Origin of the sequence: Proteus sp. fly-1067, assembly GCF_040139345.1 — a bacterium.
In the GTDB taxonomy this organism is placed as follows: Bacteria; Pseudomonadota; Gammaproteobacteria; order Enterobacterales; family Enterobacteriaceae; genus Proteus; species Proteus vulgaris_B.
Genome location: NZ_JBEEUL010000002.1, coordinates 1 through 57,671 on the forward strand (window position 1 = coordinate 1; position 57,671 = coordinate 57,671).

The following is a 57,671-nucleotide window of genomic DNA, read 5'->3' on the forward strand; positions in this document are numbered from 1 at the left end:
TCTAACGGTGGGTTATTGCCATTTCGTTAACGTTAAAAGAATTCAAGACCTCGCTTCGGCGGGGTTTTTTGTTATCTGTAACCTGTAAGCAATCGTTACAGGTTCAACTCTCCGGAAATTCCGGATAGTTCACATGTTCGGTTATTCCGAACAACTCATTTTGAAGATCGCTTAGGCGGTCTTTTTTTGTATATGCCGACCACAGAATCAATCACAACACCTCACATTCACACAAGAGCTGTGAGTCGGCGTTCTATTAACTAATTCCTCCAAATAGGGGGTGAGTATGAATCATATGAAAGAAACCCCTGAGTTTTGGGATCAAGTATTCCAGGTTATCGCCTCTCATAAGGAGCAAGGAATTAGCGCATCACTAGCAACTGGCATGGCAATTCTGCGTGGTAAGTACAACGGCGGTGGTTGGAAGAAAACGTTATTTGATGGTGCTATGTGTGCGTTGTTTGCATGGTTTGTAAAAGACCTCTTGACGCTACTTGGCCTTAATCATGAATTGGCATATCTGGCTAGTGTATTCATTGGATATGTCGGTGTGGATGGATTAAGTAAACTCATTAAGGGTAAGGCAGGGCTGAAAAATGACTAGACCAGCACGCGGTGAGCGCAATAACAATCCGGGCAATATCCGGCATGGTTCAAAATGGCAAGGACTATCAGCACAGCAAGCAGATCCGAGCTTCTGCCAATTTGTATCACCTGAATACGGTATTCGTGCAATTTATAAATTACTGCAGACATACCAAAAGAAATACGAACTCAACACTGTCGAGTCGATTATCGACCGGTATGCGCCACCAAATGAAAACAACACTACTGGCTATATCAATCGAGCAGCTAAAGATATCGGCGTTAGTGTCAATGAGCCTATCGACGTTACATCTAAACCAGTGGCGATTGCATTAGCTACGGCGATTGTAGGTGTTGAGTTGGGTTATCAGCCATACAGTCAGAAAGTCTTTGAAGATGCTTGGTTGTTATTATGAGTGTTGGTAAATGGGTTCTTTTAATTGGCTCTGTGATTTGTGTTTTTTCACTCCAGTACTTAATTGTAAAAGTTGGCGAGTTGAGTAAAGAAAACAAATCACTCACTGAACAACTCTCACAACAAGTCGAAATCAACAAAGACCATCAATCCCGTATCAATCGATTAAATCAACTCGATATTAAATACACTCAGGAGTTATCCAGTGCAAAGAATGAAATCGACACTCTTCGTGATGCTGTTAGCTCTGGCTCTAAGCGGGTGTATGTCAAAGCCGAGTGTCCAGCAGTCACCAAGAATCCCACCGAAAGCGGAAGCAATGAAACCACCGCACGACTTAACAAAGCAGTTGAACAAGATTATCTACGTCTCAGAGAAATGATAGTCGAGAACGAACAGCAAACTTTGTATTTGCAGAACTACATCAACACTGAATGCCTCGCTCAATAGCGGGGCTTTTTAATGGAGAAATATCATGGCAGCACAAGGCTTCGATAACCCAACTCAATTCCGTGAAGAATTGGATAAAAGCATTCCCAAAGAATAACCCCGACAAGGTAACAGGAGGTGATCCTTCTTGCTGACGGGTAAGCCGTAAGTGACCAAAGTAACGTAGTGATACGTGATGATGGTTGCGATTAACTTCACACAGGAACATCAAATGACAGAAATTACAGCACAGAATCAAATGCGTTTAGAGCTATTGCGTTTAGTTGGCAATGATACCGCAGCGGCTCAAGCAGCTATCGAGTTCGTAAAAGATGACGCACTCAAGTTTGAGTTATTCAAAGACGCATACAAAACATGCCAGACAGAAGCTCAGTTTGTAGCTAGAGCACAGAAAGCCGCTCGTGATGCTCAACAAGCATTAGATTTATTTGCGCAGTAGTTAATTACACAGCTCATTTACGAGTGGGCTGGATAATTGATTAAAGGAGGTCACTGTGACAAAGAAAAACAAAGGTGGTCGCCCGTCTAGTTATATGCCAGAGGTTTCAGAGGATATTTGCAAGCTGCTAATGGAAGGTGAAAGCCTACGACAGATATGCAAAAGACCAGGTTTACCTGCGATAAGTACGGTAATGGAATGGTTACAGAAGCATGAAGAGTTTCGGGAACAATACGCGCACGCGCGCGAGGTTCAAGCGGAATTATTAGCCGAAGATATCATTAAGCTAGCCGATGCAGCCATTGAAGATGGCGCGGCAGTTGCTAAGGCTCGTTTGCAGGTTGACGCCCGTAAATGGTACGCATCGAAGTTGGCGCCTAAACGTTATGGTGATCGCATTCAACACGAGCAGAAAATTACTATCACTGATTTGACCGATGAAGAATTAGATAAGCGCATTAAGGAGCTAAATAATGGACAGGGAGCAGAAAATTGAGCTTCTTAGGCTCCTTGAAGAAAAATCCCGCCGCGCAAATGTCTACCGCTACAAAACTTATTACGAAACTCGCTACCCTTGGCAAAAGAAATTCATTGCACTAAGTATCGAATATTCACAGGTTGCATTGATTGCAGCTAACCGAGTCGGAAAGACTGACACAGCTACCTATATAGACGCTATTCATGCAATGGGTGATTATCCTGATGATTGGGAAGGGTATAAGTTCGAGCATGCACCGCTTATTTGGTGCCTTGGTTACTCTGGTGAAAAGTGCAGAGACTTATTACAAGCGCCTATCATTGGCAGGAAAACAGATAACGGTTGGCAAGGTGGATTAATACCGAGTGAGTTAATTGTCGATACTGAGCCAATGGCCGGTACGCCTAATGCCGTTCGCTCTGCATACATCAGACATAAATCAGGTAACTTATCAAAGATTCAATTCTGGTCATACTCGCAAGGACAACATGCATTGATGGGTGATAGCGTTGATTGGTTCCATATCGATGAGGAGCCAAAAGACCCTACTATCTATCCTCAGGTTTTAACTCGTACCGCAACAGGTGATAAAGGTCGTGGTGGTCGTGGCATTCTGACATTTACACCAGAGAATGGTAGAACAGATTTAGTTATCAGCTTTATGGATTCTCCGTCATCTGCTCAAACTTGCATGAATGTTGGTTGGGATGATGCGCCACACTTGAGTGAAAAAGTTAAAACTGAATTACTGGCTTCGTTCCCACCTCATCAGCGTGACATGCGAACAAAAGGTATTCCGATGCTTGGTCATGGTCGTATTTATGACTTGGGTGAGGATTATATTAAGTGCGACCCGTTCCCTATACCAGACCACTACTTTGTTATTGATGGAATGGACTTTGGTTGGGATCACCCTCAAGCACACGTTCAATTAGCGTGGGATACAGAAAACGAAACGTTCTATCTAACCCGTGCTTACAAGGCTAGACAGGTATCACCTGCCGAGGCATTCAGCGGAGTTAAACAGTGGGCTGAAAATGTTCCTACTGCTTGGCCTAACGATGGATTACAAACAGAGAAAGGCTCAGGACTGCAACAGAAATCCTATTATGAAGAGGCTGGCTTCAATATGCTACTTGACCCTGCTCAGTGGGAAGATGGTAGCAGGTCAGTAGAGCCGGGATTATTTGAAATATACGACCTCATGAGGCGTGGGAAATTTAAAGTATTCTCAGGGCTTCGTGATTTCTTCGAAGAGTACAACTTCTATCATCGTGACGAGAAAGGCAAGATTGTAAAAGTTCGTGATGACATCCTAGATGCTGTCAGATACGCATACATGATGCGCCGTTACGCAATCAGATACGCTGATATACGGAATCCTCCAGAGGAAGAAGATATCTGCGTTCCATCATCTTCTAGTTGGTAACTATGGCTGAAACACTACAACAAAGACATGAGCGAATAATGCTCAGGTTTGACCGTGCGCACTCACCGCAAGAAGATGTGAGAGCGAAATGCGTCGAAGCAACAAGGTTCGCACGAGTGCCCGGTGGTCAATGGGAGGGTGCAACTTCTGCGGGTACTAAACTCAATGACCACTTTGAGAAATACCCTAAATTTGAAATAAACAAGATAGCCACCGAGTTAAACAGGATCATCAGTGAGTATCGCAACAATCGAATCACCGTTAAGTTTAGGCCGGGTGACAAAGAAGCAAGCGAAGATTTAGCCGATAAATTAAATGGTTTGTTTCGTGCTGACTACGAAGAGACTGACGGTGGTGAGGCTTGTGATAATGCATTTGATGATGCAGCAACAGGTGGATTTGGTTGCTTTAGGTTAACAACAAACTTGGTCAATGAGTTAGACCCGATGGATGACAGGCAGCGAATTTCTATCGAGCCTATTTATGATCCGTCTCGTTCAGTGTGGTTTGACCCTGACGCCAAGAAATATGACAAGTCTGATGCCGAATGGGCTTTTTGCATGTACTCGCTATCCACCGAGAAGTACAAGGCTGAGTACAAAAAAGACCCAGCAACGCTAGATGTAGGCATAGATAGATCATGGGATTATGACTGGTTTGATTCTGATGTGGTTTATATCGCTAAGTATTATGAAGTAAGAAAAGAATCAGTTGATATTGTCAGCTTCCGAAACCCAATTACTTCAGAGGTTGTTACCTATGACAGCGAACAACTTGATCAGGTTGGTGATGAATTAATTGATATTGGCTTTGTTGAAGTTGCTCGAAGAACAGTTAAGCGCCGCCGAGTTTATGTGTCAGTGGTCGATGGTGATGGATTCCTTGAGAAAGCTCAGAGAATACCGGGTGAGCACATTCCATTAATCCCTGTTTATGGTAAGCGCTGGTTTATTGATGACATCGAGCGAGTCGAGGGGCATATTGCAAAAGCAATGGATGCTCAGCGCCTTTATAACTTACAGGTGTCAATGCTTGCTGATTCAGCAGCTCAAGACCCCGGTTCGGTTCCTATTGTTGGGAAGCAACAGATTAAAGGACTTGAAAAACACTGGGCTGATAGAAACTCAAAAAGACCTGCATTCCTTCCTCTGAATGAAATAACCGATAAGCAAGGCAATGTTATTGCGCCAGCATCAGCAATTGGTTATACGCAACCACAGCCACTTAATCAGGCAATGGCTGCACTGTTGCAGCAAACAAGCTTAGATATTCAGGAAGTAACTGGTGCTAGTCAGGCAATGCAGCAAATGCCTAGCAATATTGCCAAAGAGACTGTTAATAGCCTCATGCATCGCTCTGATATGGCATCGTTTATCTATCTGGATAACATGGCTAAGAGCTTGAAACGTGCTGGTGAGGTATGGCTATCGATGGCTAGAGAAGTATATGGATCTGATAGGCAAGTTCGCGTAGTTAATGAGGATGGTACTGATGATATAGCGCTGATGTCTGTGACGATACGAGATAAACAAACAGGCGAAATTGTAGCCATGAATGATTTATCTACTGGTCGTTATGATGTCACGGTTGATGTAGGCCCATCTTATACAGCAAGGCGTGATGCCACTGTTTCAGTGCTGACAAATCTTCTTGCTGGGATGCTTCCTCAAGATCCGATGCGCGCAGTTGTTCAGGGGATTATCTTGGACAATATGGATGGTGAAGGTCTTGATGAGTTCAAGGAGTACAACCGCAATCAGCTACTTACTCAAGGTGTCGTCAAACCTCGCAACGCAGAAGAGGAGCAAGTTGTCGCTCAGGCACAGCAACAGGCGCAACAGCCTAATGCTGAGTTATTGGCAGCGCAAGGTGTGTACTTGCAAGGTCAGGCAGAAGTCCAGAAGACGAAAAATGAAGAGCTATCCATTCAGGTTAAAGCATTCCAAGCACAAACTGAAGCTAGGGTTGCCGAGGCTAAAGTTGTTCAACTTCTTGCCTCAGCAGATAGCACAAAGCGCGCTGAAATTAGAGAGGCGCTTAAAATGTTACATAACTTCCAAAAGGAACAAGGCGACTCATCACGAGCAGACGCCGAGTTAATTCTAAAAGCAACAGATACGCAGCATAAGCAAAGCCTAGACGTTGCGAAAACCATTCAATCACAAAATAACCAACAGTCTCCTGCGGACTTCTCGCAGAGTTAAGGAGTAATAAATGGAAAACGAACTGATCATTGATGGTCAGGCAGTGCCTATGTCTGAAAATCAGGAATCACAACAGCAGGAAAATACAGAACAATCAACGCAAGTTAGTGAGAATAATACCGCTAATAATGCCGAGGTTGTCACTGGTGATTCGGCTGAAGTAAAACCAGATCAGAGTGTCGAGCAGGAGCAAGATTACTCCTTGCAAATCGGCGATGAAGAAATATCGTTGACTGATGAAGAAGATTTAATTGAAGACCAGTCTGCGGCTAAATGGATTAAAGACCTTCGAAAAGGCTTTAAAGATACTCAGAAAGAAAACCGTGAGCTAAGGCGCCAACTTGAGGAAATTACAGCCAAGCAAACGCAAGAGCCAGCGGTTAATCATAATGATGAAATACCTCAGAAGCCAACACTAGAGTCATGTGATTGGAGCGAAGAGGCATACGAGAAAGCATTAACTGATTGGTATGAGAAAAAAAGCCGTGCTGATCAGAGCAAAAAAGCCAAGGAGAAAGAGCAACTCGACTATAAGGAAAAAATCCTTAAGCGACTGGAAGATCATAAGCAACGAGCATCTAAGTTACCTGTAAAAGATTACGCTGAGATGGAAGAGATTGTCACCAATGAAGTTCCTATCATCCATCAGGAAATCTTACTTAGAGCTGCCGATGAAGGTACGGAGCTAATTGCTTATGCACTTGGTAAGAATAAAGAATTGCGCCAGCGGCTTACAGCTGAGAAAGACCCAATACGTGCCGCATTCCTACTTGGTCAGCTTAGCCAGAAAGTTAAGTTAGCACCAAAACCAAAGAAAGCACCTAAACCTGAGCCGGAAGTTAAAGGTGGAGCGGGAAGTGTCACGACTGATGAATTAAACAAACTGTGCCCCGGCGCAATTATTGAATAAACAAGGTGTAAAACATGGCTAATAACTTAGATTCAAACGTAAGTCAGATTGTACTTAAAAAGTTTTTACCGGGCTTTATGTCCGACTTGGTTTTATGTAAGACAGTTGATCGCCAATTACTGGCTGGCGAAATCAACTCAAGCACTGGCGAAAGTGTCAGCTTTAAGCGCCCACACCAATTCAGCTCTGAGCGTACGGCTGATGGTGACATTACTGGTAAAGCAAAGAATGGTCTTATTTCGGGTAAGGCGACTGGTCGCGTTGGTAATTATATCACTGTCGCTGTTGAGTGGGCGCAAGTTGAAGAAGCGTTAAAGTTAAATCAGTTAGACCAAATCTTAGCGCCAATTCATGCTCGAATGGTCACTGACCTTGAGACTGAATTAGCCCACTTCATGATGAATAATGGTGCACTGTCACTTGGCACGCCAAACTCACCAATTGCCAAATGGTCAGATGTTGCTCAGACAGCTACCTTCTTGAAAGATATTGGCATTAAAGCTGGTGATAACTACGCAGTGATGGATCCTTGGTCTGCTCAACGTCTCGCTGATGCTCAAACTGGCTTGCATGCGTCTGACCAATTAGTGCGTACAGCGTGGGAAAATGCACAAATTCCGGGTAACTTTGGCGGCATTAAAGCTCTAATGTCAAATGGCTTAGCATCTCGTGAGCAAGGTGATTTTGGTGGAGCATTGACTGTTAAAACAGCTCCAACAGTGGATTACACTGCCATTAAAGATTCCTATCAGTTCACTGTTACTCTGACCGGAGCTACAGCAAGCAAGACCGGATTCTTTAAAGCAGGTGATCAGGTTAAATTCACTGCAACACATTGGTTAAATCAGCAAAGCAAGCAAACTCTGTATAACGGTTCCACTGCTATCAGTTTCACTGCCACCGTTCTTGAAGATGCAAACTCTGATGGTACTGGTGATGTCACTGTTAAACTTTCTGGTGTTCCGGTGTATGACGCAGTAAACAAACAGTACAACGCAGTTGATCGCAAAGTAGCAGCAGGTGATGAGGTTGTAGTGATCGGTACTGCTAAGCAGCAAATGAAGCCTAATCTGTTCTTTAATAAAATGTTCTGTGGCTTGGGCACTATCCCACTGCCAAAATTACACAGCATTGATTCAGCAGTGGCTACATATGAAGGCTTCTCTATTCGCGTACACAAATACGCTGATGGTGACGCTAACAAACAAATGATGCGTTTCGACTTGCTACCCGCTTATGTGTGCTTCAACCCACACTTTGGCGGTCAGTTCTTCGGGAACGTCTAATATCCTCGTTGTTTATTTGGGGGCTTCGGCTCCCTTTTTTATTTGAGGTAAATATGGAACGTAAAAGCGTTTTCACATGGGCTAACAATGATGCTGGTTATGTACAGGCTGTCATTGTGGCTAGTGATTTTCCTGCATTTAAGGAACTTGGCTTCGTCTCTTCTGTTGGTGAAATCACTAAGCCAGAAGTAAAGAAATCCAAAGCAACTAAGAAGGCAGAAACAAATGGCAATGACACTGACTAAAGGTGAAATTGTTCTATTTGCGTTGCGTAAGGCTGGCGTTGCTTCTGATGCGACGCTAACTGATGCTGAGCCGCAATCGGTAGAGGATGGTATTCATGATCTAGAAGATATGATGTCCGAACTACAAATAACATTTGGTGATTTGGGTTATAAGTTTTCACTAGAAGACGAGCAACCAACACCAGATGATGATTCTGGCTTACCTCGCAAATACAAACAAGCTATCGGCTACCAATTGCTACTCAGAATATTAACTGATTACGGGCTAGAACCAACACCAAGGCAAGAGGCATCAGCGTCTTCTTCTTATGATGCATTATTACTTGATACGCTTAAGGTTCCATCTATTGATAGGCGTGGGGATATGCCAGTTGGTCAAGGTAATAAATACACAGCTTTAGGCGTAGATAGCTATTACGTCGAGAGGGGGTTTAATGCCACAGGTAAAGATTCCACTGGCTAGGGGTTTGCGAAAAGATCCGCACACAGCAGATTATATTGATGGTCTTCCAGTCAATATGTTGGCCACACCGAAAGAGGTATTGAATGCGTCCGGTTATTTGCGTTCGTTTCCTGCATTAGAAAAACGTCATAGCGTTGATGGTGTATCTCGTGGTGTTCAGTACAACACGAAAAACAACACGGTCTATCGCGTGTGTGGTAATAAGCTTTATCGTGGACAGAATGCCATTGCTGACATTCAAGGTAAAGACAGGGTGACTATGGCGCACTCTGGCTACAGTCAAGCGGTGGCGTCAGGCGGTAAATTAAAACTCTATCGCTATGACGGTGAGATTAAAGAGTTATCTAACTGGCCAGAGGAAGAGGTAATTACCGAAGGCTATAAACGTGACGTTAAAAAATGGACTCACAAAGAAGGTAATGATGATTTTGTGCCACTCACAAAGGATGATCTGGATGGGTTCTTAACGTTAAAAATCACGCCTAAAACTTCTGATGGTAAAACCGGCAATGAGATGCTTATTACTGAGCAAATGGTGGGCGTTAAATTATCTCAGCAGGAAGATGACGAGAAACCTTATCTTACTGACGTTCTAGTCGAAGGCATTAAGCGTGCAGGCGGTAAAATTACAGTCACGTATAAAATGAACCTTGCTAAATCTAGCGAACAAACAGCCAAAGACGTTACTGAATTTGTAATGACGCAAGAAGTGTTAGAGGTAGTTGAAAGATACCCTCAATACGAATTAGGTGATGTTGTCGATGTTGCTCGTAACCGAGGGCGCTACATCTGGTTGCAGAAAGGCGGTGAAAGGTTTGGCGTTACTGATTTAGATGATGAGTCAAAGCCTGATAAATTCCGTCCATTTTACACCGCTGAATCTCAACCTGACGGCATCATTTCTATTGATTCTTGGCGCGATATGGTGCTTTGTTTTGGTTCGTCAACTATCGAATACTTCACCATTACCGGCTCAACAAGTGCGTCACAAGTAATATATGCGCCACAGCCATCTTATATGGTTCAGATGGGCATTGCTGGCCGTGATGCTAAGTGTAAGTTCGGGGAATCATTTGCATTCATCAGCAACCCAGCAAACGGCGCGCCATCTGTCTATATCCTTGGATCTGGTTCTGCTAGTCAAATATCTACTGCAAGTATTGATAAGATCATCCGTAGTTATACTTCAGACGAGTTGTCACTGGCAGTTCTTGAGAATATTCGTTTTGATGGCCATGAGTTACTCATTGTTCACTTACAGCGCCATACGCTTTGCTTTGATGCAGCAGGAAGCCAGCAATACCCGCAGTGGTGCATTCTAAAGTCTGGACTGTATGACGAAACTTATCGTGCAATTGATTTTATGTACGAAGGTAATCAAATCACTGTTGCGGATAAAACCGAGGGGATTGTTGGTAATCTTGCCTTCAATAAATCATCTCAGTATGACAAGCAAGTAGAGCATATTTTATACACGCCTATGGCTAAAGCCGATAACGCAAGGGTGTTCGATTTAGAGCTTGAAGCATCAACAGGCGTTGCTCAGATTGCCGATAAGTTATTTCTCTCTGCAACAACTGATGGTATTAACTTTGGTCGAGAGCAAATGATTGAGCAAAACTCACCATTCCAATATGACCGCCGTGTGTTATGGCGACGAGTAGGAAGAGTGAGGAAGAATATAGGGTTTAAGGTTCGCGTTATCACTAAGTCGCCCGTAACACTGAGCGATCTATCGATGAGGGTTGAATGATGACAAATGAAGACCTTTCTAAACCAATAGAAATTCAATCCGCTTACATTGTTCCAGATATCCTACCGACTAACTTTAGTGAAACATATCGACGAATAGTGCTTAGCGGTGCTGATGATATGGCGAAGGTGGCTGGTCGTGCAAATGAGGCTGGCGCTGAAGCTTTCGATGCTCAAAAGAGGAATGATGAGCAAGATGTTGTTCTTGTAGATCATGAGGAAAGACTTGGTGAAGCCGAACAAACAATTGTTGAGCATGGCGTTAAGTTGGCTGACCATGAAGATCGGATAACGAAAACGGAAGAGGATTTATCTAAGTTAGAGGTAAGAGTCCTTAATGTTGAGCAAGACGTTGATGGGCTGAAAATAAAGATACAAGACCTCGATGGTCAAATATCTGAAATCAAAGTTGATTACGTTTCTCTCAGTAAAACAGAAAAACAGAAGCTTTTATCACCCATTGATGTTTCAACTTCCTACTCAGTAAACGGAACTAAAGTTGTCGGCGATCGTGTTACTGGCTTTACATCAGCAACAGGTACATCACTTAAGGGCTTGTTTAATGCTAACCAATCATACTCATTCAGCTCTGATTACACGCAGTCAGAAATGCAAACTCTAGCAAACGGGTTAATAGAGGCAAGACAACGAATCAAGGCGCTAGAAGATGCACTTCGCTCACACGGATTAATAGACTAATGGAAATTAAAATTATTAATAACCCTATTCGGCTATCTGAGTTTTTAAATGATAAGTCGAACACGGGAAATATCGTTGATAGCAATGATCAGTACTTCATTAAACCCGATGCGCTTTACTTAGGTGTTTATGAGGGAGTTCTATTGGTTGGTGTTTTCGAGGTGCGTAACTTCTGGCATACAGTCGTTGAGTGCCACGCCATATTTGATGCTGGATTCCGTGGTAAATACGCCTTTGATGCACATAAATTATTCTGCAAATGGTTGCTGGGAAACAGTCAATTCACTAATTCAGTAACTATGGTTCCTGATACCACAAAATACGGTCGCGTTATTGTGAAAATGCTTGGTGCTATACGTGTCGGTCATTTAGATGATGCATATATGAGTAACGGCAGGCCAGTAGGTGTCACCATCTATCAACTAAAACGCGAACAGTACGAGGAGTTATTAAAATGCTGATTATTTCAGAGAAATTCAGAAACTCACTGCTACCCATGCATGGATATATGAAAGGTGGCGGTGATGGTGGTGCGGGTGCTCAAGCAAGGGCTACTGATAACGCAACTGAATTACAGCGCAAAATGTGGCAGACAAACATGCAAAACCTTGCGCCATTTACACCACTCGCTCAACAGTATATTGGTCAATTGCAAGACTTATCTTCTTTAGAAGGTCAGGGGCAAGCATTAAACCAATACTACAACTCTCAAGCATTTAACGATTTATCAGGGCAGGCAAGATACCAACAATTACAAGGTGCAGAAGCCTCTGGGGGATTGGGATCAACAGCAACAAGTAATCAACTTGCATCTATCGCACCTACGCTTGGGCAAGGTTGGTTGGCTGACCAAATGAATAACTACCAGAACTTAGCCAATGTTGGTCTTGGTGCTTTGCAAGGTCAGGCTAGTGCTGGTCAAAACTACGCAAACAATATGGGGCAATTGCTACAACAAAATGCAAATGCTCAAGCAGCTATGGCTAATCGACCGTCGCAATTTCAGCAAGGGATCACAGGTGGCTTAGGTGGTGCAATGGCTGGAGCATCTATTGGTGGCCCATGGGGCGCTGCAATTGGTGGCGGACTTGGATTGCTTGGAGGATTATTCTAATGGCAACTTGGCAGCCTAGTAATGGAGCTGGTTTTTTAGGTTCTATTGGCTTAAATAATTCAAACGCACCGCAAGCAAGTGATGCAAATTTTGTAGTTGATTCCATCAATAGAAGTAATGAGATAGCCCGCTCTGGTGGTAACAACATTCTATTACAAGGTTTGCAGGGCCTGAAAGGAATTAAAGACACCATCGGAGAATACCAAGCACAGGAGAGGCTAGGCGAATTCCAAAAAGCATGGGGTGAGGCGTACGCAAATAGTGATCGTGATGGGATGAGGCAACTACTAGCTACTTATCCAGAGTACGCTCAAGCTATCACTGGAGGTATGCAGGATGTTTCTGCTGATGTTCGTGAATCTTTGGGTAACTTATCATCTGGCTATCGCAATGCGGTGATGAATGGTAATGCTACTGACTATGTTAGACAGAATGCTGATACATTTCGTCGCCTTGGCATTGATCCAATGGAAGCCGTTTCTATTGCAGAAAAAGACCCTAAAGCGGCCGTTCAATTAGCGGACCACATTGGCATGTCATCACTAGGCATTGATGATTATTTTAACTTACAAGACAAACAACTTGGCAGACAGATTGACCAAGGTCGTTTAGATGAGCAAATCAGAAGCAATCAAGCTGGCGAAGCACTAACAAGAGATGGTCATCAGATACAGGTTCGAGGTCAAAACATCTCCGCTCAAAACTCAATGCGATCAGCTAACTCAGCAGGAAGTAAGCCAGCGGCAGTTCAGGAGTATGAGTACATGATGACACTTTCACCTGAACAACGTAAACAGTTCCTATCATTAAAAGGTAAGTCAGGAACTGAAATGCAACAAGCTCAGTTGGCTAATGGGCAAACGGTGATGATAGATCCGAATGCACAAGGCGCTGGTGATTCCAAGTATTACAAAGGATTTGATACCAATGGGAACGTGGTAACTATTCCTGTTAACGCCTTATCTAGCGTGTCATCTACTGCTGGAGCGGCATCTAGTAACCAAATGAATTCAGATATCTCGCTAATTTCAAACGCAACTCAGTCCCAGCTATCGCCTATTACTGGCGTCACTGGAGGAACCGGAACGGTCCCTATTACTGCTGATGCTAGCACGAGAACTGTAAATCAGGAGTCTAGGCAGTTGTACAATGCAGCTCAGCGCATACAAGGGAGAATGCAGAATCAGGGTATCGCAGCTGCTAGAGAAATGGGGGCTAGCGGAATAAATACAGTAGCTGAGGCTAAGATGTACTTTCAAGGCATGCCGCAGCTTGATTACTCGACACCGGATGCTTTGCAGAGTTCTGTTAAAATTATCGACCAGTACACAACGGCATTTAATTCAAAAAATAACGCAAACCTAGGCGCACCAGCAAGCCAGAGGTCAACGCAACAATCACCCACTAATAATCAAGGTGGGTATTCTAATCTCTGGGGTGGGTAATGGCTAAACCATGGAAAGAGGTGATCTCATCACCTGAGTATCAATCACTATCTAACGAACAAAAAGCATCAGCACAGGAGCAATATTTTAATGAAGTAGTTGCTCCTAATGTTGGCAACGATGTAAATAACGCAAGACAACAGTTTTATACCGCTTATCCGCTTCCTCAATCACAACCCGAACAAGCAACCCAACCATCACAACCAGAAAACAGCTATATTGCTGGCATGAAGCAAACCAACCAGAATCTTTCTCAAGGTTTACAGCAATCGTCTGATGATGCTAAAGGTTTCCGTGAAAACGTAATAGATGCCTTCACTGGTGAAAGCAAGATGACGCCTGAAGTTCAAGGACTAGAAGGGATCATGTCTTCGCCAGAAATGAATGCATTTAATACTGATGCAATGAAAGCGGCTTGGGTACAAATGTTCGGTAATGATAACGACTTTGTAAAAGTTATCAGTAATATGGGTGGACAGGTATCTCAAGATGAAAAGGGAAATTTACTGGTTGATTTACCATCTGGTCGCTACGCATTAAATAAGCCAGGCTTATCATCTGAAGATGTCATGCCATTTATCGCGAACGCAGTTGCATTTACCCCAGCAGCTAGAGCGCCAACAGTGTTAGGTGCTACTGCAAAATCAGCAGCCACAGACTTAGCATTGCAGTCATCCGTTAACATGGCAGGCGGTGGTGATATTAACCCGTGGCAAACTGCATTGTCTGCTGGTATTGGTGGGGGAGGAAAAGCTATTGAGCGCGGGCTTAGCGGTCTATCTCGCGCAACAAGTGGAAATATCGCGCCAGAAACTCAACAGTTATTAAGGAATGCTGAGCAAAATGGAATAGATGTACTGACAACAGATGTTTTACCACCAAGAACGTCAGTAGGAAGGCAACTTCAACAGGCAGGTGAGCAGAGTGTTGGTGGTACCGGTAACCGCAGGGCAATACAAGCAGAGCAAAGAGAAAACTTTGTCGAGTCTGTTCCACAGATGATTGAGCAAGAATTCGGTATTTATGCTCCGCATGTTATGCAAGGAGAGGTTAACGCAGGATTGCGCAGGGCTAAAGACATGCATGGTGGCGTGATAAATAACATTACTCAGCAAATGACAGGTGTTCCAGTTACTCCAACCAGATCTATTCCAGCAATTGATGAGGCATTACAACGGATAGGAAATGGTTTAGCTCCAAATAACGCCGCTACGCAAATACTAACGAACCTCAGAAATAGGGTTGCAAATGGTGCTAGCTTTGAAGAGCTTCGTAATTTGAGAACAGAACTTCGTCAAAGCCTGCAAGGTGATAACTTGGCTATGCCTACAGCTCTTGAGTCTGCATACAACAGAATAAACACAGCCATGACAAATGACATGAATAGATCTGTTGGTCAGAATCTAGGTGCTGGTGCATTAAATCAGCTTCGTCATGCAAATAATGAATATAGAAACATAGCCAGAGGGATAGAGAAAACAGGGCTAAAGAACGCTTTAGAGAAAGGTGACATCACACCAGAGCTAATCAACAATCTTGTTTACAGTAAGCGCCCTAGTGACATCGCTAGAATATTCAATATGGTCAATGAGAATGGCAGAAACCAATTACGATCTGCTTATTTGACCCGTGCCTATGAGAAAGCTAATGGCTCTCCTCAGCGTATGGTTACTCAATTAAACCAACTAATCAATCAATCCAATGGACAGGTGTTTAATACAGTCTTTAACCAGCAACAACGAAGAATGGTTGAGGGAATGCGCGATGTTCTTGAGGCGACCAGAAGAGCCAGCACAGCAAACCAAGTTACGCAAACGGGCATGTCACTGATAACGCCAACGCGAACAGCGGCAACGCTATTAACTGGTGGCACTTCTCTTGGCGTTGAAGCTGGAACCGGTTTAATTGCTAGAATGTATGAATCACCAGCGATAAGAAACATGTTATTACGCCTACACAACACACCACGAGGAAGTACTGCCAGAGATAGAGCGATAACTAATATCATCAACACTCTAACTGCTACTGGTCAAACCGAAAGCAGAAACTAATCAATAAGGTTATGGATAACCTGCGAATAACAACACCGCTTAGTTGCGGTTTTTTTACGTCCAAAATACACCAGATTAACACTGGTGCGACTACTCACGCTTGGAGAAAGCAATGTCAGATATTATTCCTAATGTCGTCGTGTCAATGCCGTCACAATTATTCACTCTCGCAAGGAAATTCCAAGCGGCGAGTAATGGTAAGATTTTTATTGGCAAAATTGATACCGATCCAACATTACCGGAAAACCAAATTCAGGTTTATTTAGAAAATGAAGATGGTTCTCATATTCCAGTTCCTCAGCCATTAATTATCAATCAGGCTGGCTTCCCTGTGTTCGGTGGTCAGATTGCTAAGTTTGTGACAGTTGAAGGTCACAGCATGGCTGTGTATGACAGTTACGGAGCACAACAACATTACTACCCTAATGTGTTGAAGTATGAACCAGATAGATTTTCTGAAAGGTTACTTTCTAAAGATGGAGCTAATAAAATAAAATGGAGAAATCATCTTCTTGGAGAGCGTTTAGATAAAGTAGCGTACAGCGATGACTTTGATACATTAAAAGAGTGGGCAGAATTTCCAGCAGAGAAAAAGGTGTTTGTTGGCGGTAGTTATGAGATAAATGAAACTCTGAATATTCAATGTGATGAGCTTTTGACTGATGGTACTGTGAAAATAAAAATGAACACTGCAACACCTGCTATTGTTATTGGTGATAGTGAACGTATTTTATTAGACACAACATCTGTAGAAATAAAAAAAGGGCAAGCATTCTTATCTATAAATGATGCATCAAACCTATTTATAGGAGATGTGATTTTTTTATGGAACCCACGAGATTTCTCATATTCCAATCATCGATATTATTATCGTCAAGGTGAGGCTGTTACTATTGCTGACGTTGGCACCTCTAGAATTATTCTGACAGGTGGAATATTTGATACATATCCTGTAGGAACTAAGTTAATTAAACCAAAAATGGAAAAGAAAAAAATATCTGGTGATTTTATTATTGAATTTCCTCAATTAGATGGTGATCATACATATTCTCCAGAATCAGTTGGTTTATTATGTATTCAATTACATGACTCTGATTTTTCAGGATTGTCAATAAAAACAAAGCAAGCATCACAATCATTTATATTACGTAGATGCGTAAATTGTTATGGTAATGGAATTAATAATTCTCAGGCTATTTTTGGTGAAGCAACATTAGGTTTGGACAGTGGTTTAGGAATAGCTAATTGCCAAAGTATTTCATTTAAAGGGCGATTTTCAGGAGAGAGACATGGAGTATCAATTGCAGGTAATCATGAAGAGGGTAGTATTGTAAATAGATTCTGTGATATTTCTGGTGAAATACTGTCTACTAGCAAAGATTCAAAGTTGGCGGCAGACTGGCATGGTAATGCAGAATATTGCTCATATGAAGGTAGAATACAAGGAGTTACTGCTGGAGGGAATCATAACTCAATTAAATCTGGTTCTATAATTGAGTCACTTGGAGATCCTAATGGACGTAATATATCAGAGCCAACGATTGGTTTTAGAGAAATGTCAGGTTGTGATTTCAGTTTTTCTAATATCTATATTAAATCTATTAATAAACCCAGTTTAAATTATAGAGGAGTTATTGATTTAGGTTCAATATCATCACAACTAAACTCAAAAGTCTTATCTGGAGGGACTATTAATTTTAGTAATTCAATAATTGAATGTGAAAATACTGAACACGCAATTAAAATACGGAGTGATTCATTTGATTTGTGGTGGGGGGTTAACTTAACCGGGCTACAAATTAAGAAAGCTGGTCAACGGCCAATTTGGATAGAGTCGTCAAAAGGTAAGCAAGCTGATTCTGTAATAATTACAGGATTGATTCCAAATAAAAATGCAACAGAGATTGTTATAAAGTCAGAAAATAATAAATATGATTATTCATTTTCAGGAGTGGCTTCTTTAGTTTTAAAAAAAGGAAGTTCTTCTGAACAGGTGTTTATAAAAACACCAATAGTATTAATGCCATATTACATCATAATAACTACAGTAGATATGATTTATGGTAAAGAAGTAAAAGCATACTGTGATATAAAAAGAGCTAATGAATTCAGGCTTACAGCTAAGACTATAGACGGACTCCCAATTAGTCAGGAGTCCGATATTGAAATTAAGATAAATTATATAGCAATGCTATAAATTATAAATCACACATAGATTTCTGTGTGTGATTTAATTCATTGATTTTATTGATTTTATTGATTTTATTGATTTTATTGATTTTTTTATTAGTATTGAAATTATATAAGCTAGAAAGAATGTCACTAAAAAATAAACAAACAAATTCACCACCTCATTGTTATGAAACTTTATTTTATATGTTACTCCTTCAATCAAATATGATTCGTACGAAATAGAAGATATAAATGCAAGTATTTTACTTTTTACTTCAAAAATAATAAAAAATAGAAATAATGATAATGAAAATAAAATCGAGCATAAGAATTGTTTTTTCACTAGATAGGGAGTTATTATATTTTTATACATAAATAAAAACATAACAATAGATAATAACAAAATAAAATTAATTTTATTTTTATCATCAAATTTTAATAAAGCTAGAAAAGCTCCTAAAGAAAAACTAAATGAATGTAATGGAAATTGAGTTGTAATTGCCTTAAAGTCACTATTTACTGGTATGTTATAGATCAATGCTGATGTAAAAAACAAACAAGCTATTTTAATTTTAATATTAATTTTTAAAGAAAAAATAATAAAGAAAATTACGTACCAAATTAAAATAAAATATACATACCACATTGTAGGGTCTATATTTAATTTTGGATTTATAAATAATATTGTTTTTAACAAATCAAAAGTATTTATTTTTCCAAAGAAATAGAAATAAAAAATTATATTTATAACAATGAAAGGGTACACCACAGTAAGTAATCTTTTTTTTATAAATCCACTTAGCCCATTCTTAATATAAGATAGAGTTAATCCATATCCAGAAAGAACAAGAAAAGCACCAACACTAAACGTTGCAAACATCCTTAAGTCAAAATCAACACTAATTCTTTTTGTTGTTACTAAATGACCAAACATAACTAAGATTATAGCAATAGCTTTTATATTATTGGTTCCATTACGTGAAAGCATATTAATGTTCTCTTTTATTTAATTAAACTCTTTATCTATGTTATATAAATAAAGAGTTTGTTTTATATGTAAATTATTTTGATGTACTTAATATGTTGTTCATTATTATTTTTGTGAATTTTTCTGCACCAAATTTTGTTAAGTGAGGCCTAACAATAATAGGATTACCATTTTCGATTATAATGCAATCTTTATCATTACACTGGCTCTCTCTCATTGAAATATAATGTATGTTTTTATAATTCAATGATGCTTTTAGTAATAATTTGTCAATGTTAGCACTTGTTTTAAATTCATCTTTACTTTTAATCTCTCTCTCATCACATTGATTTTTATTAAGCAACCTAGATAAAAAATTATCATTCATTGTTTGAGTGTTTAATAAACAAGTATATGGATTGTAACTAGGTTGATGATAAGTACCTAGTATATAGTATGTATTGTTAGGATTTTTAGATACTAAAGTATCCATAAATAACTTTATTTCATTTTCTATTTTCTCTGAATTCATATTTTTGAAATACAGATCCCATCTTTGTGAGATAATAATATCAGAGCTTTCGTTATTAGATAACCTGTCATCTAATAACTCTTTCATCTTAAGGCAATTATCACTACCTTTGTAGGTTCCGTTTATCATTGATGTATTACAAGATTCATTCGCATATACATTAAATTTAATACCATAACCTTTCATAGCATTAACATACATGAATGCAAAGCTATCTCCAGTAAGGATATATTCCTTCCCATTTTTATTATAATTAAAAGACATTACTTCGTTTTGTTGCTTTCGATATAGCATCCAAGGATTGTAGTAAAAATTATAATTCTTACTATATTCTTGTGTTTTTTTATCTATCCTTTGTGTTACTCCATCTTTAGCAATATATTGGCAAGCAATAAGAATAATAATATAGAATGGAATAATAAATACTATTTTTAGTCTTCTTTTCTCTATCAAATAATATGAAGAAATAGCTAAGATAAAAGTGATTGTTAAGTATATTATCAAACTTAGTTCTAAGTTTAATTTTTTAGTTATGACAAGTAAAGGCCAATGGAATAGATAAATAGAATAAGACCATAAACCAATTTTTTGAAAAATAGGATTACTTAATATGAAATTTTTTTCATAATTTATAGCTAATATTATAGCTGTTGCTACTACAGGAATTGATGCATAAAAACTAGGCCAAGGTGTATTGCTATCAAAAAAATATGAAGCAAATATAATTATAATTAGGCATAAAAAGAATAATATTTTTTTATTCTTTTCTGAAACCTTTGTTACAGGATATGCAAATGCTAATCCACCAGCCATCATTTCCCATGCTCTTGTGTGTATCATGTAATATGCTTGGCTTGGATCTATTTTTGTTATGACTGAAGACAATATTAGTGAAACAAAAAAAAGAAACACTAAAGACTTTCTAGTGTTACTTGATGTCGTTATCTTACTGATTGCTAATATTATTAACGGATATATTAAATAAAATTGCCACTCAACAGATAATGACCATGTATGGAGTAAGAATTTCTCCATCGATTCAACATCAAAATACCCGGACTCATTGAAATATGTAATATTTGATATGAATAATAATGAGTCACGAGCATGAACACCTATTTTCTTATAATCATTTGGTTCTATCAAAAAATAAGATAGAAACACTAATATAAATATTAAAAGCATTAATGCTGGAATTATTCTTTTACATCGTGCTGAATAGAATTTAACAATGGAAAAATTGTTATTTTCAATACCAGTCAAAATAATAGAGGTCATTAAATATCCAGATATAACGAAGAAGATATCAACGCCAATGAAACCAGCAGGAGCTAGTGAATTGTCAAAGTGAAATAAGATAACTAGTAGGACAGCAATTGCTCTCATTCCATTGATGTCTGTTCTAAATTTCTTTTTTTGCATAGTAATCTAAGGGTTAATTTGATATTTATGCAATTTTACCACTAATGTAAATTTAGGTCAGTAGTGGATATCCATCCAAGCGTTTTTGAATGTTATGGTTGGGCACTTTTATGATAAAATGCACTCACTAAAACCTGTAATACATTGATTTATTTGTCTGGTATTGTCATATTTTGACATGTATTTTCTTGTTAATTACATAATAATTCAATTGTAAATTGTTGATTTTAAAACAATAGCTTGATTTGAGTAAACTTATTGGATTATAGTGGGTTAATTATGCGTTTTGCTTTGAGGAAAAAATGACCATGAATGAGGCAGATGCCCGCCCAACTAACTTTATTCGTCAAATAATTGATGAAGATCTGGCAACAGGGAAACATGATAGCGTGCATACGCGTTTCCCACCTGAACCTAATGGCTATCTTCATATCGGCCATGCGAAATCAATTTGTCTGAATTTTGGTATTGCTAAAGATTACCAGGGTAAATGTAATTTACGTTTTGATGATACCAATCCAGTAAAAGAAGATATTGAGTACATCAACTCAATTCAAAAAGATGTTCAGTGGTTAGGTTTCCAATGGGAAGGTAGCGTTCATTACTCCTCAGATTATTTTGATCAACTTTATCAATATGCGATTGAGTTGATTAATAAAGGCTTAGCTTATGTTGATGAACTGAGCGCTGAAGAAATTCGTGAATATCGCGGTACATTAAAAGAGCCAGGTAAAAACAGTCCTTATCGCTCACGTAGCGTAGAAGAGAACTTAGCGCTGTTTGAAAAAATGCGTGCGGGTGGCTTTGAAGAAGGTAAAGCGTGCTTACGTGCGAAAATTGATATGGCATCACCTTTTATCGTTATGCGTGATCCGGTGCTTTATCGTATTAAATTCGCCGAGCACCACCAAACTGGAAATAAATGGTGCATTTATCCAATGTATGATTTTACCCACTGTATCTCAGATGCACTGGAAAATATCACTCATTCTTTATGTACGTTAGAATTCCAAGATAACCGTCGTTTATATGATTGGGTGCTGGATAATATCACTATCCCTTGTCATCCTCGTCAATATGAATTCTCTCGTCTTAACCTTGAATATACTGTGATGTCAAAGCGTAAGCTGAATCAGCTTGTGACAGAAAACATCGTCAATGGTTGGGATGATCCTCGTATGCCAACGATTTCAGGCTTACGTCGTCGTGGTTATACCGCTGACTCTATTCGTGAATTCTGTTTACGTATTGGTGTAACGAAACAAGAAAATAATGTTGAAATGGCTGCATTAGAATCTTGTATTCGTGATGATTTAAACGAAAATGCACCTCGTGCAATGGCTGTTATCGATCCAGTTCGTTTAGTTATTGAAAATATGCCAGAAGGTGAAGAGATTTTAACTGCGCCGAATCACCCAAATAAACCAGAAATGGGTACGCGTGAAGTACCATTTAGCCGTGAAATTTATATTGATCGCGCTGACTTTAAAGAAGAAGCAAATCGTCAATATAAACGTCTGGTACTAGGTAAAGAAGTTCGTTTACGTAATGCTTATGTTATTAAAGCTGAGCGTGTTGAAAAAGACGAGCAAGGTGAAATCACAACCATTTACTGTACTTATGATGCAGAAACATTAAATAAAGATCCTGCTGATGGACGTAAAGTAAAAGGTGTTATTCATTGGGTAAGCATTCCACATGCTGTTCCTGCTGAAATTCGTCTTTATGACCGTCTATTTAGTGTACCAAACCCAGCGGCAGAAGATGATTTCTTATCAACAATTAACCCTGAGTCTTTAGTTATTCGAGAAGGTTTTGTTGAACGTAGTTTAAAAGATGCGGCGGTTGAAAAAGCGTATCAATTTGAGCGTGAAGGCTACTTCTGTGCTGATAAGCTATCAACAGCAGATAAGTTAGTATTTAACCGTACAGTAGGCTTACGTGACACTTGGGCTAAGATTTCTCAACAAGGTTAATCTGACTTATTGAGGCAGTATTCAATCCAATTAATGCCTAAATCAATCAAATGCTCGATATTTATTATCGGGCATTTTTTTATGTATTTTCTTGATGAAAAGGTATGCTTTTTATTCGATTCATATTGAATATTTGTCAGTCTTTATTTGATTGATCGTTTTCTTTTTCTGATTTTAGCAATCATTTTTAATTTATTTCATTTGAAATAATTACGGTGCTATCGTTTTATTCTTCCCTTTTTTCATGCTATTACATTAAATAAAACTATTGTCATTAAAGTGTGACTCATACCGCATATTTCACATCGTTAAAAAAGATGATTGATAAATACTACTTACTATTCCTTTTTATAAAAACGAAATCTAATATCATTTAAAGATGAGTGATTAAAAGTGTTTTAAATCAATTTATTATGTTTATATTTTATATCTCCTTATAAAAGTAAAAAAATGAAACGATTATTTAGTTATGTGTCCTTGGTCATATTTTGATAAAAATTCTTTTTTTTAGGTTGATAATTCGCGTCGCGAAAAATATGCTGTTTCTAACCTAATTTAGGTTTTTTCCCCACTTGGGGTTTTATATTTGGAAATAGGCATTGTGCTTATTTCTTTTTTAGTCAAAGTCAAAGAGGAAACAATGCTATGGTTATGCAACATGCTAAACCAGGCAGGGTGGCACTTGCCGTTATGGGCGCATTGCTTGTAACTGCACTACCTGCAAAAATGTCTCATGCTGAAGGATTTATTGATGACTCAACCTTAACGGGGGGGCTTTTTTATTGGCAACGTGACCGTGATAGAAAAGAGTTAACACCAAATAGTCCTGATTACGGCAAATACAAAGCTAACTTACACCATTCTACTTTTAACGCTAATCTAGACTTCTCATCAGGTTACCTTGGTGATTTTATTGGTATTGATTTAGCCGCCTTTGGTGCTGCTGAATTGAATAACAGTGGCCCTGCGGCACCTAATGAAATCGGTTTTAGTGATGCAAAAAGTCGCTGGGATGAAAAATGGACAGGCGATCGCAGTGGTATGAGCGTGTATAAAGCCGCTGCAAAATTCAAATTAGGTAATTTCTGGGCACAAGGTGGATATATTCAACCTAAAGGCCAAAGTTTATTACGCCCGCACTGGAGCTTCTTACCGGGAACTTATCGTGGGGCGGAAGCTGGAGCAGTTTTCGATTTTGATAAAAGTGGTGAATTATCTTTCTCCTATATGTGGACAGATGAATACAAAGCACCATGGTATCGGAATATGTATAACTTTCGCAAAGCTGATCTAGAAACGAATATTAGCTATCTTCACTCTTTCGGCGCCAAATATGATTTTAAAAACAGCCTAGTGTTAGAAGCTGCATTTGGTCAGGCCGATGGTTATATCGATCAGTATTTTGGTAAAGTTTCTTATGATTTCCCAATTGCTGACAATGCATTAAGAACGTCTTACCAATTCTACGGTGCTAAAGATAAAGTGACCGGTGGTGGCGTTAATGATGTTTATGATGGGCTGGCATGGTTACAAGCACTGACTTTTGGTTATACCTACAATGTATTTGACTTCAAAGTAGAAGGAACGTGGGTTAAAGCTGAAGGTAATCAAGGTTATTTTTTACAGCGTATGACTCCGGGTTGGGCAACATCTAATGGTCGTCTTGATGTCTGGTGGGATGGTCGTTCTGACTTTAACGCTAATGGTGAAAAAGCACTTTATGCGGGTGTAATGTACGATCTGAAAAACTGGGATCTATCTGGCTGGGCGGTAGGTACTTCTTATGTTTACGCATGGGATGCTAAGCCAAGTGGTAAAGCCATTTATGATCAAGGTCAGCGTATTAGAGAAAGCGCATGGAATGCGGATATTATGTATACGGTTCAAGAAGGTCGAGCTAAAGGCACTCTCTTTAAACTTCACTATACCCGTTATGATAACCACTCCGATATTCCAAGTTATGAAGGTGGTTTTGGTAATATTTTCCAAGATGAAAAAGACGTTAAATTTAACGTGATAATGCCATTTACTATTTTCTAATACCAGCATAAGGATAAAGTGTGCTTATTACACTTTATCCTGAATAAAACTAAAAAAGCTAAATACGATTACGATAAGTAAAAACAAACCTCATTAATGAAGTGAAATTGTCAGCAGTAGTAAGAAGTAGAAGAGTCGAAGTAAAAAGTAGTAAAGAGTCGTTTTAAAATCGCAGTATGTAGTAAAAGTAATGAAGTAAAGTCGTCATGTCATGTCGTCTGAGATAAATGTGAGTGGGTTATGTTTATCTCCTGTGCTTCAGTTATTTCGCAAAATTTGCGTAAGGTATTTACCCTAAGTAAAGGCAGTCAGAGTGGGTATCGTAGTGGGGGGTAAATACCTTTATTTTTTCATTCCTTTCTTTTTCGTCCTTTTCATCCTTGTAGGTTTTTTTATTCTATGGCAAATTTCTTGCCATTCATTTTATCTCATCTTATTTATTATTCTGCATTGAATGCAGTTCGATAATGCACGTTTTCAGGAAGAAGCATGTTAAAGCGATTGGATGATTTTTTATTAGAACCACCATTGAAGCCCTTTAAAGGTATAAAACGATTTATTGTTGAATTTCTTTTTTTTGGTGTGAAAGAGGCGCGTTCTTGTTTATTTGCGGGATTTTTCTTTTTTATTTTATTTGCAACACCAAGTAAAGGAATATTAGGGATACCTCGTTATGATGTTTTACTTATTCTCGCTATTGCTTTCCAATTATGGATGGTATGGGGAAAACTTGAAACATGGGATGAATTAAAAGCGATCTGTTTTTTCCACATCGTTGGTTTTGTGATGGAATTATTTAAAACATCAGCAGCAATTGGATCGTGGAAATACCCTGATTTTGCTTACACTAAATTGTGGGAAGTGCCTTTATTTACAGGATTTATGTACTCCGCGGTAGGAAGTTATTTAATTCAAGCATGGCGTTTTTTAAAAGTACGAATTGAACATTATCCACCTTATTGGATGGCAACTTTGGTTGCACTTGCTATCTATATTAATTTCTTTTCTCATCACTTTATCGGTGATTATCGCTGGTATTTAACTGCCTTTATTTTAGGTCTTTATGCTCGTAGTGTGGTTTATTTTACGCCTTATGATACAGAGCGAAAAATGCCACTATTATTGGCTTTTGTTCTGATAGGTTTCTTTATTTGGCTTGCTGAGAATTTCGGTACATTTTTTGGTGTTTGGCAATATCCTAACCAGATTGGTGCTTGGTCTGCTGTGCATGCAGGGAAATGGGGCTCTTGGTCATTGTTAGTCATTGTTACATTTACTATCGTGGTTCATTTAAAACATATTAAACACAGTATCAGTGTGGCTAAGTAGAGTTATTTTATCCTCAAATTTAAGGTAATAAAAAAGGAACTGTGAACAGTTCCTTTTTTATTACTGAGAGATTATCCAGAATGAATTATTTCTCATCATGTGCATGGCTATCTTCTTTACAATTGCCTTCAGCGCAGTGGCCATATAAATAAAGGCTATGATTGGAAAGTTTGATACCATGACGTTCAGCGATGTTTCTTTGGCGCACTTCAATCGCATCATCTGTAAACTCGATAACTTTGCCACAATCAAGACAAATTAAATGATCGTGATGGTGTTGTTGAGTTAATTCAAATACTGATTTACCACCTTCAAAATTATGTCGGGTAACAATACCAGCATCGTCAAATTGGTTTAAGACGCGATACACGGTTGCCAGACCAATCTCTTCACCGATATCGATGAGTTTTTTATAGAGATCTTCAGCACTGACATGATGGCACTCAGGATCCTGGAGCACTTCCAAGATCTTTAAGCGAGGAAGTGTAACTTTTAACCCAGCATTTTTTAACGCTTTATTATTGTCGGTCATGCGGATTTAATCCTGTTGCTAATGGTGAATTTAATTTTTGTGCTCACTAATAGGGTTGATTCATTAACACTCGGGTGAATAAATAACCTTATTGATTATAGGCATGATATTTAAAAATAAACACCCCTACCTATCACACTATCTTAGCACACCATTGAATAATTATCATTCTCAATATTGAGTATTTATTTATCCCAGAATTTCATCTAGGCTCATTTCTTCTTTGATTTGAGCAACCCAAGCATCAACACGCTCTTCGGTTAATTCTGGTTGACGGTCTTCATCAATCGCAAGGCCGATAAAGTGATTATCATCTGCAAGCCCTTTAGAGGCTTCAAAATGGTAACCTTCTGTTGGCCAGTGACCCACAATGACAGCACCACGAGGTTCGATAATATCGCGAATTGTGCCCATTGCATCACAGAAGTATTCTGCATAGTCTTCTTGGTCGCCACAACCGAACAGTGCAACCAACTTACCTTCAAAATTAATATCTTCTAGTGTTGGGAAAAAGTCATCCCAATCGCATTGTGCTTCACCATAATACCAAGTAGGAATACCTAGTAACAGAATATCAAATGCTTCGATATCTTCTTTACTGGATTTTGCGATATCATGAACTTCGGCATTATCAGCGCCCAGTCTTTCTTGAAGCATTTTGGCAATATTTTCAGTGTTGCCGGTATCACTGCCGAAGAATATACCTATGATTGCCATAAAGTGAGATAACCTCTTTTATTCTATATTCGTTATACTTCAAATTGTCGCATTGTTGACTATGTTGATTCGTACTAATTACATACTTTGTATGTAACAGTAACGCCTTTACTTGCCAATTAGCCACACTTCGAAATAGTTAGAGTATATTTGTCTGTGTTTGAACAATTACTAGTGAAAAATAAACATCTTGTTTTCAGAATAGAAAACTAAAAAACGTATTTTGACGAAAATAGCAGGGTAATTCTGTCAAATTTGTGTGGTTTAGCTACTAGCTATTCTCATTATGATGTATTTTCAAGGCGTGATTTTGCGCCAATTGTTCTAGTAATATTTCTTCAATAAGTTCGCTACGGCTAACATTTCTTGCAGTCGCCAACTCATTAAGTGCATTCACAGCATCTTCATTTAATTTCAACTCAACTCGACGTAAACCATTGACTCTGTCTCGTCTTAATTGATTGCGTTTATTAATTCTAAGCTGTTCATCCCGAGAAAGCGGGTTTGTTTTAGGTCGCCCAGGTCTGCGTTCATCTGCGAACAAATCCAGTGTGGTGCGATCAGTTTGTTCTTTTGCCATAAATTTTGCTGTGAAAGGGCGTATACCAATGACTAAATTGCGAAACGCCCAATAATACCCCACATAGTGGCGTCCTGCCACTGCTTCCTGAGTTTAACCTATTGTCATTTGGTGTTTTTATCGACAGACTGTGTGATTAAGTACAATAATTATACATTCAGCTAAATTATTACTTCCTTAATTACGCCACTTTCAGTAATAAATTATGCTTTTGATAAAAAACGACGAATAGCGTTAATAACAGTGTTAGGTTTTTCTGAATGTACCCAATGTCCAGTGTTTGCTACGACAAAAGCGCTAGCTTGCGGAAATTGGCGTGCAATATCATTACGATATTCATCTAATATGTAAGGCGATAAACCACCACGAATAAATAGCACCGGATAATTCCAAGCAGGGACTTCTTGCCAACCAATAATCTCTGAATAGGCATTTTTGATCGCAGATAAATTAAATAGCCATTCTCCACTTTTAAATGATTTAAGTAAAAACTGAATAACGCCCTCTTCTTTAATAAAGGGGCTCATAATTTCTACTGCATCTTGACGTCGTGTAACTTGAGCTTTAGTGACGGCTTCGAGTGCCGCAAAAATGTTATCGTGGCGGCGAACATTGTAAGCTACAGGTGACATATCTATTACGACAATGCGAGCAATTCGCTCAGGCGCTAATGCTGTCATTGCCATTGCAATTTTGCCTCCCATGGAGTGCCCGATAATGATGGCTTTTGAGATATGTAAACTATCGAGTAATGTAAGTACATCTTGTGCCATATCTTGATAGTTCATACTTTCACTATGAGGGGAATGTCCATGATTACGCACATCAATTTGGATCACTGTGTGGTCTTGGCGTAGATCACGCCCTAAGACGCCTAAATTATTTAAGTCACCAAAAAGGCCGTGGATCAAAACAATAGGTAAATTGGATGCAGGTGCTGTTTCAGGCTGATGTAATTGATAATTTAATAATGTATTGAGTTTCATGTTAATGACCAAAAAATAATTGTGATTTTTTCTATGATGACATGCACAAGATACTAAGCCAACTTATCGTAATAATATGCGTGAGTGATTAAGAGTAGAAATAATTGATAAGGGAAATTTATAAAAAACCACATAATTGACATTATTTAGATGTTTATTCTAAACTTATTTAAAAAGTTGAAATCTTGACATTGCTCAAAAATAAATATTTAGAATTTTATATTATTTGATGGTTGGTGTGGTGTGAGAAGGCGGTATTTGAAGCAGGCTTTGTTTGAATAAGTTCAAAGAATAGAAGATGATACCGAGATAAACAATAGGATAAATACCAAGCTTAGCCATTGAAATGGCTGGATCTTGTATAGATCTTCTTTAAGTTATTGAAATTTTACCTATTTTGTTTTTAAAGATTATATCTTATAATCCTAATTACTTTTTTTTGAAAACAGTACTGGGTAGCAATGAAAAAGATAGAAATTGATGACGAACTTTACCGCTATATTGCTAGCGAAACTAGACATATCGGTGAAAGCGCTTCAGATATTTTAAGGCGTCTACTGAAGCTTGATGCCAAACAGCCCGTACAGCCAGTCGTTGTCACTGAGTCAGTACAAGCACCTGTTATTAAACAGGAAGCTGAACCTAAATCGATTACACCAGCAAAAAATCCGGTCCGTGAAATGCGAGAACTGTTGTTATCTGACAGCTATGCAGAAAAAACAAAATCAGTTGATCGTTTTTTACAGATCCTTTCTACGTTATATAGCCTAGATAGCGCTACTTTTACTCAATCTGCTGAAACAGTACATGGACGAACACGCATCTATTTTGCTGGTGATGAACAAACATTACTCGATAGTGGACGTCATACAAAACCGCGCCATATTTCAGGCACGCCATTTTGGGTTATTACTAACTCCAATACAGAGCGTAAAAGAACAATGGTACAAAGCATCATGCAGGATATGCAATTTCCTGCGAATGAGATTGATAAGGTGTGTGGAACTATCTAACCACTATTGTTAATTGATGCATTGCAAAGGCTTTTGTTTAAAGCGTGCTTGTGATGTCAAATAGGAGAAGATTTGTGGCAATTCATTCAAGAGCAGGGCAGCATACTCGTCAAAGTGATCTGATTAATGTGGCGCAATTAACGTCGCAATATTATTCACTTAAACCACAAGCTAGCATTAATGCTCATCGTGTGAAGTTCGGTACCTCTGGCCATCGCGGAAGTGCAAATCGCCATAGCTTCAATGAAGCCCATATTTTGGCAATTGCACAAGCTATTGCTGAAGTACGCGCAAAAAATGGAGTAACAGGCCCATGTTACGTGGGTAAAGATACCCATGGACTGTCAGAGCCTGCATTTATTTCTGTTTTAGAAGTACTCGCTGCTAATAAAGTGAAAGTGATTATCCAAGAAAATAATGGTTATACACCGACGCCAGCGGTCTCTTTTTCTATTTTGACTTACAACGATGCGCATCAAGATATTGCTGATGGTATTGTGATCACTCCATCACATAACCCCCCTGAAGATGGCGGTATTAAATATAACCCATCAAACGGTGGACCTGCTGATACCGATTTAACTTCTGTTATTGAAAAACGCGCTAATGAACTGCTTGAAAATAATTTAGCAGGGATCAAACGTCTTTCTTATGATGAAGCATTGGTGAGTGGTTATATTGAAGCTCAAGACTTAATTATGCCTTATGTCAAAGCGTTGGGTGACGTTGTTGATATGGAAGCCATTAAGAAAGCAGGCTTAAAATTAGGTGTTGACCCATTAGGTGGTTCCGGTATCGAGTACTGGAAACGCATTGGTGAATATTATGGTCTTGATCTTGAATTGGTTAACGATCAAGTCGATCAGACATTCCGTTTTATGACTCTCGATCATGATGGCGTTATTCGTATGGACTGTTCATCACCATGGGCAATGGAAGGTTTATTACAATTGCGTGATAAATTTGACTTAGCATTTGCCAACGATCCTGATTATGACCGTCATGGTATTGTGACGCCGTCAGGTTTAATGAACCCAAACCACTATTTAGCAGCTGCGATTAACTATCTTTTCCGTCATCGTCCACAATGGGCTAAAGATGTAAAAGTAGGTAAAACACTGGTTTCAAGTGCAATGATTGACCGTGTTGTAGCTGACTTAGGTCGTGAGCTAGTTGAAGTGCCAGTTGGTTTTAAATGGTTTGTTCAAGGCTTATTTAGTGGTGAATTTGGCTTTGGTGGTGAAGAGAGTGCAGGGGCATCTTTCTTGCGTTTTAACGGTAAACCATGGTCAACCGATAAAGACGGTATCATTTTATGTTTGTTAGCTGCTGAAATGAAAGCAGTCACAGGCAAAGATCCACAAGAGCATTACAATGAACTAGCGCAGCGTTTTGGTTCACCAAGCTATAACCGTATTCAAGCATCAGCAACCCATGAACAAAAAGCATTGCTGTCACGTTTATCACCAGAAATGGTAACAGCAAGCACCTTAGCGGGCGACCCAATTACGGCTCGTTTAACACATGCTTCAGGTAATGGTGCCTCTATTGGTGGTTTAAAAGTGATGACAGATTACGGCTGGTTTGCGGCTCGTCCATCAGGCACTGAAGAAGCGTATAAAATTTACTGCGAAAGCTTCCGTGGTCCTGAGCATCGTGAGTTAATTGAAAAAGAAGCCATTGAAATAGTAAATAATGTCTTTGCTAACAAATAAGTTAGTGTAATAAGCTATTTATATAGAATACACTCTACCAAAAGGTAGAGTGTATTTTTTTAATCATTAAATATTTTTAGATCACAGCATTGATATCCATCATTGAGGTTGATTTAGAATTAAAAATAGAGTGGATAATCAATGCAAAATAATTTTGTTTTACGCAGTGTACGTTACATGCTGGATCTCAGTGATGCACATATGGTTGAGATCATGAAGCTAGCTGATTACACCGTTACGAAAGAATTAGTTAATAGTTGGTTGAAAAAAGATGATGAACCTGAATTTGTCGAGTGTGACGATAATGCAATGGGGCATTTTTTAAATGGTCTAATTTTTTATCGTCGTGGAAAAGATGAAAACTTCCCAGCACCTGAAGTTGAAAAGCGTATTACAAATAACATTATCTTGAAAAAATTACGTGTCGCTTTTGAACTCAAAGATGTGGATATTCTAAAAATTTATGAGCTTGCTGACTTCCGTGTTTCTAAGCCTGAATTAAGTGCTGTATTTCGTAAGCCAGGACATAAAAACTACCGTAACTGTGGTGATCAGCTAGTAAGGTATTTTCTTAAAGGATTAACCGAAACCCTACGTGGTAAAGGTAAAGCAGTTAAGAAATAAATAAATCTCAATTAAGAATTATTCCCTCTTTAATAGAGGGTTTTTTTTAAATGTTCTGTAGTACGAGAACCCGTATTTAATCTTTAATTTTTATGGTGTACATTGTACGCTTCAAGGTGACAGATTAGAAAGGGAACTTAATGAGTCATGCAATAGAATTTATTGAAACGTCAATATTTACTCAGCAAATCAAGTTATTAGCTACAGATGAAGAAATACGAACACTTCAAAATGAACTGATAGGTAGACCTGATAAAGGCGATCTAATTCAAGGAACTGGCGGGTTACGTAAAATAAGAATGGCGGTAGGTAACCAAGGAAAAAAGTGCAAGTGCTAGAGTTATTTATTTTTTAGCAACTAAAAGAGTTATCTATTTAGTTATGGCGTACCCAAAAAGAGTAAAAGTGAGTTTAACTGCTCTAGAAAAGATTGAGTTAAAAAAACTCACAAAACGACTTAAAGGCGAAATGTGATATGAGTTTCTTCAATGATTTAAAAGCCTCTTTAGAAGAAGCCGTAGAAATTAAAAATGGCGATAAAAAGGCATCGAAAGTTACTCGTTTTGAAGTTGCTGATGTAAAAGCAATTAGAAAACAACTTAACGTTTCACAAAGCGAGTTTGCAAATGCGCTGGGGATTAGTGTTGATACAGTCAAAAGTTGGGAACTGAAAAGACGTAATCCAACAGGGCTTACCGCAAAAGTGCTTATCGCAATTCATAACAATCCTAGCTTATTTAAAGAGTTAGCTAGTATCTAACTCCTTTAACTTTTTTACTGCTAAATTTGTTTTATTTGGCAGTAAACCCTTATTTTAGAATATCTCATATCTCCTCACTGGTTTGATTTTTTTCTTTTTTGATAATTTATTCTCGAAATTATTTACTACTCATTCAGTTAAGTAAAAACATCGATCTTATTTTGTTAACAATTATGTTATTTATGTTTCATTTTTGTTTCTATTCTGAAATTTAATTACATATCAAGCAAAATAAAGGTGATTTTTCGCACGAATTGAGTGGTCTGATCAGTAGTAAAATTTCATCAAATGAGGTAAAATTTCAACATCAAATTAATCTCTATACAGGAGAGCACTATGCCAGCTTATAACGAATATACAAAAAAACATGTTTTAGCCCGTCGTACTGGTGCTGTTGCGCTAGGTGTTGCGGCATTTCCTGTTATGGTTTTTCATCCTAAACGCGCACAATTTTATAGCTATATACATCGTGTATGGTCTAAAACAAGTGATAAACCAGTTTGGCTGGCAAAATCAGAAGTGGCATTAAATAGCCACAAATAACAGAACATCAAAATAACGCCTACATATGTAGGCGTTATTTTTATCCTCTCTTTTTTAAGCATTTTAGCAATGCTACCTTCTCGTTTTTTCTTAACTTCAAATAATTCGCAAATTTTACGTTACAATAAAGAATAATAGTTTACTTAAACGGGTGCTTTAACCTATTGCTATTTATTAGATTGTTATATAAATAGTGGCATTCGTGATAACAGGGAGATGAATGAAATGAAAAACACTGATCTGGAACGAGTGATTAATGAGAAACTAAGCATTGAAAACTTTCAAGATTATGCACCTAATGGCCTTCAAGTCGAAGGGCGCCCTCATATTCAAAAAATAATCACAGGGGTGACCGCTAGCCAAGCATTACTTGATGAAGCGGTACGATTAAATGCGGATGCGATTTTAGTTCACCATGGCTATTTTTGGAAAAATGAGCCGGTTGTAATTCGTTCAATGAAGCGTAACCGCTTAAAGACATTACTTTGCAATGACATTAATCTTTTTGGTTATCACTTGCCATTAGATGCGCACCCAATCTTAGGTAACAATGCTCAATTAGCATTAAAAATGGGCATTAAAGTTGAAGGTGAAATCATGCCTTTAGTTCCTAAAGGTGTATTTGATTTACCTTTAGCACCACTTGAATTAAAAGCACGTTTAGAAAAATCATTACAACGCAATGTATTACATTGCGGTGATAATGCACCTGATACTATTCGTACTATTGCTTGGTGTACAGGAGGCGGACAAGGCTTTATTCAAGATGCAGCAGAGCATGGTGTAGATGCTTTTGTGACAGGCGAAGTCTCAGAACAGACCATTCATATCGCAAGAGAAATGGGGGTTCATTTCTTTGCTGCGGGGCACCATGCAACAGAGCGCTATGGCATTAAAGCATTAGGTGAATGGCTGGCTCAAACACATCATTTAGATGTGACATTTGTTGATATTGATAATCCAGCGTAAACCCATTTATTGTTATCTTAAAAGCTATCTCTCTTTAATTTGAGAGATAGCTTTTTTTGTTAATACTAATTACTCGTTAAGCTGAATAGGTAACGGACTTTGCAATTGTTGCAGATTATCGCATAGCCAAATTAACTGTAATAACGCCCGTGAGTCACGGGAAGTTAATGTCAAATAATAAGCTAATTGATCAGCAATTAATGTCATTCCTAAATCATCTGCGGTGTGTTTGCTTATTTCTAATTGCTCTTTTTGCATTTCAGAGAGTAACTCCCGCCCAGTACATGCTTGGGCTTCTAATACTGACAAAATAGGACGACAGAATTTTTGTGCCAAGCTCGGCTCACTGTGATGCATTGCTGTTTGTTGCTTACGTTTAGCCATATATTCTTGAATACGGCTAATAAAGCCTGATTGTTTTTTCTTACGTGGAAATTGGTCAAAATCGAGATAAAACAGTTCAATGCCTTTTTCTGTATTGATCCAAATGGTCGTTGGCAATAAGTCTATATTGAGATCACGTCGAACGGGTTGTACTGTGATTGCGACAATTTCTAACTCTTTTTTGGTAAGAAAGCGCAACTCTTCTAGATTATTTTGTGTTGTTCCTTCCCAATAAAGGCGCAAGAATGCTGAGTTTTCATGATTATCGGACACTTCCCAAATTACACATTGCTCTACCTCATACCAAATTAAAGGTTTGTAGTTTTTGATATGCAGAACAAGAGGGGAGAGAAATCCTTCTGTTTGATGGGCGAAGTAATCGGGTAAATCTTGCCAATTATTGATGCCTAGCTCAGTTTGTAAATTGTTATAGTCTGTAATACCAAGAAAATCCGCTTGATTTTGAGCAAAACTATCACCAATGGTGGCAAGCTTTCCTTCATCAGAAATACGAGGCTCTTGTAATAAAAAAGGACGACGCATTAATTTATCCGCAGTTTGTTTCCATAATGACAAACTGTTCCAAACACCATAACGATTAAATAAGGTATCTAGCTGATTAGGGCGAGCTTGTGTTGCTTGTAATAGCTGTTTTTCTTCACTATCCCAAAAGGTAAATGTTGCTCCTAATGCGCCACTTTGTGCTGTCCACCAATTTGCACCAATTGGAATAAGCGAGAGACTCGTTTTTTTATCGTCATATTGACGACGAAGTTGTCCTCGTAACACTTTTAGCTGTTCTGGTGTTGCATTAGATAATTGGAATAGATAGGCAGAAATATGGGCTAATAAACGCAAGACACTGCTTTCATCCATGGTGAAATGTCTTTCTGCTAACAGTTTAACTTGAGTACTTAATGTTCGTAAATAAGATGCTAAACGAGGCAAACCTTCCGCTCGGGCGGACATATTTAATAAGTGCAACTGTGTTGCACTGCTTAAGCTAATATGTGATAGCCCTTGACGTAATAAATCATAAATGAAGAGTTCGATGGTCTTAATTAGAGCTATTTCTTCATCATTCAGAGGACGTTTAGAAGATTGCACCGCAATTAAATTTTCAGGCCACGTCCAAGGCTTCGAGTGTTGCTCAAATAATTTAGCCACGATAGCAAGATGAAAGGCTTTTTTCTGTGAGTCAGAAAAAGGCGATAACATGCCATCATAACCACTCGCTTGTAAGAAAATAACAGGTTCATTCACATCAGGAAGTTGAATTTTTAACTGAGTTCCAGTGTCTTCTAGATTGAACGTTATATTTTCCCATTGCTCAATTAATTTAATCGCTGTTCGACACGCAGGTTTACCTGCTTTCTTGATCAGTAGTTCAGGATCAAGTGTAAATAAAGTGGGTAACAATGGCGTGATTTCAACAGATTCATTAATAGTTTCTACTGATGTTTCAATACTATTATCGCTGTTTGAATGATCGACATTATTAGCTTGGAGCCACAAAACAGCAGCTAAAATATGCTTACAGCAACCAGAAGCAGAACAATCACAACTTGCTTGTTGAATCCCCGCTTCGTGTAAAACAACATTTTGTCCATCACTACTAAACTGCCCTGTATTGGCATCAGTGAGTGAAACTTTTTCGTTATCAACATCTTTTTTTGCGCGTCTTAACAATCCAGCATTTGCAAAGACTGTTAGCGCATCTTCATCGTAATGAAAGTAAACTGTTTGCCAACTCATTGCATTACCTCTGCTAGCCATTGCGCGAAATGTTCTGGTGTTAAGGCTGCAACTTGCATACCTCTATCCGCGAGTTTTTGTGCAATCGCAGAGTCATAAACAGGTTGAGCTTCATCATCAAGTGCCGCAAGCCCTAATAATTTAACTTGTTGGCTATTAAGGCGTTGTGTGCAATCTAATAAGCGGTTTAATGAGCCACCTTCTTCAAAGTCGCTGATCAGTGAAATAACTGTACGTTTAGGGTTTTTGATCAAACTTTCACAGTATTGCATTGCACCAGCAATATCTGTACCGCCTCCTAATTGTACGGTCATTAAAACCTCAACAGGATCATCTGCTAAATGAGATAAATCGACAACTTGAGTATCAAAAACGACTAAAGAGACATTTACGGCAGGCAATGAAGCTAAAATACTGGCACAAATAGCCGCATACATAATGGAACTAGACATTGACGCACTTTGGTCAACGCAGAGAATAACATCCCACGGAAAATGCTGTTGCATCCGTGAGTTAAAATAAGGTGTTTCAATGACTAAGCGACGATTTTGGGTATCGTAATGTTTTAAATTTGCGGCAATAGTTGCGCGCCAATCAAAGTTACGGCTATTAGGCACCAAAGAGCGTCTAAAGCGATTACGGCGTCCCGTTAATGATTGGCGAAAATTATTACGAATTTGACGTAAAATGTCTTCAACTACTTTGCGAATAATAGTTTTAACAGCATCTCGTGTTTCTTCGCTCATTCGCCCACGCAAGCTTAATAGTGTTTTGGCTAACGCTTTTGTAGGTTCCATTGCTTTTAACGTATTGGGATCTTTAAGAAAACTACTGATTTGATAACGCTCAATAGCTTGTGATTGCATACGTTCAAAGGTGCTATTAGGGAATAGCTTACGTGCTTGATTTAGCCAGTTTACCGCAGTAAGTTGCGATGCATCGAGTGAACCATGACGTCCTCGCTCTTGGCGAAGCCCTCGGCGCTGATATTCTCGGCGATAGAGAAAGTCGAGTGTACGTTCAACTTTTAAATCATCAGCATTAAAAGTCGCTTGCCCCAGAGCATCATCCGCATATTGACCTAAAATCAGGCGCCAGCGCTTTGCTTGTTGTATTTTATCTTCTGGCATATCGTCATTATGCTGACTCATGGACATTGTCTCCTTTCTCTGCTTTCTTAGTATCAAACCAAGAAATCATGCCTTGTTCCGTTATACGCTGTTGCAGTTTTTGATTGAGTTTTGTGGCTTCAATCATTTGTTTAGCACTAAATTCTGACTGCCATAATGATAGCGCTTGTGTGTCTAAACCAATATCGTTGGCAATATATTGTGCAAGCTCTGCATTTTGCTTGGGATTAAGTTGGCTAAAGGCAAAACGCAGATCAGGTAAGATCTGAATAAAACGTTCTTCATCCCATTGTTGTAACAAGGTATTTAAGTGATCAACCAATAAAGGTAAGCGGATCACAAGCTCTGGTGCTGTTCGCATAATTCCGACAAAATAGCCAATAGCCTGCTCAGGAGAACTTCCGGTACTAAACGTGGCATTTAATGCGTTTGTTAGAGTGGTTTCATCAATATATGAGCCTAAATAACGCAATGCATCAACAGCACCTTTTAATAAAGGCACTGCATCTAGTTGACCATCAAGGCGATTGAGCTGCTGATAGAAATCACTTTTGTAATCATGTGGATTATTAAGTGATGGCATAAATTCAATCAGTTCACGTAAAGAGAGCAAGGCTTGTAAATTGCTTTCTTGTTGTTGTTCATCACCTTGAGCGAGTTGTTCTAAGCAAAAAAATGCTTGAGGGATAACTTGATGTAGTCGATTTTCCAGTGCCAGTTCATCGGTAATATCAAGGTATTGACGACCTCGCCATAAATGGATCAATTTATGTCCACATTGAGTTAATGACTCAAGACGAAAATCTTGCTGAATATAGTTATCTAATAGTTTAAAGAGTGATGGAATACGCTGGTGGAGGCCAATTAATGCTGCTTGGATTAATAACGTGACCGCACTCTGGCTTGAACGGCTTTGCCCTTGTTCTTCAAGCTGTTTTTCCATTGATAACAGCTTACTTAGGGCGATAGCTTCAAGTTGTGAGCCTTTCTCTGATAATGAAATCAGCTCACCTTCTACATTGGGTGTCCAAGCGTATTGCCACTCTTCAAATAACAGATCTAGTTGATGACCAGAAAGAAAATCAGGGCCATTTACACGGTGTGCAAAATGAATTTCTAAGAAGGCCAGTAAATGTAAAAAACGACTTCTTAAGCGATGTTGAGGATTGCGGTACACATCACATTTAGTGGTTTTTGCTAATGTATCATCAAGTTTAAAACGAAAACCTCTAGCACGTTCATAGGTTTCATTTACCAACGGTGGGGTTGCCGTGCCTAATGGAATTTTGCCTAATAGATAGCCGGAAAAACAGGTTTTAATTTCTGTCCACAACTCGTTTTGACTATCATCTAAACTGCCTTTAATAAAGGCACTTTGTAAACCATCAAGCAAATCATAGCGACCCATACCAGCGTGATCTCTAAGTAAAGCGAGACGTAAACTCTGTTCAGCCGCCAGTTTTACAGCTAAATAGCTAGGCGGATTATCAAATTGTTTTTCTCTGATCGCCTGAGCTACCGAGCTTAGAAAAGCAATCCCCATTTTATTGCGATAAATTTGAGTTGGTTGTTTTGCAGCATCATTATTCTCTAATTTATCATGATGTTGTTGCATCAAACTTTGCCAAACTTGTTGATAAAAAGCCGGAGATGGCATACCAGAAGAATAGCCATTAAGTGCATCTAATCTGTCAAAACTGTAGCGAATAAGCCAAGCTTGTTCATTTTCACCCATTTTTTGCATTTTAGTGAATTGCTTTTGTTCTGTGCTAGAAATGGCGAAAGATTGAGATTGTGGATCGGCTAGACCTTCAATTAATGCAAGGGTATGGAATCCCCCTGTGACGATTAAAATTTTGGCATTGGGCTCTTGTTGTTTGATGGTTTGAATATGAGTGAGCATATGTGCTTCACGTTGCGAAGAGCCTTCAGATTCAAGCACTTCAGGTTCATAATCAAGACGCGCAAGTGCACACCAAATAAAGGTATCATTAAAGAGTGCTTGCCAATCTGCTAAAGCTTCAATATTGCGTAGCTCAAAAAGATGCTCCCAAACATCATCATGATCACGGCAATGACATTTTTTGGCTAATTGTGCAATAAATTGGCTATGGGCTAAATAACGTTCTTTTTGTAAGCTACGACTTTGTGAATCACTATATTCTTCGTTATTAACTTGAGCGCCCCAAGGCAAATCGATAAAGCGTGTTTTTGCATTGATGCGTAAACCACCTCGCAATGCTTGCCATTCAGGTGAGTATTCACAAAATGGAAAATAGGCAGAGTGCAGTGATTTTTCTCGTTCTTCTTGGTTACCATCATTATGCAAATATTCTGCTTGCCCCATAATAGCCACCGGAGGCAGGGTATCTTTATCAATTAGGCTTGGAATAAGAGAATTAAAGGTATCAGGGCCTTCAATTAAAATATAGTCAGGCTTTACCGAATCAATTAGTGATAAGACGGCATAAGCACAAGCGGGGCTGTGATGGCGTACAGGGGCAAAATAGAGATGTTGTTGCTGTAACGACGTCCATTTCAGTCGTGCTTGGTCAATTCTTTCTGGCAAAGGTATTGAAGGTAGCGTCACCGTGTCGATCCCTTTTCTGGGTGAAAAGGCAGAGTCAGTAACTCTGCCTTTAATTGATAAATAACGTATTTATTTTGTAGCAATTAATCTCAGCGTGTTATTGCCAAAACTCTTTTGATGCATCAAAGAACGCTTTCCACTCTTTACTATTTCTTGCGCGTTCTCTAGCTACATTGTCCATGTAATAACGAATACGTTTAATATCATCAGCATTATCTTTTAATACAACCCCGATTAATTGGCGCGCAATCGCACCCGCATTCATTACGCCATCACCTAAGTAATGTGCTTCTAATGCACAAGCATAAGCAATATTGACCGCTTCTGCGGTAGACATAACCGCATCAGGGGTTTTGATATTACCGCCATCTTTTGTATTACCTGAACGCAATTCTTGGAAGGTGGTTACCAGCAATTCCACTACATCAGCAGGTACAGTCACTTCATTGGCTAAAGAGCCTAATTCATTTTCTAACTGTGATTGAATTAAGCTGATTTCAAATGCCGGATCACGAATGGGCTTTACAGTTTCGAAATTAAAACGACGTTTTAATGCAGCAGACATCTCGTGGACACCGCGATCACGTAAGTTTGCTGTACCGATAAGGTTAAACCCAGGTTTTGCACTAATACGCGCACCGTCACCCATTTCGGGGATCATTAACTGTTTTTCTGACATCAAAGAAACCAGTACGTCCTGAATTTCTGGAGGACAACGGGTTATCTCTTCAAAGCGAACAATTTTACCTTGTAACATACCTTGATAAAGCGGCGATCCCACTAAAGCGCGTTCTGTTGGGCCTTCTGCTAATAACAACGCATAGTTCCATGAGTACTTGATGTGATCTTCTGTTGTGCCCGCAGTACCCTGAATAGTTAGTCCTGAATCACCACTGATGGCAGCTGAAAAAAGCTCTGAGAGCATTGATTTTGCTGTACCTGGCTCACCAACTAGCATTAAACCTTGCTTGCCTAATAATGTGACAATTGCGCGATCAACCAAGGCATCGTCGCCGAAAAATTTAGGCGTGATACCTAATACATCATCACCTAAAATAAATTGGCGTACAGCACGAGGAGAGCGAAGCCATCCTTGTGGTTTAGGATTATTAACATCTGCTTTTGTTAAACGCTCTAGCTCTTGAGCAAATCGAACCTCAGCACTTTCCCTGATTGCTTGTTGTTCCGTGGGTGCTTTTTTAGCCATATTCTTTCCTAGTTATCCCTAATTATTACCAAGGTGTTTTCTTTTCCCATTCAGGATCGAATCCTGCACAAGCTTCAGCGATTTTTAGATAATCAGCATAGCTTTCTGCTAATAAAATTGGCGGAACTTCTTTTAGCTCAATATTATTGCGATCCCAGTAATCTTGCTGATTTTTCTCAAAACTTAAATCAAATAAGACCGCAGGGATGTTTTCTTCTGGTACATAGCTACCACTGAAACCGATATTTACATAGTAGTTTAAACTAGAGAAGAATTTGTAATAGTGAGAGAACGAACCACCATCTTCAGCTGGCCCACGTTGATAGCCCATTTTGGTTAAAATGCCACGTAGTGTGAAGGTATCAGTGATCCAACCTTTTCTATCTTCAATCTCAGTCAGTTTTAGATCTAACTCAGGGATTTTATGTTCCATTTGTGAGAATAAGAACTTCACTTTGTAATCTTTAAAGTGAGCAATCCATGCTTTACGTTCATCTTCATTAACTAATGCCGCGTGGGCTAATTGAATAAATGAGTCGTTTTGTAAAGTGACTTCGTCATCTTCAAGGTTAAGTAATGCGCCATCATCAGAAGGGCGGAACGTATTGATCACTTCGCCATCTTTTACTTCCTGCCAAACTAATTGTTCAATTAATTTATGCATAATTGGGTGAGCTAAAATATATTCCTGCCAATCTGCGCTTAACCATTGACGTTGAGCACACATGGCTTCATATAAACGCACACTTTGTAATTCAATAACTTGTTTAAGTTCTTTTTTACTTGAAGTGAAAAGTTTTTTCGCTTCTTTAATCAACTCTGCATCATCATTTTTGCGCGCGGCAGGTAATGCTTTAACTTCTTTACCTTCTGGATTAAATAGAACAAGCTTTTGTTTTGCATCCATTTTTGCGGTAAAGATACGCTCACCATATTCCAGCACTAATGTTCCGGTATCATCAAAACCTGCGGTTGGAATAGTTCTATCGGCTAATTCATCAGCACTCCAGCCATTACGCTCTGCGATTTGCGTAACTAAATTACGGGCCTTTTCCTGAACAGATGCAGTGCGATAGCGACGAGATAACGAAAGAAGAAGCTGAATGATAATAGGATCATTGCTTGAAGCAACCGCATCAATCATCGCTTCAATTTGAGCACGGCGCTGATAATGATCGCGCATATAGTTGCGCAATACAGATACCGCAACATGGCCTTCAATTCCGCAGATAAGCGCAAGCATACCTTTATCACTGATTGCTGAGCCTAAATAACGACGTAATACCTCGTTTTTAATCTCTTCAACCACTTGTTCTAAAGTGAAATTTTCATATTTAGCATAATATTCAGGATAACGTTTAGCCCAGTTTTGATAATTACTTAAACGCCCCGGCGCTTCACGTTGTGCTTCTACCATCGCTTCTTCCAGTGATGGCCCTTTAATATCCTGAGCAACGAAGGTATGTAGAATAAAACTTGAAAGTTTATGTTGGCTATCGGTAGAAAGCAGTCCGATATAACGTTGCAATAACGCGTTGCCTCCTGGCATTTTTAATTTTACTGCCAGAATAATCCACCAACGGATAATCGCGGGATCAACCGCTTTTTTATTTTCCCATGTGAGTGCTGGGATTGCCTCAAAATTAAACCAAGCAAGGCTTGCTGGTGCTTTGGCTTTAAGGCCTTTTTCAGCTTCTGCTAATAACGTTTTTGGCGATAAGTAGCCTGAAATGTCTTCACCTAATTGCTCTAATGCAGTGAGTAAAGAGGCTCGAACTACTTCGCGTTTCTCTTTTTTCAATAAGGCATTAAGTGCAGGTAAGGAATCCGGATTATTTAAGCGAGCTAACCATTCAATGGCTGTAACACGGATCTCTTGTTTACTAGAGGTTAATCCTTCTTGTGCACTTAAATGAATATTAGGTAGTGTTTCTAATAATTTTTGTGCAGAAACGCGGTGTGTTTTATTTTCACCTAATGCCAATTCCATGATGCGTGGAACAAATTGTGCAGGAATTGTTGGGAAACGACCTAATACTTCAATACCTTGTGATGTTTCAAATTGGCGATAGCGATGTTCACTTTGGTTTGGCATTAAGTTTAGTGCTTCTGCAATATAATCAGTATGTTGAGAGAAAAAAGGCCAAACTTGTTCTGGTTTACGAAAACGACGTAAGCCATCTTGATAAGATTCTAAGCATAGTGCGGCGGTGATACGGGCTGCGCGTTTGAAGCTACATCTTTCTAATGCATTTTCAACTTGTCGTAATTCAATATCACTAAATAAACGCTCAGGAATATCGCCATTAAAGTAGTGAGAAGAAAAGTGATCGGCATGTTGGCGGTTGTTGGTTATCACACGCACAGCATGGAAGAATGTGTATTCTGGTAAATTAGGAATACGATTTTTGTGTTTAATAATTAGGATTTCATTCGACTGAATAGTACCTTGCCCGCTGTTGAGTTTATCAACTAATGCACGACATTGTTTTTCATCGATTTTAGATAAATCTTTATAATGACGTTGTGCCCAATTATAAGAGTGCTTCGATGTTTTATTTTCTTCAATTTCGCGTTCAGCATTTTCTTTCGCTTTAGCTAACATCTCATTGAAGTTACTGACCATAATATCACGGGCACTATCGGGTAATGGAGTATCTTCTAATGGCGTAAAATCAGGCGCTTCGATGGCATCAACGGTGTTTGCGTTATCAGCAACGCTAAAACGTTGTAGGGCACTTTCAATGCTCTTGATGACTGCTTTTGAGGTTTCATGTTTTAATGCTTCTTCAAGTACATCACGGTTTTCACCTTGGCGAGCAAATAAATCAGCTGCTTGTGTACGTTGTTTTGGCGTACCATTCATTAAAACATGGGTTAAATTTTCTTTTACAATTTTAGCCGGCAAGGTATTCAAAATAGGTTCTGCGGCTTTTTTCACTGTTTTTAAACTGCTGGTGGCAAGTAAAACAATAATATCTGCAAAGGTATCGCGTAATATCGTATTTTTATTTAGATAGTTAATTAGCTCAACTAAACCATTTGCTGAAAGTTTTTCAATTAATTCTGTTCTAATAAACTCTTGATGTGAAAGCAGATAATCTTTTAAATCATGGAGTTCATAAATACGCTTAAGATTAGAAGCATAATATTCAGAGATATCTTTTCTATCGAATACCGCGAATAATGCATTTTCACCTGCAATATTGGCCTCTGCTTCGGCCATTTTGGCGATAAATTCCATACTCCAATGTTTACGATGCTCTAAATTAAGATTACGTGCATTATCATAAGTGGTGTAAAACGCATCAACTAACAGGTAAATAACCCAAGTTGGCACTTCAGTTGTTGTTACTTTGATATTGATATCTTGGCATGCGGCTGCAATGACTTTCGCATAACGAGCAACTTGTTCTAAGGAAAAGCTTTCGCCAACTTTAGAGTAGAGTTTATGGCGGGCATTAAGACCTTGGGTGATAACTTTACTATATTTTCCTGTATCAATATTACTGGCATACCACCATTCTAATGTTCCTGCACGATGAAAATAAACGGCTGCTTTTGCTGCATCTAGTTTATTTAATTCAAAAAGAATTTCAGGGTTTTTACCTGTAAGTACATAATCTAATGCACGTTTAGGTAATCCTTCATCAAATATAGCAAGCAGTACAAGAGATTCTTGGAGATATTTCTCAGTAATATCGACGTCTTTTTTCCCAAAAATAGGAAAAATGTCTAAGATTTTTTTTATCACGCCAGTTCCTTAAGCTATGTATGGATAAACAGTTTTTTTTACCATGAAATAGCGAAACGAACAATTTGATTATTACAGTTGGGATCGTGGGCAAGATATATCATTTGTTAAATTTATAGATATAAACGCTAAAAAAGCTAACCTAGCTTTATTAATATTCAATTCTGCAATATATAAAACACTATATCAGGAAAAAGTGCTGAAAATGAAGAAGTGATAATAAAGGCATTTTTTGTGGTATTTAAAAAATTTAAGAATTGTCTGTTTAATAAAGTAAGCGTTAACCCTTAGCTAAACTGATTGAAAATTAACAGCAAAAAATGAAGCTTAATTCTGCTGGAAAAAATCCCGTACTTTTTATTTAGTACGGGATAAGAAAATCATCAGTGAATAGTGTTTACCAAGGTAGCTTCTTTTCCCAATCAGAAGAAAAACCCGCGCAAGCATCTGCGATTTTTAAGTATTCCGCATAGCTTTCTGCTAATAAAATAGGTGGAATATTTTTGATAGCTAATTGATGCCTATCTAATCCACTTTGGCGACCTTTTTCAAAAACTAACTCTAATAATGCGACAGTGACATTTTCTTCAGGTACGCAGTTACCACTAAAGTTGATAATGACACTGAGATCTAAGCCAGAAAAATATTTGTGATAACAGTTATAAAATCCAGCATCTTCTACTGAGCCACGTTGATAGCCTAATTTTGTCATTGCGCTTCTTAATGTATAGGCATCTGTTAACCAACCTTTTTTCTCTGCGATCTGAGTTTGTTTATCTTCTAATATTGGCATGTCATGTTCTAATTGGGTGAATAAAAACCTTACTTTGTAATCTTGAAAATGTGCTAACCATGTGTGTTTTTCTTCTTTATTTAAAAATACGCAATGTGCTAAACGAAGAGATGAATCACTTTGTAATGTAATTTCTTCATCTTCAATATTTAATAAAGCACCATCATTTGAAGGACGAAATGTATTAATGATTTTATCATTCTTAATTTCTTGCCAAATTAATCGCTCCATTAATTTATGCATAATCGGATTAGCTTGAAGAAATTCTTTCCAGTCAGTGCTTAGCCATTGGCGTTGAACGCACATTGCTTCGTATAAACGTAATGTCTGTGATTCGATAATCTGTTTTAACTCTTTTTTACTTGATGTGAAGTGTTTTTTTGTCTCTTTAATTAGTGTGCTGTCATCACTAACGCGAGGAGCTGGTAATGCTTTTATCACTTTGCCTTCGGTGTTAAATAGGACAAATTGCAGTTTGTCGTTAATTTTTGCAGTAAATGTGCGTTCACCATAATCTAAAGTCAGTACACCTGAGTCATCAAGTCCGGCAGTTGGTATGGTTCTATCTGCCAGTTCATCTTCAGTCCAATTATTGCGTTGGGCTATTTGGGAGATTAACTGTCGTGCTTTAGTTTGAATAGGTGCTGCACGATAACGGCGAGAAATAGAAAGTAAAAATTGAATAATGATTGGGTCATTACTTCCACCAATAGCGTCAATCATCGCTTCTATTTGTGCTCGGCGTTCATAATGGTCACGCATATAATTTCGCAATAAAGGTACAGCAATATGCCCTTCAATTGGAAAAATAAGTCCTAACATCCCTTTTTCTTTAATTGCTGACATAGATGCTGAATAAGACACTCCTGAGCTTAAGTAAATTCTCTCTTCTGATGGCGTATCAACATCTTGAGTAATAAAGGCAATTAATAAGAATTGAGCCAGTGTTTGTTGGCTTTTCAAAGAAAGCAAATTGATATAACGGTGTAATAATGCGTTACTCGCAGGGAGCTTTAATTTTACCGCCAATACTATCCACCACTGAATAATTCTTGGTTCAACAGTTTTATTATTTTTCCATGTTAGTTGAGGGAGGGTGTTAAAATCAAACCACGCTAAATTATCAGGAATTTTATTTTTCAGGCCAATTTCAGCTTCTGCCAATAACATTAATGGATCGAGATAATCTGATATATCTTCGCCAAAATGTTCGAGTGCAGTAATTAACAGAGTCCGAACGACCTCATCATTTTCTGTTTTTAATAAAGTGGCTAAAGCGGGTACGGCATCATGATTATTGAGTTCAATTAACCAATTTATTGCAATAATTCGAGAGTTTTTTTTCTTTGAAATTAGACCTTCTTGAATAAATAAGTGAGGCTCTGGGAGTTTTTCAATAAGTTTTTGTGCATCAAAGCGATAAATTTGTGTATCACCTAAAGCCAATTGTAATATTTTAGGAACAAATTGCGATGGAATAATAGGATAGGTTTCTAGCACACGAAGGGCATTATCAAGGCTAAATTGATCGCTCTCACTACTGCCTTGATTTGGGATAAGCTTTAATGCTTCAGCAATATATTCTGGGTGTTGGTAATAAAATGGCCAGATTTGTTCAGGTCGTAAGAACTCTTCTATGCCGTATTGTCCAAGGAAAAAATCAGCAACAATACGTGAAGCATTAGGGTAATTTCGTTGGATCAGAACTTCTTCAATATGACGTAATTCAATATGTTCAAAAATATGGGCTGAACCATAATCATTAATAGTATAACTGGAAATATATTTCGATGAAGGATCGTTATCTAATGAGCGAATAAGATGAAAAAGGGTGAACTCAGGTGAGCTTGGAATGCCATTCTTATAGGTAATGATCTGACAGTCAAACTTATTTAAAATACCGTTACTTGAATTAATCTGAATAAGAATGTTTTTTAAGCTACTTTCATTATATTGAGAAAGCGCATCATAATTTTCTTGAGCCTCTTTATAAACAAATGAAGAGTGTTTATTCCATTTTTTCTCCTCAATTGCTTTTTGCTTCATTTCTTTTAATAGTGCTTGATATGAGGTGATAATTATCTCATATGCCCTATCAGGCAAAGGTGTGTCTTCTAATTGAATTAATGCTGGTATCTCAATGGAATAAAGATTATTTTCGTTACTAAATTGTGCTAGTTTTTTGTCTAAATTCTTTTGTGCCATGCTTATTCCATTTGCCATTTTTTATCCTTATTCATTTTTAATTTGTTGATGTTGCTCCTTTTGAGTTTATATAAATATCACAAAATAAAAAGAACCTCTTATGGATATAAGAAGTTCTTTCGAATTTATTATTTTGTCGTTTGACGAGAAAAAGAGAGTAGCAATGAACCTAGACTACAAATTAGTAAGGTGATGGCTAGATCTTGTCCCCACCCTGCAAGTGCAAGTCCACCACCAATTAACAAATAGTAGAACAAGCCTAATAATGCCCCCGCAGTGCCTAAACGATCTTTATACTGTGCTAATGCTGTGGCTAAGATATTTGGAATAGCAATGCCATAAGCAATAACGCTCGTCATCATTGGAATAATAAAGCTAATGTGGTCACGTAAAAAATAAACACCCACAGCACTGACTAATGCAATAAAGCTAGCAAGTAAAACTAATTTTCCACATGACCAATGACGATTTAATAATGCTTTATTAATATAAGAGCCAATACCGACACCTATTGCTAATACAATGCCACTATATCCAAAGGCGCTTGCACTATAACCTTGTTTATCAAACATAAAAGGTGCTAACTGATAATAAGCAAAAAGGCTGATATTAAAAAAGGCAATTAATAATACTGTTTTAGCAATTTGCTTATCCTTAAGCATTTTTATTGCAGTTTCTCCTAATGGAGCTGTTTTTATTGTTTCAGGGCGACTTTCAGGTAAAGCAAAAGTACTCCATAACAGTAAAATCACAGCTAGGAGAGCTAGACCACTAAATACGCCTTGGTAACCTGCATAGCTGACTAATAATGAACCACTTAACATACCTATTGCTGGACTTAATGCGATAGCGGCTCCCATAACTGAGAATACTTTTGCTAACTCATCACCATTATAAACATCACGCATAATGGTTTGTGTGCCAACTGAGCCTACCGCAGCACCAAAAGCGGAAAGCATGCGTAATCCAAGTAATACTGAAAAATCTTGTGTCATGAAAACACTAAGACAAGCAATAGCATAAATAAACAATCCAGCTAACATTGTCGGACGACGACCAATGACATCGCATAACCGACCCCATATAATGACCCCTAATGCAAACGCAAAGAAATAGAGCGAAAGTGTTTGTCCAGCCTCGTTTGCACTGACATGAAAGCCGTTTGCAATATTAGTAAGTGCTGGGCTATAAATGGTCTCTGCAATTTGTGGAAACATCATTAACGCAATTGCTAACCATAAAGAGAGTTTTTTGTTCATCTTTTTATCCTACATCCTTAAATCTTGATGAGCAGAATACAGAGATAATGAATGTCTTGTTATAAAAATAAAGACATATTATATTTCAAATAGGACAAGTAATGGCTTGGCTTAATCAATACGACCACTTTGTGCCGGAAGAGCATCTTGCATCAGTTGTGGGTATTGCAGCAGAAATGGGAAAGCACGATTCAGGATTTCATTCTCATGATAGAGGACAATTATTATTTACGCAGTCAGGATGTATGCGAATTACTTTAGCCTCTCGAGTTTCTGTTTTACCTCCCATGAGAATTGCGTGGATCCCCGCAAAGTTAGAACATCGAGTCGAAATGTATGCCTCTGTGGGATATCGCTCTGTTTATATTTCCGATAAATATCATGATAAATTTCCCAGTGAGAGTGAGATATTTACGCTTTCTCCTCTTTTGCGAGAAATTCTTGAACGTATTTCTGTGGCTGATTTTGATACACAATGGGAAGAAGGGCGTTATGCGAATCTATTAGCTGTTTTCTTTGATGAAATTACGCAGGCTCAACGACAACCCAATCATTTATTTATGCCGAAAGATAGGCGATTAAAGCGTTTATCATTTGATGATTTGCCTCCAGCATTACAAGATATGGCGAAATATGTGGGAGCGAGTGAAAAAACGATCACACGTTTATTTTATAAAGAAACAGGTTTAAGTTACCAGCAATGGCGTCAACAATGGCGATTAATGAAAGCCATTGAATTATTAGCAACTCATCATCGTTATATAGATATTAGTCAGATTTTAGGATTTGCCAGTGACAGTGCCTTTATTACATTTTTTAAGAAAATGACAGGTCAGACACCACAAGAATATTTAAAAAGCTGATTAATTTTTAGTAAATAAAATTATAAAGCCCCGATTTAAACGGGGCTTATCAAGATAAATAATTAATAGAATTCAATTATTTCTTTTTAATTTCACTTTTGAAATCGCGCTCATCATAACCAGTATAAAGCTGACGAGGTCGCGCAATTTTCAGTCCATCTTCGTGCATTTCATTCCAGTGAGCAATCCAGCCAATTGTACGTGCAATCGCAAAAATAACAGTAAACATATTGGATGGAATACCTAACGCTTTAAGGATAATACCAGAGTAGAAGTCTACGTTAGGGTACAGTTTTTTCTCAATAAAGTACGGGTCGTTTAATGCGATGCGTTCTAATTCCATTGCCACTTCAAGTAAGCTGTCATTGAGATTTAATTCTTTTAACACTTCATGACAGGTTTCACGCATAACTGTTGCACGAGGATCGTAGTTCTTGTAAACACGATGACCAAAGCCCATTAAACGGAAGGAGTCATTTTTGTCTTTTGCACGTTTAATGAACTCAGGAATGTGTTCAACTGTTTTGATCTCTTCTAGCATACGTAAACATGCTTCGTTCGCACCGCCATGAGCAGGTCCCCAAAGTGACGCGATACCCGCGGCGATACAGGCAAATGGATTTGCACCTGAAGAGCCTGCGGTACGTACTGTAGATGTTGACGCGTTTTGTTCGTGATCAGCATGAAGGATGAAAATTCTATCCATAGCACGCTCAAGTACTGGATTGACAACATATTCTTCGCATGGTGTTGCAAACATCATATGCAAGAAGTTACCCGCATAAGAAAGGTCATTCTTTGGATATACAAAAGGTTGACCAATAGAATATTTGTAACACATTGCTGCCACTGTTGGCATTTTGGATAATAGGCGATAAGCCGTTATATCGCGGTGAATCGGATTACTGACATCCAATGCATCATGATAGAACGCCGCTAAAGCCCCTGTTACACCACACAATACAGCCATTGGGTGAGAGTCACGACGGAAACCATTGAACAGGCGGGTGATTTGTTCATGGATCATCGTGTGACGGGTGACAGTTGTTTTAAAATTATCGTATTGCTCTTGGGTCGGTGCTTCACCGTACAGCAGGATGTAACAAACTTCTAAGTATGTTGATTCAGTCGCTAATTGCCCGATAGGGAAACCACGGTGAAGTAAGATACCGTTATCACCATCAATAAAGGTGATTTTTGACTCACAAGAGGCGGTTGAGGTAAAGCCGGGATCATAGGTGTAATAACCTTTGGAGCCGAGAGTACGAATATCAATAACTTTGGAACCGAGTGTAGGGGATAGAACGTCCAAGTCTACAGATGTTTCATCAATCGTTAGCTTAGCTTTGTTATCAGCCATTTATAATCTCCTTAGCGCTTATATGTCTCCTAACAAAGTCGAGGGTATCTCCATAAAGAATAAAGATGCACTTCGATAGTGAAACTATAGTTGATGTAAGGTACCCAGTCGGGTTTTATTTTATGCCCGTCATATCTAGGTCTATAGTGTGTCACTTATGTTAAGGAGCTTTTGATGTTATGTTTTTTTAGGTGCTTTTTTATGCAATGCACTTAGAATTAGTACTGACAACACTTTTACATAAGTTTGAGGTTTCTGGAAGCGTGTTTGCGCACAAAAAAAACATAAACATTAAAATTATGCGTTAAATGTAATAAAAATGTTGTACGTGTGTCAAAAATGATAATCATTTTTGCATCAGATATATTAAATAGTGATCCCTCTCACTGTTCGAGGCAAATGTCTGGCACACAAGTTGTGTGGTAATTGTAATAAGTTTGTGAAGCACTTATACTGCGCGCAGGTCTCCGGAACCTTTGTTGTATGGAGAACCAGCGTAACGAATCCACAATTTTTGTAAAATAGACGGATTTAACATTTTACTTAAAATGTGCCTTTGTACCCCATTCGCTGTTTGATTTCCATCCAGGTCCGGAGGAAGGAAAAATTATAAAAGCTGTGTGGGCATAAATTGTGAAAAAACAAAGACCTGTCAATCTGGATTTACAGACGATACAGTTTCCACTCCCTGCTATCGCATCGATCTTGCATCGTGTCTCTGGGGTTATCATGTTAGTCGCAGTTGGCATTTTACTGTGGTTACTTGGCACCTCTCTCTCTTCTCCTGAAGGTTTTCAGCAAGCTGCTGAAATAATGACTGGCTTCTTCGCAAAATTTATTTTGTGGGGCATCCTGACAGCATTGGCATACCATATTTGTGGTGGTATTCGTCACATGCTAATGGACTTCGGCTTTATTGATGAAACCTTGATTGTGGGTCGCAATTCAGCGGCTGCATCTATGGTTATTACAGTAATTTTATCAATATTGGCGGGGGTATTAGTATGGTAAGTAATTCTTCTACTTTAGGCCGTACTGGCATACAGGATTGGTTATTTCTGCGTGCCTCAGCCATCATCATCGTTTTATATGTTCTTTATCTTGTGGGTTTTATTGCAACCACAGAAATTACCTATGAAGTATGGCGTGGGTTCTTTAGCTCATCCCTAACCAAAGTGTTCACCATCTTGACGTTGCTTTCTATTCTTATCCACGCGTGGATAGGCATGTGGCAAGTGTTAACGGACTATATTAAACCGCTGGCATTACGCCTGACTTTACAACTGATTATTGTTGTTGCGCTGTTGGTTTATCTTATTTATGGAACAATTGTGGTGTGGGGTGTGTAATGAATCTGCCAGTAAGAGAGTTTGATGCCGTTGTTATTGGTGCTGGTGGCGCGGGTATGCGTGCCGCTTTACAGATTTCCCAAATGGGTTTGTCTTGTGCACTAATTTCTAAAGTTTTTCCTACTCGTTCTCATACTGTTTCAGCTCAAGGCGGTATTACCGTTGCGCTAGGTAATACTCATGAGGATAACTGGGAATGGCACATGTACGATACAGTAAAAGGTTCCGATTATATCGGAGACCAAGATGCAATCGAATATATGTGTAAAACTGGCCCTGAAGCAATTTTAGAGCTGGAACATATGGGACTACCATTTTCTCGCTTAGATGATGGCCGTATTTATCAACGTCCGTTTGGTGGTCAGTCTAAGAACTTCGGTGGCGAACAAGCTGCGCGTACTGCGGCCGCTGCTGACCGTACTGGGCACGCACTATTGCATACCCTGTATCAGCAAAATTTAAAAAATCATACAACTATCTTTTCAGAGTGGTATTCACTGGATCTCGTGAAAAACCAAGATGGCGATATTGTTGGTTGTACTGCAATTTGCATCGAAACAGGTGAAGTTGTTTATTTCAAAGCTAATGCCACTATTTTAGCCACAGGTGGTGCAGGCCGTATTTATCAATCTACGACAAATGCACATATCAACACAGGTGACGGGGTTGGTATGGCGGTTCGCGCAGGTGTTCCTCTGCAAGATATGGAAATGTGGCAATTCCACCCAACTGGTATTGCGGGTGCAGGTGTGTTAGTGACTGAAGGTTGTCGTGGTGAAGGCGGATATCTGTTGAATAAAGACGGTGAACGCTTTATGGAACGTTATGCGCCAAACGCTAAAGACCTTGCTGGTCGTGATGTGGTTGCACGTTCAATCATGATTGAAATTCGTGAAGGTCGTGGTTGTGATGGCCCTTGGGGTCCTCATGCGAAATTGAAACTCGACCATCTTGGTAAAGAAGTCCTTGAATCACGTTTACCAGGTATTCTTGATTTGTCTCGTACATTTGCACACGTTGATCCTATCAAAGAGCCAATTCCAGTTATTCCGACTTGTCACTATATGATGGGTGGTATTCCAACAAAAGTGACAGGCCAAGCCATTCGTGTAAATGAGAAGGGCGAAGATGTTGTTATTCCTGGACTGTTTGCTGTCGGTGAAATTGCTTGTGTATCTGTTCATGGTGCCAACCGCTTAGGCGGTAACTCACTGTTAGACCTCGTTGTATTTGGTCGTTCAGCAGGGGTTCACTTAAAAGAATCTCTGATGGAACAAGGCACGATGCGTGATGCAAGCGAGTCGGATGTTGATGCAGCATTAACACGCTTAAATCGCTGGGAAAACAATCGCTCTGGTGAAGATCCTGTTGAGATCCGTAAAGCACTGCAATCTTGTATGCAACATAACTTCTCGGTATTCCGTGAAGGTGATGCAATGGCTAAAGGCTTAGAAGAACTGAAAGTTATTCGTGAGCGCTTACAAAATGCACGACTGGATGATAATTCAAGTGAGTTTAATACACAGCGTATTGAGTGCTTAGAATTAGACAACCTGATGGAAACAGCTTATGCCACTGCGGTGTCTGCAAACTTCCGTACAGAAAGTCGTGGAGCTCATAGCCGTTTCGATTTCCCAGAGCGTGATGATGCGAACTGGTTATGTCATACATTATATCAACCGCAAACCGAAACAATGACACGCCGTGAAGTCAATATGCAGCCAAAACTGCGTGAAGCCTTCCCACCAAAAGTGCGTACATATTAATTAGCGGTGTTATTGAAGTTGCGGAGACTTAAATATGAAACTTGAATTTTCGATTTATCGTTACAATCCCGACGTTGATAATGCGCCGCATATGCAAGATTACACCCTCGAAGTTCCAGAAGGGCGTGACATGATGCTGTTGGATGCATTAATTCAATTAAAGGAAAAAGATCCTACCTTATCGTTCCGTCGTTCTTGCCGTGAAGGTGTTTGTGGCTCTGATGGCGTGAACATGAATGGTAAAAATGGTTTGGCTTGTATCACACCTATTTCATCTTTACAGAAAGGAAGTAAGAAAATTGTGATCAGACCGTTACCCGGTTTACCAGTAATTCGTGATTTAATAGTGGATATGACTCAGTTCTATACACAGTATGAGAAAATTCGTCCGTATTTAATTAATAATGGCAAAAATCCTCCTGCTCGTGAGAACTTACAGTCACCAGAACAACGTGAAAAGCTTGATGGACTTTACGATTGTATCCTTTGTGCTTGTTGTTCAACATCTTGCCCGTCATTCTGGTGGAATCCAGATAAGTTTATCGGGCCAGCTGGATTGTTAGCTGCATATCGTTTCTTGATTGATAGTCGCGATACAGAAACAGAATCTCGCCTTGATGATCTTAACGATGCGTTCAGCGTATTCCGTTGTCATGGCATTATGAACTGTGTCAGCGTATGTCCTAAAGGACTCAATCCAACAAAAGCGATTGGCCATATTAAGTCGATGTTGTTAAAACGTAGTGCATAAAATAATAACCGCCCTAAAATAGTTAGGGCGGTTAATGGAAAAACTAAGTTAGACGTTTGCGGTAAATAGTAAGGCACCTTTAAACACTGTTAGACAGTGCTTAAAGGTTCCTTGAGAGCTAAAGCTCCATATTTAAAGAACCTGCGAGATAGCGGGTCATGAGAGAACCTTGCAATCGACACCGTTTAATCACGGTATTAGTTATCCACGGCGAACTAAAGCTGTATAGCTTAAGGGATCATAATGCAGAACGGCGCAATGAAGGACTGGCTAGAATCAACATTTCTAGCAGGAGAGAATCAGTCTTACATAGAAGATATCTATGAAGATTACCTAACTGACCCAAACTCTGTTGACGAAAGTTGGAGAGAGATTTTTCAACAACTGCCCGCAAGTCAAGGCATAGAGCAGTCGCATTCTCAGACCCGCGACTACTTCAGACGCCTCGCAAAAGAATCCACTCGATATCATACCTCGGTAAGCGATCCGGCAACGGACTCAAAACAAGTCAAAGTTTTGCAGCTCATCAATGCTTTTCGTTTCCGTGGCCATCAAAATGCGAACCTCGACCCACTTGGTTTATGGAAACAAGAATCTGTTCCAGATTTAGATCCTGCTTTCCATAATCTGACTAAAGAAGATTTTGAAGAAACTTTCAACGTCGGTTCTTTTGCTATCGGCAAAGAAACCATGAAATTAAGTGATTTATATGAGGCCCTGAAACGCATTTATTGTGGTTCAATCGGTGCTGAATATATGCATATCACTAATACTGAAGAAAAACGCTGGATCCAACAACGTTTAGAATCAGTTAATGTTGCAGACCAATTTACAAAAGAAGAAAAGTTACGCTTCCTGACAGAGCTAACAGCTGCTGAAGGCTTAGAACGTTATTTAGGTGCGAAATTCCCAGGTGCGAAACGCTTCTCTTTAGAAGGTGGTGATGCATTAGTACCTATGTTGAAAGATTTAATCCGTCATGCCGGTAAACAAGACACTCGTGAAGTGGTTCTTGGTATGGCACACCGCGGACGTTTAAACGTTTTGGTTAATATCCTCGGTAAAAAACCTGCTGATTTATTTGATGAATTTGCGGGGATCCATAAAGAGCATTTGGGAACTGGTGACGTTAAATATCACCAAGGTTTTTCATCCGATTTTGCAACGGAAGGGGCTCAAGTTCATTTAGCATTAGCCTTTAACCCTTCTCACTTAGAGATTGTTAGCCCAGTTGTTATCGGTTCTGTTCGTGCTCGTCGTGATCGTTTAGATGAAGCGCGTAGTAATATGGTTCTTCCTATTACAATTCATGGTGATGCGGCGGTAACTGGTCAAGGTGTTGTTCAAGAAACCTTGAATATGTCGCAAGCGCGTGGTTATGAAGTTGGCGGTACAGTTCGTATCGTTATCAATAACCAAGTTGGTTTCACCACGTCAAATCCAAAAGATGCTCGTTCAACACAATACTGTACTGATATTGTGAAAATGGTTCAGGCACCAATTTTCCACGTTAATGCCGATGATCCTGAAGCCGTTGCTTTTGTAACTCGTCTTGCATTGGATTTCCGTAATACTTTTAAACGTGACGTAATGATTGATTTGGTGTGTTATCGCCGTCATGGCCATAACGAAGCGGATGAGCCAAATGCGACTCAGCCTCTGA

Annotated in this window: 48 protein-coding genes and 1 pseudogene (1 of these 49 running past the window's edge); 34 read left to right on the plus strand and 15 right to left on the minus strand. The window is 38.8% G+C overall.

The window, feature by feature from the left end; all coding sequences use genetic code 11:
• Window positions 1-286 precede the first annotated feature (286 nt).
• The 3 genes from ABN217_RS04615 to ABN217_RS04625 are packed head-to-tail and all read left to right on the plus strand — an operon-like array spanning window position 287 to window position 1,450.
• Window positions 287-604, plus strand: a complete 318-nt coding sequence (locus ABN217_RS04615) for a phage holin, lambda family (RefSeq protein WP_161729384.1) — start codon at window positions 287-289, stop codon at window positions 602-604.
• Window positions 597-1,001 carry a structural protein gene (locus ABN217_RS04620; protein WP_349459115.1) on the plus strand — a complete coding sequence of 135 codons (405 nt, stop codon included), beginning with the start codon at window positions 597-599 and terminating at the stop codon, window positions 999-1,001. The genes ABN217_RS04615 and ABN217_RS04620 overlap by 8 nt, the downstream gene beginning before the upstream one ends.
• On the plus strand, window positions 998-1,450 hold the full coding sequence (locus ABN217_RS04625; RefSeq protein WP_349459116.1) for a lysis protein: 453 nt from the start codon (window positions 998-1,000) through the stop codon (window positions 1,448-1,450). The genes ABN217_RS04620 and ABN217_RS04625 overlap by 4 nt, the downstream gene beginning before the upstream one ends.
• On the opposite strand, the gene ABN217_RS04630 is transcribed toward ABN217_RS04625, so the two are convergent.
• The gene (locus tag ABN217_RS04630; RefSeq protein ID WP_349459117.1) at window positions 1,425-1,658 is read right to left on the minus strand and encodes a hypothetical protein; all 234 of its coding nucleotides are present in this window, start codon (window positions 1,656-1,658) and stop codon (window positions 1,425-1,427) included. The genes ABN217_RS04625 and ABN217_RS04630 overlap by 26 nt on opposite strands.
• Before the next feature lie 3 nt (window positions 1,659-1,661).
• Between ABN217_RS04630 and ABN217_RS04635 the strand changes: the two genes are divergently transcribed.
• The 15 genes from ABN217_RS04635 to ABN217_RS04705 all read left to right on the plus strand — a co-directional run bounded on the left by ABN217_RS04635 (window position 1,662) and on the right by ABN217_RS04705 (window position 18,162).
• Window positions 1,662-1,889, plus strand: a complete 228-nt coding sequence (locus ABN217_RS04635) for a DUF2560 family protein (RefSeq protein WP_142836734.1) — start codon at window positions 1,662-1,664, stop codon at window positions 1,887-1,889.
• A 55-nt stretch (window positions 1,890-1,944) separates the two neighbouring features.
• Window positions 1,945-2,385, plus strand: a complete 441-nt coding sequence (locus ABN217_RS04640) for a terminase small subunit-like protein (RefSeq protein ID WP_349459118.1) — start codon at window positions 1,945-1,947, stop codon at window positions 2,383-2,385.
• 127 nt (window positions 2,386-2,512) lie between these two features.
• Window positions 2,513-3,796 carry a phage terminase large subunit family protein gene (locus tag ABN217_RS04645; RefSeq protein ID WP_349459119.1) on the plus strand — a complete coding sequence of 428 codons (1,284 nt, stop codon included), beginning with the start codon at window positions 2,513-2,515 and terminating at the stop codon, window positions 3,794-3,796.
• Between the two features lie 2 nt (window positions 3,797-3,798).
• Window positions 3,799-6,000: a portal protein gene (locus tag ABN217_RS04650; RefSeq protein WP_349459120.1), complete on the plus strand. Its 2,202-nt coding sequence runs from the start codon at window positions 3,799-3,801 to the stop codon at window positions 5,998-6,000.
• A 10-nt stretch (window positions 6,001-6,010) separates the two neighbouring features.
• Window positions 6,011-6,910 (plus strand): phage capsid protein, encoded by a 900-nt coding sequence (locus ABN217_RS04655; protein WP_349459121.1) that lies wholly within the window; start codon window positions 6,011-6,013, stop codon window positions 6,908-6,910.
• 14 nt (window positions 6,911-6,924) lie between these two features.
• Complete coding sequence (locus ABN217_RS04660; RefSeq protein ID WP_349459122.1) at window positions 6,925-8,196, plus strand: P22 phage gp5 family major capsid protein; 1,272 nt, start codon at window positions 6,925-6,927, stop codon at window positions 8,194-8,196.
• A 53-nt stretch (window positions 8,197-8,249) separates the two neighbouring features.
• On the plus strand, window positions 8,250-8,441 hold the full coding sequence (locus tag ABN217_RS04665; RefSeq protein ID WP_310990015.1) for a hypothetical protein: 192 nt from the start codon (window positions 8,250-8,252) through the stop codon (window positions 8,439-8,441).
• On the plus strand, window positions 8,422-8,904 hold the full coding sequence (locus ABN217_RS04670) for a packaged DNA stabilization gp4 family protein (protein WP_349459123.1): 483 nt from the start codon (window positions 8,422-8,424) through the stop codon (window positions 8,902-8,904). Before ABN217_RS04665 ends, ABN217_RS04670 begins: the two co-directional genes overlap by 20 nt.
• Window positions 8,876-10,657 carry a packaged DNA stabilization protein gene (locus ABN217_RS04675; protein WP_349459124.1) on the plus strand — a complete coding sequence of 594 codons (1,782 nt, stop codon included), beginning with the start codon at window positions 8,876-8,878 and terminating at the stop codon, window positions 10,655-10,657. Before ABN217_RS04670 ends, ABN217_RS04675 begins: the two co-directional genes overlap by 29 nt.
• Window positions 10,654-11,355, plus strand: a complete 702-nt coding sequence (locus ABN217_RS04680; RefSeq protein WP_349459125.1) for a phage tail protein — start codon at window positions 10,654-10,656, stop codon at window positions 11,353-11,355. Before ABN217_RS04675 ends, ABN217_RS04680 begins: the two co-directional genes overlap by 4 nt.
• Window positions 11,355-11,816 (plus strand): DUF2824 family protein, encoded by a 462-nt coding sequence (locus ABN217_RS04685; protein ID WP_349459126.1) that lies wholly within the window; start codon window positions 11,355-11,357, stop codon window positions 11,814-11,816. Before ABN217_RS04680 ends, ABN217_RS04685 begins: the two co-directional genes overlap by 1 nt.
• Entirely contained in the window at window positions 11,810-12,469 is a 660-nt protein-coding gene (locus ABN217_RS04690; RefSeq protein ID WP_349459127.1) for a P22-gp17 family phage DNA ejection protein, read from the plus strand. The genes ABN217_RS04685 and ABN217_RS04690 overlap by 7 nt, the downstream gene beginning before the upstream one ends.
• Complete coding sequence (locus tag ABN217_RS04695) at window positions 12,469-13,914, plus strand: phage DNA ejection protein (protein ID WP_349459128.1); 1,446 nt, start codon at window positions 12,469-12,471, stop codon at window positions 13,912-13,914. Before ABN217_RS04690 ends, ABN217_RS04695 begins: the two co-directional genes overlap by 1 nt.
• Window positions 13,914-15,965 (plus strand): P22-gp16 family phage DNA ejection protein, encoded by a 2,052-nt coding sequence (locus ABN217_RS04700; protein ID WP_349459129.1) that lies wholly within the window; start codon window positions 13,914-13,916, stop codon window positions 15,963-15,965. Before ABN217_RS04695 ends, ABN217_RS04700 begins: the two co-directional genes overlap by 1 nt.
• Window positions 15,966-16,077: 112 nt before the next feature.
• On the plus strand, window positions 16,078-18,162 hold the full coding sequence (locus ABN217_RS04705; protein WP_349459130.1) for a phage head-binding domain-containing protein: 2,085 nt from the start codon (window positions 16,078-16,080) through the stop codon (window positions 18,160-18,162).
• Window positions 18,163-18,195: 33 nt separating this feature from the next.
• Here ABN217_RS04705 and ABN217_RS04710 read toward each other — a convergent pair whose 3' ends face one another.
• Window positions 18,196-19,125: an acyltransferase family protein gene (locus tag ABN217_RS04710; protein ID WP_349459131.1), complete on the minus strand. Its 930-nt coding sequence runs from the start codon at window positions 19,123-19,125 to the stop codon at window positions 18,196-18,198.
• Between the two features lie 73 nt (window positions 19,126-19,198).
• Complete coding sequence (locus ABN217_RS04715) at window positions 19,199-21,058, minus strand: acyltransferase family protein (protein ID WP_349459132.1); 1,860 nt, start codon at window positions 21,056-21,058, stop codon at window positions 19,199-19,201.
• Between the two features lie 308 nt (window positions 21,059-21,366).
• Here ABN217_RS04715 and glnS point away from each other — a divergent pair, with 308 nt between their 5' ends.
• From glnS to ABN217_RS04730, 3 genes are all read left to right on the plus strand, one after another.
• A complete protein-coding gene (glnS, locus tag ABN217_RS04720; RefSeq protein ID WP_115351379.1) occupies window positions 21,367-23,034 on the plus strand; it encodes a glutamine--tRNA ligase in 1,668 nt (555 codons plus the stop codon).
• Between the two features lie 645 nt (window positions 23,035-23,679).
• On the plus strand, window positions 23,680-25,074 hold the full coding sequence (gene chiP / locus ABN217_RS04725; protein ID WP_099075900.1) for a chitoporin ChiP: 1,395 nt from the start codon (window positions 23,680-23,682) through the stop codon (window positions 25,072-25,074).
• Between the two features lie 489 nt (window positions 25,075-25,563).
• The gene (locus ABN217_RS04730; protein WP_115351381.1) at window positions 25,564-26,403 is read left to right on the plus strand and encodes a DUF817 domain-containing protein; all 840 of its coding nucleotides are present in this window, start codon (window positions 25,564-25,566) and stop codon (window positions 26,401-26,403) included.
• 85 nt (window positions 26,404-26,488) lie between these two features.
• On the opposite strand, the gene fur is transcribed toward ABN217_RS04730, so the two are convergent.
• The 4 genes from fur to ybfF form a co-directional block, all read right to left on the minus strand.
• On the minus strand, window positions 26,489-26,935 hold the full coding sequence (fur, locus tag ABN217_RS04735; RefSeq protein ID WP_006537692.1) for a ferric iron uptake transcriptional regulator: 447 nt from the start codon (window positions 26,933-26,935) through the stop codon (window positions 26,489-26,491).
• 189 nt (window positions 26,936-27,124) lie between these two features.
• Window positions 27,125-27,652: a flavodoxin FldA gene (gene fldA / locus ABN217_RS04740; RefSeq protein WP_115351382.1), complete on the minus strand. Its 528-nt coding sequence runs from the start codon at window positions 27,650-27,652 to the stop codon at window positions 27,125-27,127.
• Between the two features lie 271 nt (window positions 27,653-27,923).
• Window positions 27,924-28,232, minus strand: a complete 309-nt coding sequence (gene ybfE / locus ABN217_RS04745) for a LexA regulated protein (RefSeq protein ID WP_072070282.1) — start codon at window positions 28,230-28,232, stop codon at window positions 27,924-27,926.
• A 203-nt stretch (window positions 28,233-28,435) separates the two neighbouring features.
• Window positions 28,436-29,218 carry an esterase gene (gene ybfF, locus ABN217_RS04750; protein WP_072070221.1) on the minus strand — a complete coding sequence of 261 codons (783 nt, stop codon included), beginning with the start codon at window positions 29,216-29,218 and terminating at the stop codon, window positions 28,436-28,438.
• 461 nt (window positions 29,219-29,679) lie between these two features.
• On the opposite strand from ybfF, the gene seqA reads away from it, so the two are divergent.
• The 7 genes and pseudogenes from seqA (at window position 29,680) to ABN217_RS04785 (ending at window position 34,842) form a co-directional block, all read left to right on the plus strand.
• A complete protein-coding gene (gene seqA, locus ABN217_RS04755; RefSeq protein WP_072070220.1) occupies window positions 29,680-30,231 on the plus strand; it encodes a replication initiation negative regulator SeqA in 552 nt (183 codons plus the stop codon).
• Between the two features lie 74 nt (window positions 30,232-30,305).
• On the plus strand, window positions 30,306-31,946 hold the full coding sequence (gene pgm / locus ABN217_RS04760) for a phosphoglucomutase (alpha-D-glucose-1,6-bisphosphate-dependent) (protein ID WP_349459133.1): 1,641 nt from the start codon (window positions 30,306-30,308) through the stop codon (window positions 31,944-31,946).
• A 141-nt stretch (window positions 31,947-32,087) separates the two neighbouring features.
• Window positions 32,088-32,570, plus strand: a complete 483-nt coding sequence (locus tag ABN217_RS04765) for a YehS family protein (protein WP_072070218.1) — start codon at window positions 32,088-32,090, stop codon at window positions 32,568-32,570.
• 140 nt (window positions 32,571-32,710) lie between these two features.
• Window positions 32,711-33,044 (plus strand): annotated as a pseudogene (locus tag ABN217_RS04770) (type II toxin-antitoxin system RelE/ParE family toxin).
• 1 nt (window position 33,045) lies between these two features.
• On the plus strand, window positions 33,046-33,330 hold the full coding sequence (nadS, locus tag ABN217_RS04775; protein ID WP_072070217.1) for a NadS family protein: 285 nt from the start codon (window positions 33,046-33,048) through the stop codon (window positions 33,328-33,330).
• 336 nt (window positions 33,331-33,666) lie between these two features.
• Window positions 33,667-33,873 carry a YbfA family protein gene (locus tag ABN217_RS04780; protein WP_072070216.1) on the plus strand — a complete coding sequence of 69 codons (207 nt, stop codon included), beginning with the start codon at window positions 33,667-33,669 and terminating at the stop codon, window positions 33,871-33,873.
• 225 nt (window positions 33,874-34,098) lie between these two features.
• Window positions 34,099-34,842 (plus strand): type 2 GTP cyclohydrolase I, encoded by a 744-nt coding sequence (locus ABN217_RS04785; RefSeq protein ID WP_196553429.1) that lies wholly within the window; start codon window positions 34,099-34,101, stop codon window positions 34,840-34,842.
• Between the two features lie 69 nt (window positions 34,843-34,911).
• Here ABN217_RS04785 and ABN217_RS04790 read toward each other — a convergent pair whose 3' ends face one another.
• From ABN217_RS04790 to ABN217_RS04820, 7 genes are all read right to left on the minus strand, one after another.
• Window positions 34,912-36,981, minus strand: a complete 2,070-nt coding sequence (locus ABN217_RS04790; protein WP_349459134.1) for an SWIM zinc finger family protein — start codon at window positions 36,979-36,981, stop codon at window positions 34,912-34,914.
• Window positions 36,978-38,132, minus strand: a complete 1,155-nt coding sequence (locus ABN217_RS04795) for a VWA domain-containing protein (RefSeq protein WP_349459135.1) — start codon at window positions 38,130-38,132, stop codon at window positions 36,978-36,980. Before ABN217_RS04795 ends, ABN217_RS04790 begins: the two co-directional genes overlap by 4 nt.
• Window positions 38,119-40,701, minus strand: a complete 2,583-nt coding sequence (locus ABN217_RS04800; protein ID WP_197269426.1) for a DUF5682 family protein — start codon at window positions 40,699-40,701, stop codon at window positions 38,119-38,121. Before ABN217_RS04800 ends, ABN217_RS04795 begins: the two co-directional genes overlap by 14 nt.
• A 97-nt stretch (window positions 40,702-40,798) precedes the next feature.
• The gene (locus ABN217_RS04805; protein ID WP_196553426.1) at window positions 40,799-41,908 is read right to left on the minus strand and encodes an ATP-binding protein; all 1,110 of its coding nucleotides are present in this window, start codon (window positions 41,906-41,908) and stop codon (window positions 40,799-40,801) included.
• 25 nt (window positions 41,909-41,933) lie between these two features.
• A complete protein-coding gene (locus ABN217_RS04810; RefSeq protein WP_196553425.1) occupies window positions 41,934-45,662 on the minus strand; it encodes a DUF4132 domain-containing protein in 3,729 nt (1,242 codons plus the stop codon).
• A 397-nt stretch (window positions 45,663-46,059) separates the two neighbouring features.
• Window positions 46,060-48,678, minus strand: coding sequence for a DUF4132 domain-containing protein (locus tag ABN217_RS04815; protein WP_349459136.1), 2,619 nt, complete (start codon window positions 48,676-48,678; stop codon window positions 46,060-46,062).
• Between the two features lie 110 nt (window positions 48,679-48,788).
• Window positions 48,789-49,919, minus strand: a complete 1,131-nt coding sequence (locus ABN217_RS04820; RefSeq protein ID WP_349459137.1) for a multidrug effflux MFS transporter — start codon at window positions 49,917-49,919, stop codon at window positions 48,789-48,791.
• 101 nt (window positions 49,920-50,020) lie between these two features.
• Here ABN217_RS04820 and ABN217_RS04825 point away from each other — a divergent pair, with 101 nt between their 5' ends.
• Window positions 50,021-50,782, plus strand: a complete 762-nt coding sequence (locus ABN217_RS04825) for an AraC family transcriptional regulator (protein ID WP_072070207.1) — start codon at window positions 50,021-50,023, stop codon at window positions 50,780-50,782.
• A gap of 76 nt (window positions 50,783-50,858) precedes the next feature.
• Here the strand turns inward: ABN217_RS04825 and ABN217_RS04830 are convergent, their stop codons facing one another.
• Complete coding sequence (locus ABN217_RS04830) at window positions 50,859-52,142, minus strand: citrate synthase (protein WP_349459138.1); 1,284 nt, start codon at window positions 52,140-52,142, stop codon at window positions 50,859-50,861.
• Between the two features lie 630 nt (window positions 52,143-52,772).
• On the opposite strand from ABN217_RS04830, the gene sdhC reads away from it, so the two are divergent.
• The 5 genes from sdhC to sucA all read left to right on the plus strand — a co-directional run.
• Window positions 52,773-53,153 (plus strand): succinate dehydrogenase cytochrome b556 subunit, encoded by a 381-nt coding sequence (gene sdhC, locus ABN217_RS04835; protein WP_129586864.1) that lies wholly within the window; start codon window positions 52,773-52,775, stop codon window positions 53,151-53,153.
• Entirely contained in the window at window positions 53,147-53,491 is a 345-nt protein-coding gene (gene sdhD / locus ABN217_RS04840; RefSeq protein ID WP_006537664.1) for a succinate dehydrogenase membrane anchor subunit, read from the plus strand. Before sdhC ends, sdhD begins: the two co-directional genes overlap by 7 nt.
• Window positions 53,491-55,257 (plus strand): succinate dehydrogenase flavoprotein subunit, encoded by a 1,767-nt coding sequence (sdhA, locus tag ABN217_RS04845; protein ID WP_072070206.1) that lies wholly within the window; start codon window positions 53,491-53,493, stop codon window positions 55,255-55,257. Before sdhD ends, sdhA begins: the two co-directional genes overlap by 1 nt.
• Window positions 55,258-55,291: 34 nt before the next feature.
• The gene (locus ABN217_RS04850; RefSeq protein ID WP_006537662.1) at window positions 55,292-56,008 is read left to right on the plus strand and encodes a succinate dehydrogenase iron-sulfur subunit; all 717 of its coding nucleotides are present in this window, start codon (window positions 55,292-55,294) and stop codon (window positions 56,006-56,008) included.
• 243 nt (window positions 56,009-56,251) lie between these two features.
• Window positions 56,252-57,671 carry the 5' portion of a 2-oxoglutarate dehydrogenase E1 component gene (sucA, locus tag ABN217_RS04855; RefSeq protein WP_197269422.1) on the plus strand. 1,385 nt of this gene lie beyond the right edge of the window, so the window shows 1,420 of its 2,805 coding nt (coding positions 1-1,420); the start codon lies at window positions 56,252-56,254; the stop codon falls past the right edge of the window.

What these genes read in the sequence shown, in the direction of transcription:
- ABN217_RS04615 (WP_161729384.1), top strand. Translation starts at nt 287, where the DNA reads ATGAATCATATGAAAGAAACCCCTGAGTTTTGGGATCAAGTATTCCAG.
- ABN217_RS04620 (WP_349459115.1), top strand. Translation starts at nt 597, where the DNA reads ATGACTAGACCAGCACGCGGTGAGCGCAATAACAATCCGGGCAATATC.
- ABN217_RS04625 (WP_349459116.1), top strand. Translation starts at nt 998, where the DNA reads ATGAGTGTTGGTAAATGGGTTCTTTTAATTGGCTCTGTGATTTGTGTT.
- ABN217_RS04630 (WP_349459117.1), bottom strand. Translation starts at nt 1,658, where the DNA reads ATGTTCCTGTGTGAAGTTAATCGCAACCATCATCACGTATCACTACGT.
- ABN217_RS04635 (WP_142836734.1), top strand. Translation starts at nt 1,662, where the DNA reads ATGACAGAAATTACAGCACAGAATCAAATGCGTTTAGAGCTATTGCGT.
- ABN217_RS04650 (WP_349459120.1), top strand. Translation starts at nt 3,799, where the DNA reads ATGGCTGAAACACTACAACAAAGACATGAGCGAATAATGCTCAGGTTT.
- ABN217_RS04655 (WP_349459121.1), top strand. Translation starts at nt 6,011, where the DNA reads ATGGAAAACGAACTGATCATTGATGGTCAGGCAGTGCCTATGTCTGAA.
- ABN217_RS04660 (WP_349459122.1), top strand. Translation starts at nt 6,925, where the DNA reads ATGGCTAATAACTTAGATTCAAACGTAAGTCAGATTGTACTTAAAAAG.
- ABN217_RS04665 (WP_310990015.1), top strand. Translation starts at nt 8,250, where the DNA reads ATGGAACGTAAAAGCGTTTTCACATGGGCTAACAATGATGCTGGTTAT.
- ABN217_RS04670 (WP_349459123.1), top strand. Translation starts at nt 8,422, where the DNA reads ATGGCAATGACACTGACTAAAGGTGAAATTGTTCTATTTGCGTTGCGT.
- ABN217_RS04675 (WP_349459124.1), top strand. Translation starts at nt 8,876, where the DNA reads ATGCCACAGGTAAAGATTCCACTGGCTAGGGGTTTGCGAAAAGATCCG.
- ABN217_RS04680 (WP_349459125.1), top strand. Translation starts at nt 10,654, where the DNA reads ATGATGACAAATGAAGACCTTTCTAAACCAATAGAAATTCAATCCGCT.
- ABN217_RS04685 (WP_349459126.1), top strand. Translation starts at nt 11,355, where the DNA reads ATGGAAATTAAAATTATTAATAACCCTATTCGGCTATCTGAGTTTTTA.
- ABN217_RS04690 (WP_349459127.1), top strand. Translation starts at nt 11,810, where the DNA reads ATGCTGATTATTTCAGAGAAATTCAGAAACTCACTGCTACCCATGCAT.
- ABN217_RS04695 (WP_349459128.1), top strand. Translation starts at nt 12,469, where the DNA reads ATGGCAACTTGGCAGCCTAGTAATGGAGCTGGTTTTTTAGGTTCTATT.
- ABN217_RS04700 (WP_349459129.1), top strand. Translation starts at nt 13,914, where the DNA reads ATGGCTAAACCATGGAAAGAGGTGATCTCATCACCTGAGTATCAATCA.
- ABN217_RS04705 (WP_349459130.1), top strand. Translation starts at nt 16,078, where the DNA reads ATGTCAGATATTATTCCTAATGTCGTCGTGTCAATGCCGTCACAATTA.
- ABN217_RS04710 (WP_349459131.1), bottom strand. Translation starts at nt 19,125, where the DNA reads ATGCTTTCACGTAATGGAACCAATAATATAAAAGCTATTGCTATAATC.
- ABN217_RS04715 (WP_349459132.1), bottom strand. Translation starts at nt 21,058, where the DNA reads ATGCAAAAAAAGAAATTTAGAACAGACATCAATGGAATGAGAGCAATT.
- glnS (WP_115351379.1), top strand. Translation starts at nt 21,367, where the DNA reads ATGAATGAGGCAGATGCCCGCCCAACTAACTTTATTCGTCAAATAATT.
- chiP (WP_099075900.1), top strand. Translation starts at nt 23,680, where the DNA reads ATGGTTATGCAACATGCTAAACCAGGCAGGGTGGCACTTGCCGTTATG.
- ABN217_RS04730 (WP_115351381.1), top strand. Translation starts at nt 25,564, where the DNA reads ATGTTAAAGCGATTGGATGATTTTTTATTAGAACCACCATTGAAGCCC.
- fur (WP_006537692.1), bottom strand. Translation starts at nt 26,935, where the DNA reads ATGACCGACAATAATAAAGCGTTAAAAAATGCTGGGTTAAAAGTTACA.
- fldA (WP_115351382.1), bottom strand. Translation starts at nt 27,652, where the DNA reads ATGGCAATCATAGGTATATTCTTCGGCAGTGATACCGGCAACACTGAA.
- ybfE (WP_072070282.1), bottom strand. Translation starts at nt 28,232, where the DNA reads ATGGCAAAAGAACAAACTGATCGCACCACACTGGATTTGTTCGCAGAT.
- ybfF (WP_072070221.1), bottom strand. Translation starts at nt 29,218, where the DNA reads ATGAAACTCAATACATTATTAAATTATCAATTACATCAGCCTGAAACA.
- seqA (WP_072070220.1), top strand. Translation starts at nt 29,680, where the DNA reads ATGAAAAAGATAGAAATTGATGACGAACTTTACCGCTATATTGCTAGC.
- ABN217_RS04765 (WP_072070218.1), top strand. Translation starts at nt 32,088, where the DNA reads ATGCAAAATAATTTTGTTTTACGCAGTGTACGTTACATGCTGGATCTC.
- nadS (WP_072070217.1), top strand. Translation starts at nt 33,046, where the DNA reads ATGAGTTTCTTCAATGATTTAAAAGCCTCTTTAGAAGAAGCCGTAGAA.
- ABN217_RS04780 (WP_072070216.1), top strand. Translation starts at nt 33,667, where the DNA reads ATGCCAGCTTATAACGAATATACAAAAAAACATGTTTTAGCCCGTCGT.
- ABN217_RS04785 (WP_196553429.1), top strand. Translation starts at nt 34,099, where the DNA reads ATGAAAAACACTGATCTGGAACGAGTGATTAATGAGAAACTAAGCATT.
- ABN217_RS04790 (WP_349459134.1), bottom strand. Translation starts at nt 36,981, where the DNA reads ATGAGTTGGCAAACAGTTTACTTTCATTACGATGAAGATGCGCTAACA.
- ABN217_RS04795 (WP_349459135.1), bottom strand. Translation starts at nt 38,132, where the DNA reads ATGAGTCAGCATAATGACGATATGCCAGAAGATAAAATACAACAAGCA.
- ABN217_RS04805 (WP_196553426.1), bottom strand. Translation starts at nt 41,908, where the DNA reads ATGGCTAAAAAAGCACCCACGGAACAACAAGCAATCAGGGAAAGTGCT.
- ABN217_RS04815 (WP_349459136.1), bottom strand. Translation starts at nt 48,678, where the DNA reads ATGGCAAATGGAATAAGCATGGCACAAAAGAATTTAGACAAAAAACTA.
- ABN217_RS04820 (WP_349459137.1), bottom strand. Translation starts at nt 49,919, where the DNA reads ATGAACAAAAAACTCTCTTTATGGTTAGCAATTGCGTTAATGATGTTT.
- ABN217_RS04825 (WP_072070207.1), top strand. Translation starts at nt 50,021, where the DNA reads ATGGCTTGGCTTAATCAATACGACCACTTTGTGCCGGAAGAGCATCTT.
- ABN217_RS04830 (WP_349459138.1), bottom strand. Translation starts at nt 52,142, where the DNA reads ATGGCTGATAACAAAGCTAAGCTAACGATTGATGAAACATCTGTAGAC.
- sdhD (WP_006537664.1), top strand. Translation starts at nt 53,147, where the DNA reads ATGGTAAGTAATTCTTCTACTTTAGGCCGTACTGGCATACAGGATTGG.
- sdhA (WP_072070206.1), top strand. Translation starts at nt 53,491, where the DNA reads ATGAATCTGCCAGTAAGAGAGTTTGATGCCGTTGTTATTGGTGCTGGT.
- ABN217_RS04850 (WP_006537662.1), top strand. Translation starts at nt 55,292, where the DNA reads ATGAAACTTGAATTTTCGATTTATCGTTACAATCCCGACGTTGATAAT.